Origin of the sequence: Anabaena lutea FACHB-196, from assembly GCF_014698305.1 — a bacterium.
Classification (GTDB): Bacteria; Cyanobacteriota; Cyanobacteriia; order Cyanobacteriales; family Nostocaceae; genus Anabaena; species Anabaena lutea.
This window is the reverse complement of the sequence record NZ_JACJST010000012.1, coordinates 1-57,671: the sequence shown is the minus strand read 5'-3', so window position 1 is coordinate 57,671 and position 57,671 is coordinate 1. Positions and strand designations below refer to the sequence as shown.

Annotated in this window: 50 protein-coding genes, 1 other RNA gene and 2 pseudogenes (1 of these 53 running past the window's edge); 23 read left to right on the top strand and 30 right to left on the bottom strand. The window is 38.0% G+C overall.

Features of this window, described 5'->3' with window-relative positions:
• Together H6G59_RS14230 and H6G59_RS14225 are read right to left on the bottom strand one after the other, a co-directional pair.
• Positions 1-1,802, bottom strand: the 5' portion of a protein-coding gene (locus H6G59_RS14230) for a hydantoinase/oxoprolinase family protein (protein ID WP_190715439.1). The gene continues 298 nt to the left of window position 1, outside the view; the window shows 1,802 of its 2,100 coding nt (coding positions 1-1,802); the start codon lies at positions 1,800-1,802; its stop codon lies off the left edge, out of view.
• Between the two features lie 207 nt (positions 1,803-2,009).
• Entirely contained in the window at positions 2,010-3,200 is a 1,191-nt protein-coding gene (locus tag H6G59_RS14225) for an HhoA/HhoB/HtrA family serine endopeptidase (RefSeq protein ID WP_190715438.1), read from the bottom strand.
• Between the two features lie 275 nt (positions 3,201-3,475).
• Here H6G59_RS14225 and H6G59_RS14220 point away from each other — a divergent pair, with 275 nt between their 5' ends.
• The 3 genes from H6G59_RS14220 to menH all read left to right on the top strand — a co-directional run bounded on the left by H6G59_RS14220 (position 3,476) and on the right by menH (position 6,484).
• The gene (locus H6G59_RS14220; protein WP_190715436.1) at positions 3,476-3,877 is read left to right on the top strand and encodes a metal-sensing transcriptional repressor; all 402 of its coding nucleotides are present in this window, start codon (positions 3,476-3,478) and stop codon (positions 3,875-3,877) included.
• Positions 3,878-4,114: 237 nt separating this feature from the next.
• Entirely contained in the window at positions 4,115-5,659 is a 1,545-nt protein-coding gene (locus tag H6G59_RS14215; protein ID WP_190715433.1) for an ATP-binding protein, read from the top strand.
• 12 nt (positions 5,660-5,671) lie between these two features.
• Positions 5,672-6,484: a 2-succinyl-6-hydroxy-2,4-cyclohexadiene-1-carboxylate synthase gene (gene menH, locus H6G59_RS14210; RefSeq protein WP_190715431.1), complete on the top strand. Its 813-nt coding sequence runs from the start codon at positions 5,672-5,674 to the stop codon at positions 6,482-6,484.
• A gap of 39 nt (positions 6,485-6,523) precedes the next feature.
• On the opposite strand, the gene H6G59_RS14205 is transcribed toward menH, so the two are convergent.
• Positions 6,524-7,195: a glycoside hydrolase family protein gene (locus H6G59_RS14205; protein ID WP_190715621.1), complete on the bottom strand. Its 672-nt coding sequence runs from the start codon at positions 7,193-7,195 to the stop codon at positions 6,524-6,526.
• Between the two features lie 101 nt (positions 7,196-7,296).
• On the bottom strand, positions 7,297-7,962 hold the full coding sequence (locus tag H6G59_RS14200; RefSeq protein WP_190715429.1) for an SDR family oxidoreductase: 666 nt from the start codon (positions 7,960-7,962) through the stop codon (positions 7,297-7,299).
• A gap of 179 nt (positions 7,963-8,141) precedes the next feature.
• On the opposite strand from H6G59_RS14200, the gene H6G59_RS14195 reads away from it, so the two are divergent.
• Complete coding sequence (locus tag H6G59_RS14195) at positions 8,142-8,795, top strand: DUF1997 domain-containing protein (protein WP_190715427.1); 654 nt, start codon at positions 8,142-8,144, stop codon at positions 8,793-8,795.
• Between the two features lie 231 nt (positions 8,796-9,026).
• Here H6G59_RS14195 and H6G59_RS14190 read toward each other — a convergent pair whose 3' ends face one another.
• Positions 9,027-9,497 (bottom strand): DUF4079 domain-containing protein, encoded by a 471-nt coding sequence (locus tag H6G59_RS14190; RefSeq protein WP_190715424.1) that lies wholly within the window; start codon positions 9,495-9,497, stop codon positions 9,027-9,029.
• A 297-nt stretch (positions 9,498-9,794) separates the two neighbouring features.
• Between H6G59_RS14190 and H6G59_RS14185 the strand changes: the two genes are divergently transcribed.
• The gene (locus H6G59_RS14185) at positions 9,795-11,078 is read left to right on the top strand and encodes an ankyrin repeat domain-containing protein (RefSeq protein WP_190715422.1); all 1,284 of its coding nucleotides are present in this window, start codon (positions 9,795-9,797) and stop codon (positions 11,076-11,078) included.
• 499 nt (positions 11,079-11,577) lie between these two features.
• Positions 11,578-12,012 carry a cobalamin biosynthesis protein gene (locus H6G59_RS14180; RefSeq protein ID WP_190715420.1) on the top strand — a complete coding sequence of 145 codons (435 nt, stop codon included), beginning with the start codon at positions 11,578-11,580 and terminating at the stop codon, positions 12,010-12,012.
• A 295-nt stretch (positions 12,013-12,307) separates the two neighbouring features.
• On the opposite strand, the gene H6G59_RS14175 is transcribed toward H6G59_RS14180, so the two are convergent.
• The 7 genes from H6G59_RS14175 to H6G59_RS14145 form a co-directional block, all read right to left on the bottom strand.
• Positions 12,308-12,661: a phage holin family protein gene (locus H6G59_RS14175; RefSeq protein ID WP_190715417.1), complete on the bottom strand. Its 354-nt coding sequence runs from the start codon at positions 12,659-12,661 to the stop codon at positions 12,308-12,310.
• Between the two features lie 27 nt (positions 12,662-12,688).
• Positions 12,689-13,438 carry a peptidoglycan-binding domain-containing protein gene (locus tag H6G59_RS14170; protein WP_190715619.1) on the bottom strand — a complete coding sequence of 250 codons (750 nt, stop codon included), beginning with the start codon at positions 13,436-13,438 and terminating at the stop codon, positions 12,689-12,691.
• Positions 13,439-13,538: 100 nt separating this feature from the next.
• A complete protein-coding gene (locus tag H6G59_RS14165) occupies positions 13,539-14,813 on the bottom strand; it encodes a M16 family metallopeptidase (protein ID WP_190715416.1) in 1,275 nt (424 codons plus the stop codon).
• Positions 14,814-15,041: 228 nt separating this feature from the next.
• On the bottom strand, positions 15,042-16,283 hold the full coding sequence (locus H6G59_RS14160; RefSeq protein ID WP_190715617.1) for an insulinase family protein: 1,242 nt from the start codon (positions 16,281-16,283) through the stop codon (positions 15,042-15,044).
• Positions 16,284-16,709: 426 nt separating this feature from the next.
• Positions 16,710-16,893, bottom strand: a non-coding RNA gene (ssrS, locus tag H6G59_RS14155) — 6S RNA.
• Positions 16,894-16,943: 50 nt separating this feature from the next.
• Positions 16,944-18,092 (bottom strand): 5-(carboxyamino)imidazole ribonucleotide synthase, encoded by a 1,149-nt coding sequence (locus tag H6G59_RS14150; protein WP_190715414.1) that lies wholly within the window; start codon positions 18,090-18,092, stop codon positions 16,944-16,946.
• Entirely contained in the window at positions 18,083-18,571 is a 489-nt protein-coding gene (locus H6G59_RS14145) for a pentapeptide repeat-containing protein (protein WP_190715412.1), read from the bottom strand. Before H6G59_RS14145 ends, H6G59_RS14150 begins: the two co-directional genes overlap by 10 nt.
• Before the next feature lie 753 nt (positions 18,572-19,324).
• On the opposite strand from H6G59_RS14145, the gene H6G59_RS14140 reads away from it, so the two are divergent.
• Positions 19,325-19,648: a slr1957 family protein gene (locus tag H6G59_RS14140; protein WP_190715410.1), complete on the top strand. Its 324-nt coding sequence runs from the start codon at positions 19,325-19,327 to the stop codon at positions 19,646-19,648.
• 259 nt (positions 19,649-19,907) lie between these two features.
• Here H6G59_RS14140 and H6G59_RS14135 read toward each other — a convergent pair whose 3' ends face one another.
• Positions 19,908-21,803 carry a GTPase family protein gene (locus H6G59_RS14135; protein ID WP_190715408.1) on the bottom strand — a complete coding sequence of 632 codons (1,896 nt, stop codon included), beginning with the start codon at positions 21,801-21,803 and terminating at the stop codon, positions 19,908-19,910.
• 136 nt (positions 21,804-21,939) lie between these two features.
• Here H6G59_RS14135 and H6G59_RS14130 point away from each other — a divergent pair, with 136 nt between their 5' ends.
• From H6G59_RS14130 to H6G59_RS14115, 4 genes are all read left to right on the top strand, one after another.
• Entirely contained in the window at positions 21,940-22,431 is a 492-nt protein-coding gene (locus H6G59_RS14130) for a deaminase domain-containing protein (protein ID WP_190715406.1), read from the top strand.
• A gap of 49 nt (positions 22,432-22,480) precedes the next feature.
• Positions 22,481-23,374 (top strand): hypothetical protein, encoded by an 894-nt coding sequence (locus tag H6G59_RS14125; protein ID WP_190715404.1) that lies wholly within the window; start codon positions 22,481-22,483, stop codon positions 23,372-23,374.
• Between the two features lie 17 nt (positions 23,375-23,391).
• Positions 23,392-23,799 carry a hypothetical protein gene (locus H6G59_RS14120; RefSeq protein ID WP_071189102.1) on the top strand — a complete coding sequence of 136 codons (408 nt, stop codon included), beginning with the start codon at positions 23,392-23,394 and terminating at the stop codon, positions 23,797-23,799.
• 132 nt (positions 23,800-23,931) lie between these two features.
• Positions 23,932-24,912: an aldo/keto reductase gene (locus H6G59_RS14115; protein WP_190715402.1), complete on the top strand. Its 981-nt coding sequence runs from the start codon at positions 23,932-23,934 to the stop codon at positions 24,910-24,912.
• A 39-nt stretch (positions 24,913-24,951) separates the two neighbouring features.
• On the opposite strand, the gene H6G59_RS14110 is transcribed toward H6G59_RS14115, so the two are convergent.
• From H6G59_RS14110 to H6G59_RS14100, 3 genes are all read right to left on the bottom strand, one after another.
• Positions 24,952-26,844 (bottom strand): WG repeat-containing protein, encoded by a 1,893-nt coding sequence (locus H6G59_RS14110; protein ID WP_190715400.1) that lies wholly within the window; start codon positions 26,842-26,844, stop codon positions 24,952-24,954.
• 3 nt (positions 26,845-26,847) lie between these two features.
• Complete coding sequence (locus H6G59_RS14105; protein ID WP_190715398.1) at positions 26,848-27,636, bottom strand: S-layer homology domain-containing protein; 789 nt, start codon at positions 27,634-27,636, stop codon at positions 26,848-26,850.
• A 109-nt stretch (positions 27,637-27,745) separates the two neighbouring features.
• A complete protein-coding gene (locus H6G59_RS14100) occupies positions 27,746-27,889 on the bottom strand; it encodes a hypothetical protein (RefSeq protein WP_190715395.1) in 144 nt (47 codons plus the stop codon).
• A 148-nt stretch (positions 27,890-28,037) separates the two neighbouring features.
• Here H6G59_RS14100 and H6G59_RS14095 point away from each other — a divergent pair, with 148 nt between their 5' ends.
• On the top strand, positions 28,038-29,255 hold the full coding sequence (locus H6G59_RS14095; RefSeq protein WP_190715393.1) for a DUF4336 domain-containing protein: 1,218 nt from the start codon (positions 28,038-28,040) through the stop codon (positions 29,253-29,255).
• A gap of 100 nt (positions 29,256-29,355) precedes the next feature.
• Here the strand turns inward: H6G59_RS14095 and H6G59_RS14090 are convergent, their stop codons facing one another.
• The 6 genes from H6G59_RS14090 to patD all read right to left on the bottom strand — a co-directional run bounded on the left by H6G59_RS14090 (position 29,356) and on the right by patD (position 35,880).
• A complete protein-coding gene (locus H6G59_RS14090) occupies positions 29,356-30,336 on the bottom strand; it encodes a magnesium transporter CorA family protein (protein ID WP_190715391.1) in 981 nt (326 codons plus the stop codon).
• A gap of 38 nt (positions 30,337-30,374) precedes the next feature.
• Complete coding sequence (locus H6G59_RS14085) at positions 30,375-30,887, bottom strand: GNAT family N-acetyltransferase (protein WP_190715389.1); 513 nt, start codon at positions 30,885-30,887, stop codon at positions 30,375-30,377.
• Positions 30,888-31,105: 218 nt separating this feature from the next.
• Positions 31,106-31,825 carry a class I SAM-dependent methyltransferase gene (locus tag H6G59_RS14080; RefSeq protein WP_190715386.1) on the bottom strand — a complete coding sequence of 240 codons (720 nt, stop codon included), beginning with the start codon at positions 31,823-31,825 and terminating at the stop codon, positions 31,106-31,108.
• Between the two features lie 177 nt (positions 31,826-32,002).
• The gene (locus H6G59_RS14075) at positions 32,003-33,652 is read right to left on the bottom strand and encodes a dipeptide ABC transporter ATP-binding protein (protein ID WP_190715384.1); all 1,650 of its coding nucleotides are present in this window, start codon (positions 33,650-33,652) and stop codon (positions 32,003-32,005) included.
• A gap of 290 nt (positions 33,653-33,942) precedes the next feature.
• Positions 33,943-35,184: a hypothetical protein gene (locus H6G59_RS14070; RefSeq protein ID WP_190715382.1), complete on the bottom strand. Its 1,242-nt coding sequence runs from the start codon at positions 35,182-35,184 to the stop codon at positions 33,943-33,945.
• A 342-nt stretch (positions 35,185-35,526) separates the two neighbouring features.
• A complete protein-coding gene (gene patD, locus H6G59_RS14065) occupies positions 35,527-35,880 on the bottom strand; it encodes a heterocyst frequency control protein PatD (protein ID WP_190715380.1) in 354 nt (117 codons plus the stop codon).
• Between the two features lie 297 nt (positions 35,881-36,177).
• Here patD and H6G59_RS14060 point away from each other — a divergent pair, with 297 nt between their 5' ends.
• Entirely contained in the window at positions 36,178-38,454 is a 2,277-nt protein-coding gene (locus H6G59_RS14060; protein ID WP_190715378.1) for a RelA/SpoT family protein, read from the top strand.
• Positions 38,455-38,539: 85 nt separating this feature from the next.
• Here the strand turns inward: H6G59_RS14060 and H6G59_RS14055 are convergent, their stop codons facing one another.
• Positions 38,540-39,472 (bottom strand): cobalamin-binding protein, encoded by a 933-nt coding sequence (locus H6G59_RS14055; protein WP_190715615.1) that lies wholly within the window; start codon positions 39,470-39,472, stop codon positions 38,540-38,542.
• 447 nt (positions 39,473-39,919) lie between these two features.
• Between H6G59_RS14055 and H6G59_RS14050 the strand changes: the two genes are divergently transcribed.
• The 3 genes from H6G59_RS14050 to H6G59_RS14040 all read left to right on the top strand — a co-directional run bounded on the left by H6G59_RS14050 (position 39,920) and on the right by H6G59_RS14040 (position 42,803).
• Positions 39,920-40,252 carry a hypothetical protein gene (locus tag H6G59_RS14050; RefSeq protein WP_190715376.1) on the top strand — a complete coding sequence of 111 codons (333 nt, stop codon included), beginning with the start codon at positions 39,920-39,922 and terminating at the stop codon, positions 40,250-40,252.
• Between the two features lie 588 nt (positions 40,253-40,840).
• On the top strand, positions 40,841-42,235 hold the full coding sequence (locus H6G59_RS14045) for a GTP-binding protein (RefSeq protein ID WP_199332035.1): 1,395 nt from the start codon (positions 40,841-40,843) through the stop codon (positions 42,233-42,235).
• A 292-nt stretch (positions 42,236-42,527) separates the two neighbouring features.
• Entirely contained in the window at positions 42,528-42,803 is a 276-nt protein-coding gene (locus H6G59_RS14040) for a Calvin cycle protein CP12 (RefSeq protein WP_190715374.1), read from the top strand.
• Positions 42,804-43,051: 248 nt separating this feature from the next.
• On the opposite strand, the gene H6G59_RS14035 is transcribed toward H6G59_RS14040, so the two are convergent.
• From H6G59_RS14035 to apcB, 3 genes and pseudogenes are all read right to left on the bottom strand, one after another.
• A complete protein-coding gene (locus H6G59_RS14035; RefSeq protein ID WP_190715372.1) occupies positions 43,052-43,870 on the bottom strand; it encodes a TlyA family RNA methyltransferase in 819 nt (272 codons plus the stop codon).
• A pseudogene (locus H6G59_RS14030) lies at positions 43,871-44,146 on the bottom strand (DUF29 family protein); the annotation flags it as partial.
• Positions 44,147-44,364: 218 nt separating this feature from the next.
• A complete protein-coding gene (gene apcB, locus H6G59_RS14025) occupies positions 44,365-44,874 on the bottom strand; it encodes an allophycocyanin subunit beta (RefSeq protein ID WP_190715368.1) in 510 nt (169 codons plus the stop codon).
• Positions 44,875-45,236: 362 nt separating this feature from the next.
• On the opposite strand from apcB, the gene glnA reads away from it, so the two are divergent.
• Complete coding sequence (glnA, locus tag H6G59_RS14020; RefSeq protein WP_190715366.1) at positions 45,237-46,652, top strand: type I glutamate--ammonia ligase; 1,416 nt, start codon at positions 45,237-45,239, stop codon at positions 46,650-46,652.
• Between the two features lie 93 nt (positions 46,653-46,745).
• Here glnA and gifA read toward each other — a convergent pair whose 3' ends face one another.
• Positions 46,746-46,946 carry a glutamine synthetase inactivation factor IF7A gene (gene gifA / locus H6G59_RS14015; protein WP_190715364.1) on the bottom strand — a complete coding sequence of 67 codons (201 nt, stop codon included), beginning with the start codon at positions 46,944-46,946 and terminating at the stop codon, positions 46,746-46,748.
• Between the two features lie 336 nt (positions 46,947-47,282).
• On the opposite strand from gifA, the gene H6G59_RS14010 reads away from it, so the two are divergent.
• Positions 47,283-48,341 carry a class I SAM-dependent methyltransferase gene (locus H6G59_RS14010; RefSeq protein WP_190715362.1) on the top strand — a complete coding sequence of 353 codons (1,059 nt, stop codon included), beginning with the start codon at positions 47,283-47,285 and terminating at the stop codon, positions 48,339-48,341.
• A 560-nt stretch (positions 48,342-48,901) separates the two neighbouring features.
• Here the strand turns inward: H6G59_RS14010 and patX are convergent.
• Positions 48,902-49,138 (bottom strand): heterocyst-inhibiting protein PatX, encoded by a 237-nt coding sequence (gene patX, locus H6G59_RS14005; RefSeq protein ID WP_071189122.1) that lies wholly within the window; start codon positions 49,136-49,138, stop codon positions 48,902-48,904.
• 101 nt (positions 49,139-49,239) lie between these two features.
• Complete coding sequence (locus tag H6G59_RS14000) at positions 49,240-50,991, bottom strand: FAD-dependent oxidoreductase (RefSeq protein WP_190715360.1); 1,752 nt, start codon at positions 50,989-50,991, stop codon at positions 49,240-49,242.
• Between the two features lie 119 nt (positions 50,992-51,110).
• On the opposite strand from H6G59_RS14000, the pseudogene H6G59_RS13995 reads away from it, so the two are divergent.
• The 5 genes and pseudogenes from H6G59_RS13995 (at position 51,111) to H6G59_RS13975 (ending at position 56,105) form a co-directional block, all read left to right on the top strand.
• A pseudogene (locus H6G59_RS13995) lies at positions 51,111-52,211 on the top strand (HindVP family restriction endonuclease).
• Positions 52,212-52,219: 8 nt separating this feature from the next.
• Positions 52,220-53,182 (top strand): DNA cytosine methyltransferase, encoded by a 963-nt coding sequence (locus H6G59_RS13990; RefSeq protein WP_190715358.1) that lies wholly within the window; start codon positions 52,220-52,222, stop codon positions 53,180-53,182.
• A gap of 117 nt (positions 53,183-53,299) precedes the next feature.
• Positions 53,300-54,004, top strand: a complete 705-nt coding sequence (locus H6G59_RS13985) for a class I SAM-dependent methyltransferase (RefSeq protein WP_190715356.1) — start codon at positions 53,300-53,302, stop codon at positions 54,002-54,004.
• A 162-nt stretch (positions 54,005-54,166) separates the two neighbouring features.
• Complete coding sequence (gene mtnA, locus H6G59_RS13980) at positions 54,167-55,210, top strand: S-methyl-5-thioribose-1-phosphate isomerase (protein ID WP_190715354.1); 1,044 nt, start codon at positions 54,167-54,169, stop codon at positions 55,208-55,210.
• Positions 55,211-55,226: 16 nt separating this feature from the next.
• The gene (locus H6G59_RS13975) at positions 55,227-56,105 is read left to right on the top strand and encodes a hypothetical protein (protein WP_190715352.1); all 879 of its coding nucleotides are present in this window, start codon (positions 55,227-55,229) and stop codon (positions 56,103-56,105) included.
• 194 nt (positions 56,106-56,299) lie between these two features.
• On the opposite strand, the gene H6G59_RS13970 is transcribed toward H6G59_RS13975, so the two are convergent.
• A complete protein-coding gene (locus H6G59_RS13970; RefSeq protein ID WP_190715350.1) occupies positions 56,300-57,430 on the bottom strand; it encodes an ABC transporter ATP-binding protein in 1,131 nt (376 codons plus the stop codon).
• Positions 57,431-57,671 lie beyond the last annotated feature (241 nt).

Below are 57,671 nucleotides of genomic sequence, written 5' to 3'. Positions count from 1 at the left end.
GTTTTCTCTGATTGAATAAAACCATAACGAGATTTATGTTCGGTTTCAAATTCTTTTCGCATTAATATCACATCATCGGCAAAATTAATGTTTAATGTAGAATTAGTTCCGTCATATTTTAAATTAACTTTTTGAACTATTTCCTCTTTACTACTTGTTGCATCTGAGTTAACGGTAGTTCTAGCTTGAATTTCTAAAGAGTGCATTAAATGCTGTAATTGCGGGATTAATGATGGATTTAAAGGCTGTTCCACTCCCGCTTCTCTAATTGCTCGGACATCAGCTAAACCCATTCCGTAAGCAGAAAGAACTCCTGCATAAGGATGAAGAAATATTTTTTTCATTCCTAATATATCGGCAATTAAACAAGCAACTTGTCCTCCTGCACCACCAAAACAACAAAGTACATATTCGGTGACATCATAACCTCTTTGTAAACTGATTTTTTTAATAGCATTTGCCATATTTTCTACAGCAATAGCAATAAATCCTGCGGCTACTTGTTCGGGTGTAGAATTGTTACCTGTGACGGCTGTAATATCTTGGGATAATTGTATAAATAGCTTTTTGACGATATCTTGATCTAAAGGTAAATTGCCTGTATTTCCAAAAACAGAAGGAAAATATTGGGGGTGAATTTTTCCTAACATGACATTAGCATCTGTTACAGTTAATTGTCCCCCACGTCGGTAACAAGCAGGGCCAGGATTGGAACCAGCAGATTGGGGTCCAACACGATAACTAGAACCATCAAAAAAGAGAATTGAACCACCTCCAGCAGCAATTGTATTAATTGCTAATACAGGAACTCGCATTCTTGCACCAGCAATTTCGGAATCTAATTGGCGTTCATATTCTCCTTTAAAGTGGGCAACATCTGTACTTGTTCCGCCCATATCAAAGGTAATTATTAACTCAAAACCTGCTCTTTTACTAGTTTGAACTGCACCAACAATACCGCCTGCTGGACCACTTAAAATACTATCTTTTCCTTGAAATTTTTGTGCGTCGGTTAACCCTCCATCAGATTTCATAAACATTAATCTCACGTTGGGTAACTGACTAGCTACTTGGTTTACATAGCGCCGTAAAATCGGAGTTAAATAAGCATCTACTACGGTTGTATCTCCTCGGCTGACTAATTTCATTAAAGGGCTAACTTGATGAGATACGGAGATTTGTGTAAAACCGATTTTTTGGGCTATTTGTGCTACTTGTTGTTCGTGGTTCGGATAACGGTCGCTGTGCATGAAAACAATGGCACAACTACGAACTCCTGTGTCATAAGCCGCTTGTAAATCATTTTTAGTTTGTTCAATATTGACGGCTATTAATTCATGTCCGTGAGCATCATAGCGTTCCTCTACTTCAATTACCTGTTCATAAAGCATGGTGGGTAAAATTATCTGCCTGGCAAAGATATTTGGACGATTTTGATAACCAATTCTCAAGGCATCTTTAAAGCCTTTAGTAATAGCAAGAACTACACGATCGCCTTTTCTTTCTAACAGCGCATTCGTTGCTACTGTTGTCCCCATTTTTACTACTTCTATTGCTTCATTAGGAATGGGTTCTTTGTTGGAAATGCCGATAATATCCCGAATGCCTTGAATCGCTGCATCTTCATATGGTTCGGGATTTTCTAACAAGATTTTATAGACTATTACCCATTCTTGATTAGGCAGAGAAACAATTAAAAAACGTTCTGGATGTTTTGCAAGTCGGTCTATGATTGTTTGACTATTCGTAATAGCAACAATATCTGTAAATGTGCCACCTCTGTCTGCAAATATTTTTAACATTATTCAATTTCCTTAATGGTATAGAAATAGAATAATAACAATATTTAGAGTATTTTTATGGAAGACATCCTCTAAGGGGTACACCGAAACATACCCCTATCAACAATAATTAATAGGACTTACGCCAAACAGAACCAATGTAGCGGTAATTCATGAATTACCGCTACACAGGAATAAGTTTTCAGTCACATCTTGCGTAAGTCCTAACTAAGAAAGGTCTTTCAACTCAGCGGTACGAACTGAAAGCTGTTGTGTTTGATTTCCTCGTTGTATTTTTACCTGCAAAATCTGACCCAATTGACTATCTTCCACCACACCTTGCAACTGTTCTGCATTGGTAATTGATTGATTATCAATTTGGACAATAACATCTCCGCGACGGATACCCGCAGTTGCAGCTGGGGAGTTGGGTACAACCCGCATTACCAATACACCTTTGACTTCAGGAATCGCAAACATAGAGTTGGGATCACGGTTATTTTGTTTTGCTAATTCCGGTGTTAATGTCACCATTTGTACACCTAAATAAGGGTGAACAACTTTACCATCCCGTTGCAATTGAGATGCGATCGCTTTAGCCTTATCTATAGGAATCGCAAACCCAATCCCCATCGCATCTGCACGAATTGCGGTATTAATCCCAATCACTTCACCTTGACCATTTAACAACGGCCCCCCAGAGTTACCAGGGTTAATTGCAGCGTCGGTTTGAATGAAATCTAAGCGTTTATCATTAATCCCGACTTGAGCGCTGGAACGTTTGAGAGTGCTGACAATGCCCAAAGTGACTGTATTATCAAATCCTAAAGGATTCCCAACTGCGATCGCCCAATCTCCCACTTGAACATTATCGGAAGAACCCAAAGGTGCAACAGGTAAATCATTTCCAGCATTAATCTTGACTACCGCTAAGTCCGTAACTTCATCAATGCCTTGAACTTTACCTTCAAAAGTGCGACCATCTTTAAGACGAACCGTCACTTTATCAGCTTGATCAACTACGTGAGCATTGGTGAGAATTATCCCACTTTTGTCTAGAATAAAACCAGAACCTAGACCGCGTAATTGCTCAGTCGGTAACTGTTGAGAATAACTCTCACCAAAAAACCGCCGAAAAAACGGGTCTTCCATCAAAGGATCAACACGGCGGGTAATAGTTTTTTCTGTATCAATCCTGACCACAGCCGAACCCACACGATTTACTGCTGCTGTGACAAAACTACTGCTACCAATAGCAGCAATCCCAGGAGAAGACTTTTGAGCAACTACAGCAGGAGCAGGTTCCGCTACAGATGGTAAGACTTGTAGGGAAGTAACCGTCAGCAGAACTCCTAAAAAAATTGCGACAACATAGGAACTCAATTGGCGAATATACCGGAGTGATTTGGAAATTTGCATAATTACAATTTGATTTAGAAGCCTAATTTTTGCAGTTTTGTGACAAAGCTACATACACTTATTTTTACAGCTTGGATCAAAATCTTCGCTTATTGAAGTTTTTACCTGGCTGCGTCATCTGATTGGGGAGATGGAGAAAGGGATCTGTAATCAAGTTAATAGAACATAGAGTAACCAAGCTATTATGGAAATTTGCCCTTCTTAGTTCGGTTTTTCCGCCAATCCACAATCTCTCTAGGTTAGGATCTTAATTAATACCAAAACCTTCATATCCCATGAATACTTTCAACCAATTAACTCATGAATCCTTGACAACATCCCCACCACCAGAACACACACACGATGAAGATCACAACCACGAACACACAGATCATACTCCTGGACAGGTAGATTCTGTTCATCCTCACGTTCATAGTGAAGAGTCATTGCGGCGAATTGTCAATCGGCTCTCGCGTATAGAAGGACACGTTCGCGGTATTAAAACAATGGTGCAGCAAAATAGCCCTTGTCCTGATGTATTATTGCAAATTGCCGCTGTCAGAGGCGCAATAGATAAAGTAGCACGCATAGTTTTGGATGAACATTTAACCGAATGTATTGCTAGAGCCGCCCAAGAAGGCAATATTGATGTAGAAATTGAACAACTCAAAGCTGCTTTAGATCGGTTTTTACCTTAGCAACTCAAAAACAGCAGCGGCTATCATCAACTGGGTGCATCAGAACTTATGAAAATATTTTTTCTTGCTCGTCAGTGCATCTATTTTCCAGTCAGGTTGGTGTAAATACTTCTCCTGGGGAGCAGGGAATGGACAAGAGGGTTTTAGCTTGGTTCATTTTTTCGCATATTTTGCATATTTATCCTTATTTTAGCCTTTATACTTATTTACAACATAACAGTTTCCCAGTATTGAGTCATGATAGCCAAATTAAAACAAATATTGCCTGCATATTTATTTTTTCAAGGAAAATATCGCATTATTTTCTTTTCGGCTGGTCTATTTTTGTGTTTTGATTTGGGTGTGCTGCTTCCTAATTTTTTGATCTCTTCTCAATTAAAAGAAGATGCTATAATTATTAACTTAGCTGGTCGTCAGCGAATGCTATCACAAAGAATTTCTAAAACCATCTTACAATTACAAGTAGCAGAACAAATAAAAACAACAATTACTGCTCCACAGAATGAATTAGCACAGGCTTACAAGCAATTTGATGAAACTTTAATAGGATTCAAAATAGGTAAAACCGTCACTGGTAGTGATGGAAAGCCCGTATTTATTTCAGCTCTGAAAAGTCCTAAAATTAGAAATTTAATTACTCAAGCCGAAGCAATTTGGAATCCATATAAAGAAAAAATTGAACCTGTTATTGCATCTAGAAATCAAATATCTCGGCAGTCATTACAAGATGCCATAGTCTATGCAAATGATAATAACCTCCAATTGCTAGACTTGATGAATCAGATCACTACAGAACAACAGAAAATATCTAATAACCGAACATACACATTACAAATTATTCAAGCAACTGGTTTATGTCTAGCATTAATAAATTTTTTTATATTGCTTTTTCATACATTAAAAAACTTGACCATTAGCGATAATCAAATTCAAGAAGCTTTAAATGAAGTAAAAAAAACACAAGTTCAACTCATCCAAAAAGAAAAAATGTTTAGTTTGGGGCAACTTGTGGCTGGAATAGCTCACGAACTCAATAATTCTATCAATTTTATCCATCCTAATCTTCCTCATGCTCAACAATATATGGCAGATTTATTAAAATTAATAGATCTTTATGAGAAATATCATCTTAAAGTCGATACAGAAATAGAAATAAAGATTTTTACAAAATTAATTGACCTAAATTTTATCAAGTCGGATTTACCACAACTCATAAAATCAATGGAAGTCGGCACAACTCGTATCCGCGATATTGTGCTTTCTTTGCGAACTTTCTCTCACTTGGGTGAAACTGAAATAAAAAAAATTGATATTCATAAAGATCTAGATAGTATTCTGATGATTCTGCAATGCCGATTTCATAATCAATTAAATTCACCACCAATTGAAATCATTAAAGAATACGATAATTTACCACTAGTAGAGTGTTATCCTGCAAAACTTAACCAAGTATTTTTGAATGTCTTAACAAATGCTATTGATGCTTTAGAAGCTAAAGAATTGGCAGCAAATCCCCAAATCTATATTACTACTAAGTTAGTAGAAACTAATTATATTTTAATTTCTATTACCGATAATGGTATTGGTATTCCTGAAGAAAATCAGCAACGAATATTTGATCCCTTCTTCACCACCAAACCTGTAGGTAAAGGAACTGGTCTAGGATTATCTATTACTTACCAAATTGTTGTTGAAGAACATAAAGGTAAAATACTCTGCTTTTCTAGTCCTGAAAAAGGTACAGAATTTCAAATTCAGATTCCTCTAGAAGTTATTTCTTAAATATATAAAAATATGAATTTAGAAAAATATAAATTTAATTATTCTTTAATTGACAATTCCCAAAAACCACTAATTATTTTTCTACATGGCTTTATGGGTAATATTGATGAATTTGATGAAGCCATAAAATTACTTAGTGAAGATTTTTCTTATCTCACCCTTGACTTACCTGGACATGGGAAAACTCAAGTTTTGGGAGAAGATGAATATTATAAAATGGAACAAACTGCCCAAGCTTTAATCAACTTATTAGATGAATTGAAAATATCCCAATGCTTCTTAGTTGGTTATTCAATGGGAGGAAGATTAGCGTTATATTTAAGTCTACATTTCCCCGAAAGATTTATCAAAGTTGTCTTAGAATCTGCTTCCCCAGGTTTACCAACAGATACAGAAAGATTAGCCAGAATTAGAAGTGATTTCCAAATAGCTAGTAAATTAACTCGAATGATTAATAAAAAAGATTTTAAAAAGTTTCTCAATAATTGGTACAGTCAACCAATATTTGCTAATATCAAACATCATCCTCAATATCCACAAATGCTAGAAAGTAGGTTAGAAAATAATCCTCTAGAACTAGTAAAGTCACTGCAATTTATGGGAAGTGGATATCAGCCTTCTTTGTGGGAAAAACTAAAAGAAAATAAACTTCCATTACTTTTACTAGTTGGCGAAAATGATGAAAAATTTTTAAATATCAATACAGCCATGTCTTACAGGTGTGAATTTTCTCAGCTAAAAATAATTAATCAAGCTGGACATAATATTCACTTAGAAAATACATTAGACTTTGTCAAAAATATCAGAGATTTTATGATTGACTAACTCAAATAACTTTCAACTAAATTGATTTTTTGGGACTCTTTATGGACTTTGAGGAATTGGGGAAGGTATTACATTTCGGGTTGCTGGTTGATTAGCAGCTTTTAATTCTTCTTGCAATAATTTTTGATAAACTTGGGGTAAAAAGCGAGTATTTTCATTAGTCTCTATCCCATATCCTAAACTTGTCCAAGTGGGAGAAAGTCGCCGCAAAACTTCATTTAACTTTTGCTGACGCAGGAGTTGAGAAATATCAGTTCCCCAAACTCGTGAATCATTCAACCAACGGTAAACTACTACGTCTTGATACTCCGCTTCAAAGCTATAATTAGTCCAAAACATTAACTGCTGTGGTGGATTTGGATGATAGCGGGGAGCAATTTCATACCAGGTAGTATTAATGATTTGATATCTACCAGCAGCGGTAGAACAGTTACCTGTATTTGGTCCCACCACAATGGTGACACATATTTCAGGATGACGACTCAGATCACTAACTTGCTGACCACCATATAAGAGAGAATAGGGACGGTTGCTGTTGGCCTCACTTGTGGAGATAGTTCGCATCAAAGCACGAATGTAAGGATCACCATCTTTCATCACCAATGGAGGCTGCTTTCCGGTAAATAGGGGTTCGGAAGGCGAATGTAAATCTCCACCCACATACCACTGTAATAAATATACAAAACCGAGAAGTGCCGCTAGAGGGCCAATCAGTTTTTCTACACCTTTGAGTTCAAAGCCTTTCAGAACCTAACTCCTCATAACAAACATTGATTTTGGATCATAAAAACTCTGCGTACCTCAGCGTTTACTCAAAAAGACTTAACCTGTTCAAATAACTCCCTCCAACTTTTCTTAGTCTCTCCCACTCTAGCCACGATTTCCACAATTTTATTCCGCGCAGCGGGTTCAAATAGGGACTCAACACATACCTGAGCCACTTTTTGCCGAGGGATGCTACCATCAAACAATGTATCAGCACCCTGCATGACTATGGCATCGGAGTTATCTTCATTTTTTAACCCTCCAGGTCGCACGATTGTATAGGTGAGTCCACTTTTTTGAATACATTCTTCAGCTTGCTTTTTCCAGACTAAAATCAGCCAAAATAGGTTCAAGGGATGGAAAAGCTGGGAAACACACAAAGAAGAAACCAAGACAAAATGCTGAATCTGCTTGGCTTTAGCCGCAGTTACTAAATTTTTTGTACCTTCAAAATCTACTTTATAAGGGGCTGTAGGGTCAAAACTGGGACTTGCACCTGTGGCGCAGATTACTACCGTACTATCACCTAATCCAACATCTAAGCTTTCTGGTTGTAATACGTCGCCTACCACTAATTCGACATCAGGAGATAAAATAGCCTTAGCTTTTTCTTGATCTCTCACCAAGGCACGGACAGGAATATTTCTCGCAATTAGTTCTTGGATGATACGACGACCTGTTTCACCTGTTGCCCCTGCTACAAATACTTTCATAATTAGCGCTATCTTGGGAAACTAATATGTGCTTGTTCAGTTCTTTATTGTAGTGATTCTATGGAGTTGATGACAGATTCTTGAGGTTTTTGTGAAATTTACATTTTTTTGTGAAAAAACTCTCCCGAACTGGGAATCATTAATATAGACAAACTTCAATCTATACAAAAAACACATTTATGGTAGCGAACAACTGGGATTATCCATCCGTAGAAATAAATGAATCAGTTTTATCTGTGGAATCCAGCGTTACAATCGACGAAACTGCATTTAAAAAAGACAATATAGGTATAAGCACATTTCGCAGCCGTTATCAAGATTGTATGGAAATGTATGCTCCTGTGTGGAAGGTTGCTGAGTATCTTGATTCTCACTCCTCATGGTTCGTACGCTGCGCTGAACCGATGAAAGTGCAACCTTTGGGAGAAAATGGCTATGCTTTGGTAATTGGTCGGTTTGGCGCTTTTGGTTATGAAGTAGAGCCGAAAATCGGTTTGGAATTGTTAGATCCAGAAGATGGTAATTACTGCATCCGGACTATTCCTATTCCTGACTACCAAGCTCCTGGTTATGATGTAGACTATAATGCATCGCTGCAATTGGTAGAAAGTGCAGCTGAGATGACAAGGGTAGAATGGCAATTAGATTTGATGGTTGAGCTTCATTTTCCCAGATTTATTCAGCGTTTACCCCATTCTTTAATTCAGTCTACAGGCGATCGCTTACTTCATCAAATTGTCCGTCAAGTCTCCCGTCGTTTAACCCGCAAAGTCCAGGAAGATTTTCATCAGTCTCAGAATATTGCTTTTTCTGTTAAGTCTCATAACAAGTGAAGACCTACTTAATTAATTTAACCGAGTACCGTGAGTTTAAATCCCCCGGTTAAATTCAATAACCGGCAAGTTTTGGGTCGGGGTCTAAATCCTCGTCACAAAACTTAATTACGTATCCCTAGCGGGACCGTAGGCACTATTACGAATTACGAATTATTTTAATTTTCTCCAACTACTTAGATTTATTTGTCGATGGTCAGTAGCACAATCCAACTGACCACTGACACCTGACTATGCTTGAGTGAGAATTTTTTGAACAATTTCTACGCCAGATATAGCCTGCCAAATAAAAAGCCCTAAAATACCAAAATTAAGCAAAATATGAGTGACACGCGCCCAATTTGCTCCTTTTTGCATAAAGGGGGAGAGGGACGCAGAAAATGCTATCAAACCTGTCATACTCAGACCGGCTAACAAGTGCGGACCAAAAAACAATTTTCCATTATTGATATAGGTGACAGCCATGCCACCAATTGAACCTGCTACCATCAAAGCTAAAAGAATAGAGCCGATTTGGTGGTGCTTGATTGTATATTTGCCTTGAATGAGTTGTTTCTTTTCTTCGCCCTTAGCATTTCTGGTACGCTGTACTTGCAGACCTAAATAGGCAGCATACAATGACAGCGCTAGTAGTATCCACATAATGACTGGGTGAAAGAAATTCAAACCATATTTCACCGCTGGAGAAAGTTCGAGGCTCATAGTGTTCTCTTCCGATTATTAAATCTTCATAAAAATTAGCATACCTTAGTTTAAAGCTGAGAACTCAGTACTTTTATCAAACAGAATATCTTCTCTTCCCATTTCCCTCTTGCCAAAGTACTTAAACAATCTCAGACTAAATAGTGACGCTATCGCAGGAGTCAGGAGTCAGGAGTCAGGAGTCAGGAGTCAGAAGTAAAACCCTCTTGTAGTGGGAGTTTTATTATCAATTGATGTCCTAACCACCTTGTCCACGGCTATAAATTAAATAATATACGTTTAAGCGAGATTTTCTTTATGACTGAAAACAAAGATAACTTCCTACTAAAAGCTGCCAAAAGTGGCGATATCAAGAGTCTGTGTGAGTTACTGGCTAGTGGTGTTGAGGTGGATATGTGCGATCGCAGTGGGACAACGGCGTTAATGTTCGCAGCGAATTTAGGTTATACAGAAATAGTGCGATCGCTCTTAGATTTTGGCGCTAATCTCAACTTACCCAGAAAAACTTATGGGTTGACGGCGTTAATGTTGGCAGCTAGTAGCAATCAACTTGATATTGTTCAGCTGTTAATATCCAGAGGTGCGGATGTAAATGCTATTAATGAAGATGGTAGCACCGCCTTAATGGCAGCAGCAGTGAAAGGTCATCTCCATGTGGTGCAAAGCTTATTAGCTGCGGGTGCTGAGGTAAATATTACCGATAAAGATAATGATACTGCTTTAAAACTAGCAATCAAGCACAACTGGACAGAAATTGTCAAAGCCATATCACAAACTAGTCCTATTGTCAATATCTCAGATGCAGAAGGTGAGACACCGTTAATGACAGCGGTAGACTTGGGAAATTTAGAAATCGTGCAAACACTATTGTTAAATGGGGCTGATGCTAATTTAAAAAACCACGATGGTGGTACTGCATTGTTAGCTGCTGCTGCCATAGGAAACAGTGATATTGTTGCAGCTTTGTTAGATGGAGGTGCAAAAATTAATCATCAAGATAAAGAAGGTGAAACAGCCCTGCATTGTGCCGTTGTCGAAGGCTACCTTGATGTAGTGCAAGTATTACTCCAACGGGGTGCAGATGTCCAAATTAGAAATCATCTGGGTGATACACCGCTACTGGTAGCAGCATTCCAGGGACATAGCGAAATAGTTGCAGCTTTGTTGCATTCTGGGGCAGATATGGATAAAAAAAACTTTGGTGAAGTTGCTCTCACATTGGCAGTATCTCAAGGACACGCCCAAACAGTTAAAGTACTAATTGATTATAGTGCTAATATCAATGCCGTGGCAGATGACGGTAAAACTGCTTTAGTCAAAGCCATAGCCAGCAACCATCCAGAAGTCTTCAAACTATTGTTAGCGAAAGGCGCAGATGTAAATTTTCAAGACTCATCTGGGGCAACAGCTTTAATGTGGGCTGCCGCAGAAGGTTATAGTCAAGCTGTGCAGATGTTACTTACCTCTGGGGCGGATGTGAATTTAAGAAATAAAGGTGGTTATACAGCTTTAATGATTGCCGAATTTAATAACTATCGGGGAATTGCGCGGATTTTAAGACTAGCTGGGGCGCAAGAGTAATATTCTGTTCGGTTCAATACTTATAATTAGGGAACCGCGCGGAGATAGAGGGACACGGGGACGGGTCGATTTTTTTGATCAGTTTAAATGAGGTAAGACTTTCTAGCCTGTTCCCTGCTACAAAACTGCTGGGTGAAACTCAGACAGCAAAACTCCGCCGTAACTGTTGAGAGTTTGTTACGGCGGAGAAAGAAGAAAGTGAAACATCAAGATGAAATGCTTACGCTACAAGGGTAGAAAAAAAGTAAACATGAAGACGTAATTTACCTTTTACCTTTGCTTTGTTTCTCCCTCGATGTTTCCTACTGTGCTAGATGTACTGAATATATCGGTTTTTATTTTTAGTGAAAGTATTAAACTTATCATTTTTGATGTATCAAAATTCACATTTATCAAAAATCAATAATACTTTGGTGTGATTTTACGCCTATTTGTAGGCTGTTTGCGAGATTATATAGAAAAGATTAAATTTAATTAAATACCATTGAATGAGTAAATTATGCAAATAGATTTATTATCTCTACGAGTTTTATGGGTGGGTATTGGTTGTCAAAAAGGGATTTCATCACTGTTAATTAACACTGCAATTGAGAAAATTTTTCGAGAAAATCAACTTAGCCGATGTCAGATTTCCGGTATTGCTACAATTGAATCTAAAGTTGATGAAGAGGGTTTAAAGGACTTCTGTCAGGTATATAATTTGTCTCTAAAAACCTTCACAGCAGAGAATCTGTCCAAAGTCCAGTGTGTTCCTCACCCTGCTAAAATTGTGTCAGAAAGAATGGGAACGCCAAGTGTTGCAGAGGCATCTGCAATTCTAGCCGCTAGTGAAATTACTTCTGTAGGTGTGAGGTTATTAGTTCCTAAACAAATTTTTCGCTTACCTGGGGAAGTAGGAACGGTGACAATAGCTATTGCCCAAACTGTCATTTAAGAACGTGGATTTACTATACTAAAAACGGTTAATATCTCGACTTTACGAGGATAACAAAATTCAAAGCGAAAACCTCAATAAAAACTCTGCGTCACTTTGCGTTTACCTCAGCGAACCTCTGCGTTTAAAAGTAAAGTTTCCAACCATTTCGAGTATAACTTACAATTCTTTGTAGGTTGGGTAAAGCGACAGCATAACCCAACATTAGATTAGATAAATCCAGAGTTGTACTTCATTTAATTCACATTCCTTAATACAACAAAATCCGGCAGACTTCTGAGTTATACTGCTTCCTTCAATCAACGACTCGTAGAAAATAGTTAATAATGCTAGAAACAATTGCCAGCACAATTGAACCAAAAAAAGCCGGGACAAAACCCTGAATTATAAAATCAGAACCTGGAGTTAAGGCACTGGCCAGCCAAAGAGTTAAAGCGTTGATGACAAATGTAAATAACCCAAAGGTAATTAAGGTGATAGGAAATGTTAACAAACTCAAAACTGGGCGAATAATGGCATTTACCAAACCAATGACAATGGCAGCAATTAAAGCAGCTACAAAAGTTTTGATAATGAATCCAGGAACGATTTTAGCTGTAATTAATAACGCGATCGCAGTACCAAGCCAAGTTAATAAAAAGTGTTTCATATCAATTAACAATATTTTTGTATCAGCCTAACGTTGTTGAGGTAAGCGCCGTAAGAAAGCCTGCCAAGTAGCACCACCAACTATTCCATCTGGTTGTAACCCATAGCGGATTTGAGCAGCTTTGACGGCGGCTTCAGTGGTGATACCGAAGTCTCCATCCATACTACCTTTCAAAAAGCCCAGATTTTGTAGTAGTTTTTGTAACTTTACCACTTCTGAACCACGGTTACCTAAACGCAAAATTGCCCAGCCTTCTGGGGTGTATTGAATACTAGGATTTTGCTGATTTCGCGGAGTGGGCTGAAAATTTGGATTAGGCTGATTCCGGGAAATGGGTTTTGGTGCAGGTGTGTTGTTGATTCTGGTGGTTCCAGTGGTTTGGGTAGGAACGGTTAAAGTATTGGCTGAGATAGGTCGTGGAGGAGAGGAAGAGATAGTAGCAGCAACTGGCGATTCATTAGGAAAAAGTTTTTGCCAAGTGATGGGATCTACAACACCATCTGGATTTAAGCCAGCTGCTTGTTTAAATTGAGAAACAGCAATGGCTGTACCTTGTTGATAAATGCCATCAACTGTACCTGTGTAAAAGCCTAACAGTTTGAGGGCTGCTTGAAGTTCAGAGACACGTTCACCTTGGCTACCAATTTTCAGGGTAGGGCGGTTGATGTTGCCGACTGCGTTGACTTGAGCGATTTTGGCTGGTGCTGCCGTTGATACCATCGCAGAGGAGCTAATTAGCACAGGTATGGCAATGAATAAAAGTAAGTAATACAACATAAAATTGGGTGGAAATTTTCTCATACCTATCTTACCTTGGTGAGATGCCGAAGGCGGGCGATGCGATCGCGGATTTTGCTTCTTTGTGGAAGTCAAACTGTTAAATATTAACTGATTGAATTGCTCCTTCTTGACCAACTAAAGACAAATATGGTTCCTGTAAATACCGATTAGCGGCTGTCATAGCTAATTTAGCAGTGACTTTATTAATCAGTTCGGTGAATTCTTGGTCAAATTCAATTCCTAAACCTAAAATTTCGTACCAGCCATAGATTTGAGCAATTTGCCCGTTAGTTTGTTTACCCAAGGCATACTGACCCAGGATTTTATTTTTAGCTGTTTGTAGTTCCTCTGCCGATAGTTCAGTAGTACATAGTCGTTCTACTTCTTGGCGTAGTCCTTGGAGAGCGATACTAGTATTTTCTGGGGCTGTACCCATATAAACCACAAATGAGGCGGGAAAGAGGCGTGTGGAGTAAATGGCAGATACTTCGTAAGCCAAACCTTTTTTTTCTCGTAATTCCACAAACAAGCGGCTAGAAAGACCATTTCCCAGGTAGGTAGATAGCAATTTGAGTGCCGCGTATCCTGGAGCGCTCACCGATGGGCCCATATAACCCAGCATGACGATTGATTGCTGTGTATTTAAGGGTTTAAGACATAATTGTGGTTGAACAGGAATTGCGGGTAAATCCAGTATGTGACGTGGTTCAGCTGGAGAAACCCAGTCACCAAAAACTTCTGCAACTAAGTCTAGTGCGGCTGAGGGTGTAATGCGTCCAGCAATACTAATTACCACGTTATCTGGACGAAAATGAGTTTGATGAAACTGTATTAAGTCTGCACGAGTGATGGTGCTAACAGTTTTTTCAGTACCTAAAACGGACATCGAGTATGGATGTTCTTGGTACATTGCTTGTCGCATTTGCTCAAAAGCAACGCTAAAGGGTTGCTCTTTTTGGGAGCGAATATCTTGTATTGCTAATCGCTTTTCTAGTTCTACTTGGGTTTCAGGGAATGTAGGCGATCGCAATAACCGCCCCGATAATGTTAAAATTTCTGCAAAATCGGCAGTTACTGTTTTTAAAGACAGCAGAAAATAATCAGTTCCAGCGTCTGTGCTTAAACTTGCTCCTACAGACTCGACTTTTTCGGCAATTTCTAAGCTAGATAAACCATCACAACCTTTTGTCATCACTGCTGATAGCAAATGTGCTAACCCAGCTTGCTCGCGGTTTTCATAACAACTACCAGCACGCACAAAAATCCTTCCCGCAATAATATCCGCAGCTTGATTTTCTGCCACTAAGACAACAATGCCGTTGGCTAATATGGTGCGATGAATAGGGGAATTAGAATTATCTATAGTTTGCATTATTTAGTTATAAGTTATTGGTAATTACTTATTGGTCATTGGTACTAATTTTGGACTAAGAGGTTGTTTTAAAAGTTTCTGGCTGTGACTTTAAGCACTTATTGATCCCCCCTAACCCCCCTTTACAAGGGGGGAACTTGAATTAAAGTCCCCCTTAAAAAGGGGGATTTAGGGGGATCTAAAAGTTTTTGATACATAACTAAAGACTTTTCAAACATCCTCTAATGACTAATAGGGTTTAAGAATTGTAGCTGTATAATTTTGTGGACAAATATACTGCTGCGCTAATTTTTGCAGTTCTTGAGCATCAAAGGATTGAATTTGCTGGGGATAGGTAACAGCTAATTCCGCTTGAGCGATGGTATTGTAGTAGCCATAGAGACTGGAAAGCTGATTTGGTGTTTCCGTTGAAAAAGCATACTCATTACAGAGTGTTCTCCGAATACGATTAAGCTCAGGTTCACTAATAGCTGTAGTTTGTAAATTATGCAAATGATGGCAAATTAAAGATTCGACTCGTTCTAGATATTCTGGTTCTAACCAAGCGGTAATTGTCAATAAACTCGATTCGCGCTGCAAGGAAAAGCTACTACAAATTGCCTGTACAAGTTGCTTTTCTTCCCGTAAATCATGGATTAAACGCGAAGTTCTTCCTTCTGCTAATAAGACGGTCAGGAAATCTAAACCGTGGGCTTCTCGGAGTTGTTCTACTCCTGGTACTATCCATGCCATCATCAACCTAGCTTGCTCTAGCCTTGGTAAAATCAGTTCTTGACGGCGAATTCCTGTAGTTACTGGTGCTACTATTTTCTCAGATGGGGGGCAATTAGAGCGATCGCTAAAATTTGCAAATGATTGATTGACAATTTCCCAAGCCGGTTCTTGAGCAATTCCTCCCACAATTACCACTGTCATATTTTCGGGTTGGTAGTGAGAGCGATGAAAACAGCGCATTGCTTCTGGTGAATGCTGCATCAGTTCTTGCTCAGTACCCAACACAGAACGTCCATAAGCGTGGTTTTGATAGACGTTTTTAAGCAGCGATTCAAATCCTATCGAATCAGGATCATCAGCAGCAGCGCGAATTTCCTCTAGCACTACATCTCGTTCGCGGATAAATTCATCATCAGCAATTGCGGCATTGAGCAAAAGTTCCCCTAAATTGGGTAAGGTATCTGCTAGGTAAGGGGCAGCTGTGGTGAGAGAGTAATGTGTATAATCATGACTCGTAGCTGCATTACTGACACCACCCATTTTTTCAATGTTATAATCGAATTCCCCAGGGGCTAGGTTTGCTGTACCTTTAAAAATCATGTGTTCTAAAAAGTGCGCCATTCCGAACCAAGGATCTGGTTCCAAAGTAGCTCCAGCACGAACCCAAACATCAGCTGCCACCACAGGGGTAGTGGAAATCTCCTGATGAATAAATGTTAAACCGTTGTCTAGGTGAAAAACCGAGGCTGGGAACACTGTTTTAGTTAAGTATTTTGTCAATTTTTTGTAGTTTTAACCACAATTTTACGCAATTACGCTATTATAACTCTAGATGTTAGTTCAAGAAGAGTTAATTTATACAGATTATATAAACTTAATTTTCTTAACACCAAGTATATAGGACTTACGCACTGTACAAATCAATCATGATATGCGCTCACCAAAATACTTTATTTCAGGCTGAAACTAATTCTATTTTTACCGATAAATCAACCGTGGGGTAGGGGTTTAGCACTGCGCTTTACCCCTACGATAAATTTGGTTTTCACGGACACACATATTTGATATTTTTTGTCAATGCGTAACTCCTAGTATATTAGAAAATTACTGAATTTTTAGAAAAATAGATCGTCTGAGAAAATTTAAAACTCCCAAGTTTGTTAACTAGGGAGTTACAATTTTGAGTTCACCGCGACGCCGTTTTGCCTAAGTTTATGACCTGGTTATACCAGGTGGGAACGGATGTTGCTCGTTTAAAGTTTCCGGGTACAAGCCCGGTATACTGCCACAAGAACTATTTGGCTCCCAGTTTCTTAAAGACATAGATCAAAAAACTTGTGGGCAGTCACCAACGTCGTAGTGTAACAAACTCATTATAGCCTTCAAAAATAGTTTGTGTGTTGAATAGGAAAATTTTTAAGAAATTTTTTCTGGAGGATACCAAATAGATTCTATTTTGTGTATGATATCGAGCGCTGTATGTTGGTTTTGCTGCTCTAGCAAGACTGTAAGATGTCCGAGTTTCCTTCCTGGACGAGATTCTGTTTTTCCGTACCAGTGTAAGTGAGAGCGGGGAATCTTTGCTAGTTGTTGGCGCTGGTTTTCATAGTTGCTGTGTGAGTTTTCATACCCCAAAAGGTTTACCATAATTGCACTGGTGCAGTTTAACTGGGTATCTTCTAAAGGTAAACCACAAACGGCTCTCAGGTGTTGTTCAAATTGAGAAGTTTCACAAGCATCTATGGAAAAATGCCCAGAGTTATGGGTGCGAGGTGCAATTTCATTGACTAAAATTTTACCATCGGTGGTGATAAATAACTCAATACCAAAAACTCCCACAACTTGGAGGCTATTTAATAGTGTATGTGCGATCGCTTGAATTTCTGCTGCTTGTTGGGGTGTAATATCTGCTGGGGCAATTACTCTCCGACATACCTGTTGTTCTTGTTGGGTTTCCACAACTGGATAGGTGACAATTTCCCCATTCACAGAACGTGCTGCAATTATCGCTAGTTCTCTTGCAAAAGGGACAAATGCTTCGACTAAAAACTGTGTCCTATTTTGATTTACTACTGTTAACAAAGTAGCTAAATCATGAATAATAAAAGTCCCTTGTCCATCATAACCATGTCGTCTGGCTTTGACAACGATGGGAAAACCTAAATATCCTATTTTAGTGTGAATATCTTCTGATTTTTCTACAGCGAAAAACTCAGGAACCGGTAATCCTAAATCCTGTAAATAGCAACGTTGATGATATTTATCTAATAACGGCGATAAAGCTGCTAATCTGGGACGAAAACAAACACCTTGCTTTTCTAACAAAGACAAAGCATCTAAATTCACAAACTCATTCTCAAAGGTGATCACATCGCATTGTGAAGCTAAAATTTCCGTAGCTGCGGCATCATCAACTGCTGCAAAAACCGTTTTTTGAGCAATAGATACAGCAGGATCATCTTGATTAGGAGTTTGTACTATTAATTTTACTCCTAGCTTCTGGGCTGCATCTCCCATCATCCAGGCAAGTTGTCCACCACCAATTATACCAAGTTTTATCGACATCCTAACGACTCACGAGTTTCTACACCAGTTTGGGAATTTATACCACTGGCTTTTGCACATAGCTCTTTAATTTGCGATCTATCTAAAATAGCATCCGTAAAATCTGCACCTGTGATGTTGACATCAGTAAAGATAGAACGGAGTAAAAGAGCTTCTAACAAAACGGCATCACTGAGATCAGCGCCATTCAATTTTACTTCATTAACCATTGCATTAGTTAAATCGGCTCCATGTAAATTTGCTTTTGTCATGACAGAAGCACTCAAAACTGCTCCCCGCAAGTCAGCACCTGTAAAATTAGTCATCTCTAGGTTAGCGTTAGAAAACTCCGCAGCTTGCAAGCTTTGTCCCGAAAAATCGTGTCTTCCCAACTCTGCATTGCTAAATGATAGGGGGTGACTCCAGTCTGCTAGTGCTGGAGATGTCACACACCAGATCATAACTCCCAACAGTAATGCTAATCCTTGTCGCCAATACATATTTAATAGCTAATTTAGTGTTTTATGCATTTTCAGCATACCCTATTCTGTTACAGCAGAGAACAGGGAATAGGGAACTGGGTTGAAACCCTCTTTTGATATAGCTTTATTCTTAAATTTTGTACCTCCTGCATTGCTGTAATCTTCCGTGAGTAGCTGGTTGCTTTTGATTAAAACTTTGTCATAAATACCTGGGTTAATCTATAAAATATTTACTAACTTCTTACTTTAGACTGATGTTATGATGATGCTAAATATTTCATTCTAGCAGTACTTGAAACACTAATAATGCTACCCAAAGCTTTTAGCAATGAGCATTCTGGATATAAAACTATCTGAATTCAAGCCGAAATTAATTCAAATGAGTCAATCAGTAATTACCGAAAGTTTTATATTTCTCAACTTTTAAAGTTGATGTTTAAGTTGAATATTGGATAATTTTATAATTACTTAAGATTTTATCAATGACTCACTAGCTTCTTTACATTAATTTACATAGCCAAATTCAAGTAAAGTTTATTATCTTTTGCTAGAAATAGCGGCTATAGCCTGTTAGTCTTTTAATTAAGGGAAGCAGCATTTGAGCATAATTTATATGTTTTATATGTTTTAAACTTATGTCTTAACTGCTTAACTAAAGTTAACAAATATGGAATTAGCGTTAATCTTATAGCTATCAATTAGCTGGTCATGAATCTTCTATCGATTTATATTCACTAACTACACAAATTGCACAATTGGAATTGTATCCCGATGATGAATCATTACTCTATTAAATGGATTGAAGCATGGTGCATGGAAAACGGCTGGACAGATTTATTTGTCGAGCGACGTGGTAACTACTGGGCGTTTCCTCCAGGAGGAGTAATGCCAGAACCAATTCCGGTTCATGTTTTGAGAGTGATTAAAGAAGAGAATGGATTAACCAATCAGGAACTGTTTTGGTCAATCACGGCTGTAGTTATCACCATTGTAGCTGTTATTTATACATTTATCTACAAGTGTCCCATGCCGTTAGTTTTAGCTTTTGCTCTTAATGCGGTGACAGTAGCAAGCTTAGAAAATGAAGATTGCTAAATAATTAGTTTGGATATTTCTAAACAACTGCTCTCTCTAAATACAGATGAGGGTAGTTTTTCGCTGTAAATTGGTAGGCTCATATATTTATTGCACCATCATCTTTCCCGCGAAAATAAAAGTCTATAACCCTTATGATTTCGTAGGGTGGGCAATGCCCACCGCATCCTTATTGAGAAGGTGCAAGATGTGAATATAAGCATTATCAGCTAATTAGCACATAAATAGCCAACCTTATCTCTTAGAGAAAGTGCAGTTATTATTGAAGATAATAATCAAATCGTTCTCGCAATTGTTCAATTGTCAAATTCTGAGTCCAATATTCTATTAAAGCATGACCAAATGCTTCGGCGTTACGGTCTGGAGTGGTAGAATTTTCTAATAACAAAGGCCAAAGAGAGAGTAAATCGAAATTGCGCGATTGGGAATTATCAGGATTGAAAAGGGGGAAAAGTTCATAAGCCATTTGTAATTTACCAATGACTATAGGTAATTGTTCGACGGGAATTTTTTCAGCAAGAAGATAAGCAAGAGTAGGAGAACCGGTTGATAAAGTAGAAATAAATTGCAAAACAGGACTTTTAAGAAGTGTCGTAAGTCCTTGAGTGGTTGCCATTTGAAAGGTATAATGATCGATAATTTTAGCTGCTGCAACCGTGCGGATTTCCAAATTACGCAAAAAACGGGTAAGACGTAATTGTTTTGCAGGAGATATGGCTTCTACTAATCCCCAAGATAACACTTCTACACCCCAAGCATGACGACCAGTTTTGATATCACTGGTGACAATTGGTAATACTAAATTACAGGAATTTGCTAAAAGTTGTTTTCGATATTCTGTCGCTTCTCGAATAGAAATTTCTTTGGGTTTATTTCCCATTTCCCAATTATAAGGAGGTTCCCATTCACGAAGAGGACGCAAACGATCTACTTGAGTAACAATGGTAATGATGGGTAAATCTGCGATTTCGGATTTGATATCTTGCAAGAAGTCTACATCCATCTGCAACGCGGGATCAAGTGCGGGAGTAACTAATAACAACAAATCAGCATTTTTGGCATAATCAATGACTAAATCCCGCAAATCCTCACGTTTTACTTGTTCATAACCGGGAGTATCCCAAAGATTGAGAGTTTCTCCGCTTTCCGTTTCCCAATGATAATTCTGAATTTTATCTGTACTCGGTAACACATCAACTGCTGCAAGTTCATTTTGAAAAATAGTATTAATTAAACTACTTTTACCTGCACCTGTGCGTCCGATAATAAGAATATTAAGGGGTTTTTGCTCAACTGTTTCTGGAGGTTCAGCTTGGGTGATAATGTCACGTAGGGTTTGAGTTTTACCTTGGGATAGGGTGGGGGTAGGTAATTCAATTTTAGTACCTGCGTAGAGTGCGATCGCTTGTTTGCACAAATTCCGCAAGGCCGCTTCTCGTAAAAGTTGGCTCAAATTTATCAGTAGTTCTTGAGAAGCACGATTGCTAACACCTGCACTGGCTTTTTTTGCTACTGCTGCAACAGGATTTAATACCCATTGCGCCCAATTCCAAGCTTGCCAGAATTTACGAGCGGATGGCTCTAATTTACGGTAAACTTGGTATGTTTGATAAGCTTGTCCAACGGTAACTTGATTAAGGACTGGTGATAATTTTTGCATCCATTGATCCATATCGTCTACAGTTCCACGAATTAAACCATAAACTTGGGGAATGTAGATGTTGAGTAAGGGATATTTTACTTCTGGATTATAGATATGGGAAATTGCTACTACTAAATCTTGACATCTCGTCCAAAATGTTTGCCAGTCTTCCCAAATAGGGGAATCATTTTGTGCTGCGGTAAGAACTTTTTGTAATTCTGCTTCTACTTGAGTAGCTGTATCTATTCCTGTTGACACATTTATATTATTGTCGTTGCTAGATTCCAATTCTTCCTGCACTTCTGCAAAGACAGCTTCGATTTGATTTACAGCTGGTTTAGTCCAGTGTACCAGCAACCACCGCCAACCGACAAATACAAGAGTGAATAATGCCCAAATCCAACTTAATCCCCAGGTGTGAATTTGCATTCCTGCGGAGATGAGTAGGAAGGAGACAATTATCGCAATTGGTGAGATGAGGATTATCCATTGCCAGAGTTTTAAACGTATCATTTTTCAATACCTGTTTTGTTTGTATTTTGTATATTTCTATTGTGAAGGTAATACTGGTATTGTGGATACTGGGTTGCTGTTTTATCATTCATGCTATCAGGGAACTAAAATTCCATCCTGATGTTCATATAATTACATGACAAATACGCAAGATAATAATGGAGACGAAAATCCAATCAAGAAAAGGTTACGAGAATCTGCTGCTAAAATTAGGGAGATTTTGCTCCCCAATAAGCCCATTCTTACGCAACCATTTCCTAAAGTTAAAAACAATGTTGCAGTGGCTGAAATACATATAGAAGATGTAATTTTTCATCAAGAAGCAACATCTCACTATAAAAGTCCAATTCCTAAACCTACAGCAAAATCAGAAGGAGGACAATTTCAACCAGGGCCAGACTCTTACAGTGGACGTATTATGGATACTTGTTCTGAATATAAACTATTCTCAGAAATTGCGAAGATTCTCGAAATGAACTACAATCTGCAAATAGAAGGGTATATCTATCTTTATACAGAATTACATCCTTGTCCAAGTTGTGAAGATGTTATCAGACAGTTTCGGGATAAATTTATGAATATGAAGGTAGAAGTATTCTGGGACTACCCCTATCATCCAAAAGTATAACCGTTCTAAGATTATATCTATCAAAGTTATTTAAAGGGAGGAAATTATTATGACATTAAAATCAAGTCGATTTACAAATTTCAACCAGTATGAATTGAATACAATACCTGATTCTCTTCATGTTTTATTGAACCAAATTAAGCTAGAACATTATGAAGAATTATATGAACCAGAGGCAGGTAAAAATGCTTCATTACAAGATGATTTAAATGCAGTTTTAGAAGTGCTTCGTAGCAGAGATAAGACATTCAGTCATTGTCGCTATCTATGGATGACACTCATTTTAGTTTTAGCAGTAGAGCCTACTCTGGAATACTATGATCCAAATAATTCCTTGCCCAGACATATTATTAATATAATATCTGTTTTGTTACCCAAGACTATTAATGGAACAATTAATATTAGTATGCATCTTCCCCAAAATATACTTGATGAATCAATTAATGAGATATTCAAGTCTCATGAATCTTATTTTCAAAAAAAAGGAGTGAATTACCAAGCAATTAGTGAGGCATTAGATGTTTTTTATAATGCGATGAGAGTTATTAACTATGACCAAGCAGTAGAAGCAATTTTAGAAATTTTATATGATTGCTTAGAAGGCTATGCTATTTTTCCAGGTTCTTATGGCAGACGTGAGTTATTTGACTGGTGGTTAGAGGATGTTGTACCTGCTAGTTATAATTTGTTGCCTCCTAAAATATTTTATGTAGTAGAAGGAGTAAAAAATAAAGAAGAAATTAGATTGCGTCAAACTAGCTTATTAAGCAAAATAAGCAAGGAAATCGCGTCTTTTCTGCCAGAATTAATGTTGGAATCGAACGAACATAATAATTACATCTTTCCCAATCCTGGAAAAATAAATCGTGGAGCATTTAAAACAAGTGTTAAAATACCAGGTCATTATCATTCAAAAAGTGATCAATTAGCTTATTCTAGATAGGGAGTTAAATAATTCGTATGAGTGAAAAACAAAATTCTAGCCAAGACTTAATAGGTGCATTAGTGCAATCTCTCCAAAATGGCAACTTTGAAGAAGACGAAGAAGAAATTGCCACAGAGAAAGAAAGTTATGGAGAAGAATACATAACTCAACTACAAACAGCTTGCAATAATTTCCTTAAAAAAGATTCTTTTCAAGTAGGACAATTAGTGAAATGGAAAGCCAACCTCAAGAATAGAAAATACCCTTATAAAAATCAGCCAGCTATTGTTGTAGAAATACTGGATGAGCATATTATTAGTAATGACGAAGAATCTGGTAGTCCCTATTTTCGAGAAAATCTCGATATCATTTTAGGAATATTGGTTGATGATGATACTTTTCTAACTTTTTACTACGATAGTAGAAGATTTGAGGCTTACTAAATTAAATTGAGATACAAGATAACATCTGCATCATCATCTAACTTAGTTAGACCTGAATCCTAACTATTAGTGCGATCGCTCACCCCAACTACACTAAACTGCTAATATATGCACTTTTTATAGCTAGTAACGATGCAAACTAATGAAAAACTCTCCCTCCCAACTATGGGTTGCGGGACTTGGGCATGGGGAAACCAACTCCTCTGGGGATACAATGAAAGCATGGACGACCAATTACAACAGGTATTTAATCTGTGTGTGAGTAATGGTGTTACCCTGTTTGATACTGGTGATTCTTACGGCACGGGAAGATTAAACGGACGTAGTGAGTTACTTTTAGGGCGTTTTGCCAGAGAATACGACGGGATAAATAAAGACAATATTTGCATTGCCACTAAGCTTGCTGCTTACCCTTGGAGATGGACAAGAAAATCAATTATATCAGCTTGTAATGCTTCCGCAAAACGTTTGGGCAAAAATGTCGATTTAGTGCAAATGCATTGGTCTACAGCTAATTATGCACCTTGGCAAGAAGTTGGTTTATTAGATGGTTTAGCAGATTTGTATGAGCAAAGTTTGGTGAAAGGTGTAGGATTATCTAATTACGGTACAAAACGACTGCAATGGGTACATAAAAGGTTTCAGGAGAGGGGAGTACCAATTAAAACTTTGCAGGTGCAATATTCTCTTTTATCTACCTATCCAGTGACGGAATTAGGGTTGAAAGAAGTTTGTGATGATTTGGGAATTAAATTAATTGCTTATAGTCCCTTAGCATTGGGTTTATTAACAGGTAAGTTTTCCGAAAAAGGTACTTTTCCTAAAGGTATTCGCGGTTTGTTATGTAAACAATTATTACCAGGAATGAAACCGCTTTTAGGATGTTTGCAGGAAATAGCAAATACTAGAAATAAAACTATGTCTCAAGTTGCTCTTAATTGGTGTATTAGTAAAGGTACAATTCCCATTCCTGGAGCTAAAAATGTGGAACAAGCAAAAGAGAATATTGGCGCTTTGGGTTGGGTTTTAAGTGATGGTGAGGTGATAGAGTTGGATAATGCTGCTGATAGGGTGGAGAAGAAAATGGTGCAAAATATTTTTCAGACTAAGTGAAATAGAATAGACTTGTCTAGTTATGGCAATTGAGGATTATTAAGGTTTGCGAATATATCCCCATTTACCACCTATCAAAGAAGCTTTCTCTTGTTCCTGATCTTGCTTTAATTCTCCACCAACATTCACTAATGCCATGCCTTCAGAAAAAGGTTTAGCAAAATCTAAGTTTGGGGGAATTATAAACTCACCAAACTGATTAATATATCCCCATTTACCTGCTATTTTAGCAGGAGCTAAACCTTCTGAAAAGATATCAGCTTCATCAAATTGCGGCTTGATAATCAATTTTCCTGTTTTATCAATATATCCCCATTTATTACCAAGTTTAACTAATGCAAAACCTTCAGAAAAAGCTGTAGCATCGTCAAATTGAGATGGGATTATAGTTTTACCTGTTTTATCAATATAACCCCATTTATTAGCGGTTTTCACTGCTGCTATGCCTTCATAAAATGATTTAGCATCATCAAATTTAGCAGCAATAACAAGTTTACCTGTTTTATCAATATAACCCCATTTATTAGCGGTTTTGACTGCTGCTATGCCTTCAGCAAATGATTTAGCCTCATCAAATTGTAATGTAGGTATCAGTTTAGCACTTTTATCAATATAGCCATATTTATTATTAATTTTTATCAAGGCTAATCCTTCTGAAAAAGGTGCAGCAGTATCAAATTGAAGCCTGCCAACAAGTTTACCAGTTCTATCAATGTAACCGTGTTTGTAACCCATTTTGACAGATGCCATACCATCAGAAAATGACTCAACCCAATCAAATTTTGCCTTCAGGATAATTGACTGGGATTTATTTATGTAAGCATAATTATTATTTATTCGTCGCTGGTTAAAGCTATACTTCTTAATTTCTTTGTGGTCAAATTTTCCAGCGGGTTGAGAGTAAATACTGGATTTTAAAACATTAGCTAAAGCATTATTATCTTCTCGTAAAGCTTCGTAGAAAAAGAAAATTTCTCCTTGAATACCTACAGAACGGTTATGTTTTAGCGCCTGAAATAAGTGTTCTGTATCAATTCGATATGAACTACTTTTTAAAAGAACACCCGGAATTAGTTGGGGCAATTGTTGTTTGGTAAATTGAGTAGTTATGAGTCTATCTATATCTCTTTTATAAAATTCTAATTCTCGGTGATATAACTGTGGATGAACTAAATCAACTAATCCCAGATTAACCCAAGTTTGAGAATCTTGCAGGTAGTTTTCATAACTCCAAGGATAAGGACTCGGAGACATGGAAATAATTAATTCAGGATTGATATTAATTATTTCTTGGTAGAAGCGAATTAAAAAATTTGAAAGAATATCAGCCCGCCACTGTAACCATTGTGGATCTTTAGAATTTTCTGGTGGTAGTCGATTAAATTCTTGACGATAGCGTTCTACAGTTTTTTGATCGTAACCACCTTCACTTGGTAAAGCGGGAAAGCGATCATCTCCTTGAATGCCGGCAATCTCATAGTTTTTAGCAACTTCTATAAATAAACTTAGGAGAAAGTTCTGTACTTCGATATCAAGTGCATTTAGCCAATCAAAACCATTTTTATTAAGCAAATTTCCAGCATAGTCACGCGCTGCCCATTCTGGCTTTTTAGCGATTATTGTCCCTCCATTTTTTTGATAGGAACTAGCAAAGCCATATTCAAACCAAGGGATAACAGCTAAATTAACTCGTTTTGCTTCTTCAATTAATTCTTTTAAAGGATCTCTACCTTGAAAGCGCGGATTGATTTCTATGCCGAAGTTTTCTCGCATGACTCGGCTGGGATAAGTTGTTGTGCCGTTATTCCAGACAACAGGAAAGACAACGTTAAATCCAATGTCGGCGAGAAAGTTCATAGCCTCGGCAATATTTTGTCGGGAGTTAAAGACTTGACTGGCTGTTGTAGTAATCCAAATACCGCGAATTTCCATGAATTAGATTGAGCCTGATTTATTGATATTTTCTCTTACTAATGCCAATCCTTCAGAAAAAGAATTAGCTTCATCAAATTGTGCGGGAATTACAAATTTTCCGGTTTTGTCGATATAACCCCACAAATTATCTTTTCGGACCCGTGCCAATCCTCCCACAAAAGTATCAGCAGACTCAAATTGTGGAGGAATTACGAACAATTGTATACCAGGAAGATACTTGTAAGGTACTGTAGGAATTGCCAAAACTCGACAAACAAATGTGGCTATTTCGCCTCTAGTAGCGTTTGTATTGGGCTGCAAGCGTCGGATGTTCGGGTAGTTAACAACTATGCCCTTTTCAGTTGCGGCTGCGATCGCACTTACAGCGTAACTGGGAATTTGCCCAAAATCATCATAATATTTTTTCAACGTATTGATCGGCTCTTCTGTCGCCCTATAATTTAAACCTGAAGCTAAAGCTGTTAAAGCTTGCACACGGGGGATTGGTTGATTGGGTTGGAAAGAACGATTGGGATACCCAGATAGATAATTTGTCTGATATGCTAGAGCGATCGCTTTAGCTGCCCAATGATTAGCGGGTACATCTGTAAAGGTAATCCCCGGACGAGATGATGGCTGTTTTGGTAAGGCTGTGTAAATAATCGCTGCAAATTCAGCACGAGTCACAGGTGCATCTGGACGAAAACTTCCGTTTGGATAACCTTTTAATATATTTCTCTCAGCCGCAGCAAGAATAGATGCTTTTGCCCAATGGTTTTGAATATCTGCAAAAATAGTCTCGTTCGACATAGATGTCCTTAACTTTCCTCATCTGGATTAACTAGTACCGCTTTCTCATGAGTAATTTTTAGATAAATTGTCTGCTAACTTGATATAACTTTTGTTAAGTTGCCAAAACTTAAGTAAGTCTGCAAGTTAACAATTCAATATTTAAAATAGTTTCAGTCGGAGGTTTAAATCCTCGTCCAAAACCGGAGTTATTTTCAGAAGCAATTATTGGATGATAGTCTTCAATAGTCAATTTAGCAGTGATTATAGTCATAGCAATTTTGCGGCTGCTATATTATGCTACTTTAATTTTTGACAAAATTGAATGAAAAATTAAATTATTACCTCAATAATTTGCTAAACTCCAAATTCAAGAGTGCAAATCAAAATCTAAGCATTGGGAATTGGGAGAGGTTCGCAAAGTGCTTGAAAGTGAAGACATAGAACAAATTCATCCCCAGGACTTTTCATGGCGGTTTTGGCCTGTTGTGCCAATTTACCCATATGGTAAACGTCGGACAATCCGTAAAGAAGTTCTCAAAGATACCATCTGGACTTTTGATCAGTTACAAGGAATTTTCTACGTGGTTGTGCCAATTCGCATGACTGTAGTGAAGCTAGAAAATGGTGGTTTGCTGGTTTATGCACCGGTCGCACCAACGGGAGAATGTATCCGTTTGGTAAATGAGTTGGTGGCAGAACACGGTGATGTTAAGTATATTATTTTGCCGACTATATCGGGAATAGAACATAAAGTATTTGTTGGCCCCTTTGCGCGATGCTTTGCCAATGCACAGGTATTTGTTGCACCCGAACAATGGAGTTTTCCTCTCAACTTACCTTTGAGTTGGTTGGGTTTACCTGGAAAACGGACTCAGGTATTACCGGAAAATAGCCAAGAAGCGCCTTTTGCTGATGATTTTGATTATGCCATATTGGGAGCCATTGATTTGGGGCCTGGTAAGTTTGCAGAGGTAGCTTTTTTCCACAAGCGATCGCACACTCTCTTACTTACAGATACCATAATTTCTGTACCAGCAGACCCACCAGCCATCGTCCAACTCGATCCATATCCGTTGTTGTACCACGCCAAAGACAAAGCCTCTGACGTAGTTGCAGATACCCAAGCCAATCGCCGTAAGGGATGGCAGCGTGTAACATTATTTGCCTTGTATTTTCAACCGAGTGTGTTAGCAATCCCCACATGGGGTGAAGTGTTGAGGGATGCCCAGAAAGCTCCAGAACGTTCTAAAAAAGCCTATTTTGGGTTTTTCCCCTTCCAATGGCAAGAAAATTGGCAAAATTCATTTGATGTATTGCGTGGAAACGGACGTTTATTCGTTGCACCAATTTTACAAAGTTTGATTTTAAATCGCGCACCCAGAGAAACTATAAACTGGGCTGATAAAATTGCTAATTGGGATTTTAATTGGATTATTTCTTGTCATTTTGATGCCCCAATTAAGGCAGAACCTCAACAGTTTCGGCAAGCATTTTCATTTTTGGAAAAACAACCAATGGGCGGTTTAATTAGTAGTAATAGTTATCCTTTACCAGAAGATGATTTTAAATTGTTGAGAGATATTGATGCGGGGTTAAATAGGTTTGGTATTGTACCACCTGCTGGGGATAGGGTGTAAACAATTAAAAATTAAAAAATTAAAAATCCTGTTTCATTAACTTTTTACGTAGTTTTAAATGGTAGCTTGATTTCTACCGCAGTGTCATCAATCTTGCTGACTACAACCAACGTTGTCGTTTAGCATAGACAATACTAGCAATCACAATTAATGCCATGATGCTGATAATAGCAGGATAAGCCCAAGGTTGCTCTAATTCCGGCATATATTTGAAGTTCATACCATAGAAGCCAGAAATAAAAGTGATGGGCAAAAATATGCTTGAGAGAATAGTTAGACGATTAATTCGTTCACTGGTTTCACTGGCCACATTATCCCGTTGAATTTCCATTAATTCTGACATCCACGATCTCAAAGCCAGATATTCTTGCCAGAGATTATCAATGTGATGAACCAATTCTTGATTAAATAGTGCTTTCACAGGTGGGGTAATCCATTGGAAATCATCGTAATCCATCATAACCAAAAGTGACTTTATGCTTTGAAAATTGCGCCTTCCAACACGAGTAGATTGCCTCATTGTAGCAATTTTCTGATAAGTTGAGTCATCACCCAATTTATCTAAAACTTCATCTTCTAAATCATCAAGCTTTCTAGAAATATAGTCAAATACAGTATGATAATTATTCAAAATATCTTTAAAAATAAAATATAAAATATAGTCAACTCCCCACTTTTGAATATCTAAATTTCGCTTTTGAAGATTGTTCATGAGGATACTGAATATTTTTACTTCTGTGATTTCAAAGGTGATGATAAAATTGGTTCCTACTACAATACTCCCACGGGCTACCTCAAACTCACGATTTTTGATTTGATGAGTCAGAATTTCATAGCTGTTAAATAAACAATCTTCCATATCTTCATCAATTCCGATAGGGGAATAGTTGAAAATCATGTCAACACGAGATGGATTAAGTCCAAAATACTTGATAATTCTAGCTGTTCCAGTGCGATCGCGGAAGTTAATACAGCGCAACCATATATTGCAGGAATTATCAATCTTTGTCAGTACTGCATCGACATCCCTAGCGGTGAATAATTCCAGTTTATTCTGAGAAAAAGTGAGAAGATTTAGCATATTGTAATCCTAACAGACTCCAGGTAAGATTTATTTAACTATGTTGCAGATGTAGTTGAGTCCCCAACTCGTAAACCCATAATCATTAAATCCTTTTCTTCTCCATCTAAATCGGCAATTCTCGGCAAATGTCCCCAAAGCTGAAAACCAAAAGATGTAAATAATCCTAAACTCGGTTGATTGTGAGCAAAAATAAAACTTACTAAAGTCTTTAAACCTAAATTTGGACTTTCATGAATTGCTTTTGTTAAAAGTTGCTTTCCCAAACCACATCCCTGAAAATGTGGGGAAATGTAAATACTAATTTCCGCAGTTGAATGGTAAGCCGGTCTGCCGTAAAATGATTGAAAACTCAACCATCCCGCAATTACATCTTCTGTCTCAATTATCCATAGAGGACGTTGTGAAGGTACTCGTCCTTTAAACCAAGCCAGACGACTTTCCACAGATACAGGTTCTAAATCGGCTGTCGCCATGCGGCTGGGAACCGCAGCGTTATAAATTGCTACAATGGCAGGTAAATCAGTTTCTCTGGCATGGCGAATAATCATTGCTGCTATTTGGGAAAATTGTTTTTAAATCTTCACAAATAATACACTGTCACAGGAAGAGTTATCAGCTTTTCTGTTGATTTTATTCAATATAAATGGAGATAAAATCTTGTTAGGTATTGCTCACACTACCGTGGTTTTGTTGGGCAATGCCCACCCTACAAATACTTAGATTGATTCACGAATCAAAACTACTATATAATATCCTGAATTTGATCTCAAAACTTGACTTTGTACAACTCGAATAATTCTCCTAATTGCCGCTTAATTACCTTAGCACCCGCAGCTTTGATTGTTTTTTCCCAGTCTGTCGTAGATTCTAAAAACACCTCAGCACCCAAATAAGTTTCTAAAACCGCCCAATCTTCTGCTAAAGGCTGTTGTGAATTAAGAATATCAAACACAAATTGTCCACTTGGTTTCAATACCCGTTTAACTTCCAACAATACAGCATTCCAATATTCTAGGGGAAAATAGCAACTAAACCCCGTCGCAATTACTAAGTCAAATTGTTCTGAAGGATAGTTTAAATGATGTGATGCTCCTAACTCCACTCCTTTGAATAGTTTTGAGTTCAATTGAGAACCACGAGAATTAAGAGTATCTCTGGCAATATTACTAATTTCTTGTCCATAAAAAAATGCTTGCCAATCTCGCCAAGGATAGATTAAAAAACTGACACCACAACCAATATCTAAACAATGTTGGTTTTTTTGAGGTTGAGCAATTTCCCAGAAAGGCGATACAATTCTATCGTTTAATATGCCAGTAGTCCATTCCCGAAATATTGGCATTGCTTGTACTTCTTCTGGTACTTCAAATTTTTGATTTTGATATTGTTGATTGAAGCGATATGCTATTTGTGCTACTCTCTCTTGCCATTTATCTGATTGATTGGTATTGGTTGTGTAAGGTTTAGAAGATGGATTTTTAGACATTAATTACTTTGGTGATTGGTAATTGGGAACAGCGAATATCTATCATCATATCTTGCACCATTATCTTATTGCGAAAATCTAAGTCTACAACCCTTATTATTGCGTAGGGTGGGCAATGCCCACCGTACCCTTATTGAGAAGGTGCAAGATGTGAGTATCTTTACTTCTGACTCTTGATTATGCTCTGGCTAATAAAGGTGCAGCAGCTAATAGGGTTTGGGTGTAGGGATGTTGAGGATGAGCAAAAATCTGTTTCGTTTGTCCTAGTTCGACAATTTTACCACCATTCATCACGGCTATGCGATCGCACAAAAACCTCGCTAACCATAAATCATGGGTAATGAATAGGTAAGTTAACTCAAATTCTGCCTTTAGTTGCAGCATCAAATCGAGAACTTGTGTTTGTACGCTGGCATCTAACATACTTACCGGTTCATCACATATTACCAGTTTAGGACGAGTAATTAAAGCCCGTGCGATGGCTACCCGTTGTTGTTGTCCCCCAGACAAATCAGAGGGATAACGCTGGTAATAAAGTTCTGCTGGTCTTAAACCCACTTTTTCTAACATCCATAGAACCTGTTCTTTGGCTTGTATGGTATTAGCTAAATTGTGAATTAATAAAGGATCTGCTATGCTTTTTCCCACCGTCATCGCTGGATTTAAACAAGCATGGGGATCTTGAAATATCATTTGGATTTGTCTACGGGAAGAACGAATTTCTTGAGGTGACAACTTGGTTAATTCCTGCCCTAAAAACTCGACTTTCCCAGATGTAGCATGAATTAATTGTAAAATGGTTCTAGAAAGTGTACTTTTCCCGCAACCAGACTCACCTACTAATCCTAAAATTTCTCCGGGATACAATTCTAAATTAATTCCATCTACAGCTTTAATTGTTTGTCCTTCTCCTTTAAATAAGCGTTCAATAAAATTTGGTTCTATGGTATAATGTTGCTTAAGTTCTGTGATTTTTAGAATTGGTGATTGGCTTGCTTCTTTATTATTAATTGCCAATTCTTCATTATCATTGACAGCTTGAATATGCAAAGCTGCTTTTAATAGAGAACGGGTATATTCATGTTGGGGTTGTTTAAATACAGTTTCCGTTTTCCCCATTTCGACCATTTTACCTTGATACATCACCCCAATGCGATCGCAATATTCTCCCACCATTGCTAAATCATGGGAAATCAACAACAATCCCATATTATCCTCAGCACACAATCGCGTTAATTCTTGCAGAATTTGTGCAGAAACCGTGACATCTAAGCTGGTTGTGGGTTCATCTGCCACAATGAGTTTAGGATTGAGGAGAAGCGCCAGTGCAATAGCTACCCGTTGACGCATTCCCCCGCTAAACTCATGGGGATACTGACTCCAACGACTAGCGGGAATTTTCACTTTCTCCAAAGTCGCTAAAGCCTTTTCTTTCGCTTGTTGTTTTGATAAATCCGGTGAATGGGCTTGTAAAGTTTCAATACAATGATTACCAATCGTCATCAACGGGTCAAGACGCGTCATCGGATCTTGAAAAATCAAAGCTACGGCTTCACCCCTAAACTTCTGCATCTGAACTGGTGTTAAATCTAAAACAGACTTTCCCTGAAAATTTACTTTACCCTCAACACGACTAGAGGCAGGTAACAAACGCATGATTGCCCTTCCAATAGTAGATTTCCCGCAACCAGACTCTCCCACCAAACCCATTCTTTCACCTGGTTGCAGTGAAAAAGATACATTATCAACAGCCCAGCTTGCTTCTTCTTTGTTACGTTGGGGATAAGCTACGCAGAGATTTTCAACATTAAATAAGGCTTCACTCATAGTTAATTATTAGCTTTGCGCTGCCAACTTTTATAAAATCTTAAATTTAGGATAGTCTATCAGATTAGTGAAAGTAGTTGTTCTACCAATACAGATATTGCTACTGCGCTTAAGGTAGTTATATTAATGAACCACAGAGAAGCAGAGAACGCAGAGGCATATAAACAATAGATACATAGGAATCATAAATGATATTTGATAGCTTGCGTGGCGTAGGCAATACCCACCCTACGTATATTTCAAAAATCAAATATTAGTCCTATATATGCCTACAAATTATTAATTATTCTTTAGGAATGGCTGGGATTTTGATCAGTTCCACAATGATAACAATAAGGCAATTTTTTGTAAGTTAAATTATGGCAATTAGGGCATTCTACATATTGATAATAACCGCAATGAGGACAATGGGCATCACGAGTTTTAATGGTTTTTGCACAGTTAATACATTGTGATTTTTGGACTCTTTTAGCAGCTTGAGATTTAGTGTTAAAGACAAATGTTTGTAATAATTTTATCAGCCCAAAACCCACCAGAGGAATTAAAAAGATATAAACATAACTAATCAGAAACAGCAAGCTACCAAATATCTTATTGATTAGATTGAAAATAAATTCTGCAATTGCACCAATTTGCAGAAATTGAAAGATTTTCAAAATCAACGGAATCAAAAATATCACCAGCAAATGCCAGCTAATTAAAGCTACGACTCCATATCCTTTCTTTTGGCTAAATTTGTAAGCTAATAAAGCGATAATAATTAAAGGAAGGAGAAAAATAGATTGAAATATCAGTTGGAGACTAGGATACCAAAAAGATGCCTTTTGATAGCCTTTGTCAACTTCCGTAAATTTAGTTTCATCTTTTAGAAAAGATAAAAAATCAATAATTTCTGGTTTCGTCAGCAGTTGGCTTTGCAGACTAACCATTTGTTGTTTAAATGTAGAAATTTTACGGTTATTATTATCTAATTCTTGTTTGGCTTTTTCTGCTGCCACTTGATTAATAGAATTTCCTGGAGACTGTCCAGCAATTTTTTCTAACAGCGTTGAATCATATTGATTACGAATATTTAAATTTGCTTGCGCTAATTTATTGATATTATCTTTTGTCTGATTTATAGCTATTAGAGTTTGGCGATTTTCGGCATTATTAGCTTTATCTTTAGCTTGACCATAGTTCAAACATATTTCCGACACCTTACCCAAATGTCCTATTTCTTCTTGTTGATATCTTTGCCTAAAGTTGGGTTGAGTATTTGTATTATATGGCAATGAATTCCTAATAATTTCATAGTCTTTATCCTGAGTAGTTTGTTTTTTATAGGTATTCCATTCTGAATAGCATGGATAAACTTGATATGGGCTGAGATGCCATCTACTAATATGATCTAAACCAGTAAAAACATTGATTAAAATAAAAATATCAACTAAAATAATTACAATCAAACTTACCTTATTTAAAGGTTCATTATTGATTGTTTGAGAATTTTGAAAAAACTGGCTAAAAAGAAGACGTATTCTATTTAACATATAATCTTCATACTTACGTAGGTTGAGTTTCTTCAGAGGATGTCTGAGAAGTATCAGAATTGATCAAGATCCCCCCTCACCCCCCTTTCCAAGGGGGGATAAATTACTCAAAGTCCTCCTTTTTAAGGAGGATTTAGGAGGATCTACAAGTGTTAGATACCACACGAAAAAGTTTTCAGATATCTTCTCACCGCAACCGAACATTTTGAAAATCAAAGTTGTTGTTGGGTGACGGTGTTGCTGAAATCAACTTACCATTTTCTTGTTACTTTGGTAGCAGTCTCATGTCAATCATAAGTGGCATTATGTAGTTAAATAGAGAAAAAGGAGAGTAATAAATATTTATTTTTCCCCTTTCTCCTCTGGTTGGAGTATGGCATGGCAATATCTAATTAGAGTTATTAAACGTTCCTCAATGGTTGCAAGTCTAGCTTGTGCTGTTGAAGATTGTTTTGCACCTTGGAAAAACATTACGTCTATTTCCAAGAGACGCAGTTGCTTACTCATCTCCGTTTGATAAGACTGCTCCCGATATTCTACATCGGCTAAAGGCACAATTTGTTGGACAAACAATTGCTGCAAAGCGTCTAAACGCTGCCGTAGGATAGGAGCATCTAGTTGACTTTTGGTAACATCAGAGCGTAGTTGCTCTAGTAATGTTGCAAATTCCTGATATTTATCAAGATTCAGAGACATCCAGTGCTAGTTAAGATAGTATTAATGTCAAGAAAATTTTCTTCTACAATAAACTTTTTTAAGGACTCAATCAAACTCGAAGCTTCGAATCATAGTTTGAGGCTTTGTTTGCCATCTATCGATATTGTGCCTTATGTGCCTCGACACCTGCAATGGATGATGATCACAGGCAATTAGAAAGTCATCCTTACACCGTTTTTTCTACCCGTCTTTAGGGCAACAGCATCTTTTTGCGACGATGCTGTAATTTGCGTCTATATCTCACTTAATCCACCAAAAACTTATAATCTCTCTTGTATGAGCAGCTTACTTCTTAATTCTTCAGTTGATGTCAGTCTTCCGGAATGGCTTAAGAAATGTTTACGAGAAACATCAGCAAAAAACAGCGAACCGGAAAATGAGCGATCGCATAGTGATATGGTTTTAATCTGTCGCGCTTTCCAATTTGCCTATCAACTCCATCAAGGGCAGTACCGTAAATCTGGAGAAGCATATATTGCCCATCCAGTAGCTGTAGCTGGCTTGCTGCGAGATTTGGGCGGCAGTCCTGCTATGATAGCAGCTGGATTTCTTCATGATGTAGTTGAAGATACAGAAGTTACAATTGAAGAAATAGAAGAGCATTTTGGGGCAGAAGTCCGCCAATTGGTAGAGGGTGTCACCAAGCTTTCTAAAATCAATTTCACTAGCAAAACCGAAAGCCAAGCTGAGAATTTCCGGCGAATGTTTTTGGCAATGGCTAAAGATATTCGGGTAATTGTGGTGAAGTTGGCAGACCGTTTGCATAATATGCGAACCTTGCAGTATATGTCAGAAGCAAGCCGTCGCCGTAGCGCCCAAGAAACGCGAGATATCTTTGCACCTTTAGCTAATCGCTTGGGAATATGGCGAATTAAATGGGAATTGGAGGATTTGGCGTTTAAGTATTTGGAACCGGACGCTTTCCGGGAAATTCAGCAGCACGTCTCTGAAAAACGGACAGCGCGGGAAGAAAAATTGGCTAAAACTACGCACGTTTTGCGGGAAAGGTTGCAGCAAGCCGGAATTCAGTGTTTGGATATCAGTGGCCGCCCCAAACATCTTTATAGCATTTATCAAAAAATGCATAAGCAGCAAAAAGAATTTCATGAAATTTATGATTTGGCGGCGCTGCGAATAATTGTGCAAACCAATGAGGAATGCTATCGGGCTTTGGCGGTAGTTCATGATGCTTTTCGCCCCATTCCTGGCCGATTTAAAGACTATATTGGATTGCCTAAACCTAACCGTTACCAGTCGTTGCATACTGGGGTAATAGGTTTGACTGGTCGCCCTTTGGAGGTACAAATTCGGACTGTGGATATGCATCATGTGGCTGAATATGGGATTGCAGCACATTGGAAGTATAAAGAGACAGGTGGTTCCACTAATAACCAATTAACGGGTTCAGATGAGAAATTTACTTGGTTGCGGCAATTGCTGGAATGGCAAAGTGATTTAAAAGACGCGCAAGAATATTTAGATAGTGTTAAGGACAATCTATTTGAAGATGATGTTTATGTCTTCACCCCTAAGGGGGATGTGGTTCCTCTAAGTCCTGGTTCTACGAGTATAGATTTTGCTTATCGAATTCATACAGAGGTGGGGAACCATTGTGCAGGTACGCGGGTGAATGGGCGAATGGTGCCATTATCAACGCGATTGCATAATGGGGATATTGTTGATGTTATTACTCAAAAGAATAGCCATCCCAGTTTGGATTGGTTAAATTTTGTCAGGACTTCGGCGGCGAAATATAGAATTAAACAATGGTACAAGCGATCGCGCCGGGAAGAAAATGTGGCACGAGGACGAGATTTATTAGAAAAAGAACTCGGTAAAACTGGTTTTGATAATTTACTCAAATCTGATGCGATGCAGACTGTGGCCGAAAAGTGTAATTATCACAGTGTTGAAGATTTACTGGCAGGTTTAGGTTACGGAGAGATTACTTTAAACCTGGTATTAAACCGCTGGCGAGATGTGGTGAAAGCTGATCAACCAGTGGCTGATGTGATACCCTTTATACCCAAGGAGACAACATCAAAATCTTCACGGGATACACCACCAACTACTTCTCGTGCTAGTGATTCGCCGATTCTTGGGGTAGAAGGCTTAGTTTATCATGTAGCTGGATGTTGCACCCCGATTCCTGGGGAAGGGATTATTGGTGTGGTAACGCGGGGACGAGGTATATCTATCCATCGTCAAGGCTGTCATAATGTGGATCATGTGGAATGTGAACGCCTGATTCCCGTGAGATGGAACTCAGCTTTAGAACATCACGGCCGTCCTCACACTTACCCCATTGATATTCAAATTGAGACTCTTGATAGAGTGGGAATATTAAAAGATATTTTATCGCGGTTGAGCGACCAAGGTATAAATGTGCGTCATGCTAACGTGAAAACAGCTTTGGGACAACCTGCTTTAATGGATTTGGGCATTGATATCCGCGATCGCTCTCAATTAGAACACTTGTTTGCTCAAATTAAGAAAATGAGTGACATTCTTAACATCCGCCGTCTTGGTCAAGTTGACGAGTTCCAAGGGTAGTTTTTCTGCGGTTGTGGTAGCAATAGCCGGAATTGCGGAGAAGCCTACACTGTATAGTGAGTGACGCATACAGTGTAGGAGGATTTCACTTTTGTAAAGGCTCCCAACCGATACCTTTATAACCATATTGAAAAATGTCTGGGTGCAAAATTTCTGCTAAAATTTCCACAGAATCTGCCAGTCGCGGACTAGGACGGTTAAAGTAGGCGTTACCGTCGGTCACAAACACTCTACCTGTTTTAGCAGCGTGCAGTTTTTGCCACTCGGGACGTTGAGTTAACAATTTTGCTTCTTGCTGAGTCCGTCTTAAATCAAAGCCACAAGGCATAAAAATAATCACATCTGGGTTGCTGGTAATCAAAGTTTCCCAGTTTAATTGAGCAGAAGGTTTACCCATAACGCTAAACAACGTCTGTCCACCTGCCAAATTGATTAATTCAGGAATCCAATTTGCTGCCGTCATTAAAGGATCAGTCCACTCAATACAAGCGACTGTAGGCATTTCTATTACGGAAAGCCCTTGAATTTTATGATTACAAATTTTGACACGAGCTTCTAAGTTTTCAAGTATTTTTACTGTGTCAACGCCGAAGATATTGCCTACTCGCTCGATATCACTCCACACATCTTGCAGTGTGTTAGGTTGTAAGGATATAAGTTGAGGTGAAGTGTGGGTCAGTTCAGATACTGCTTTTTCCACTTCTGGGAAGCTAACTGCACAGACATCACACTGGTCTTGAGTGATAATATGCGTTGGCTGCAATCTCTGTAAAACATCAACTTTAATTTTGTAGATACTTAGAGCAGATTGCAATATACTGTTTAACTCCTCATGAATGGCGTTGCTAGGAGCGTTACCGTTCAATCTTGCTTGAGTACATACGGGGAGATGTGCTATTTCTGGGGGATAGTCACATTCATGCGATCGCCCTACAATAGCTTTCGACAACCCCAGTGTGGCGATAATTTCCGTTGCACTGGGAATTAAAGAAACAATTCTTATATTTTTATCTGTCATATCTGTCATAGTTCCACCTACATACAAGGTGTTCCTAATTTTCATTGTTGCACAATTTAACTGGTAAACTATCCTTCTTTAGAAGCATACATAATTCCAATTTACTAGTTATCTAAATTTAGGCTGGTAGTTAGTAAGCATCGGTATAAAACCAATTTATAGCGCTTATAACTCTTAAATTCTTCTTTATTATTGATATTTTCTCTTGATACTCTCGTTTCCAAATCCTATATCCAGAACTTAATGATATAGAATTTCCTAGTCTAATGAAGTACAAAATTATCTGCGTCTATCTGCGTCCATCCGCGTTTAATTATTACTGCTCGTACCTCACGTGAACGGGAATTGCTATAATACCTCAAACTATCTCCTAAGAAAGAGCTACTTACACTTTTGATTGTTTAGATTGATATTAGTAATAGTCAAGTTTTGATTCAGGAAAAAGTCATGACTAATAATCATCAAGACAATGAAATTCATCAGCCAGTAAGTGACGATCCCTTTTCAAGAGAAAGACCAACTGTCAAAGAAAGGAAATTAACCGCAAATCCAGGAGATAGAATTGCTGATGAACCACAATCAATTGAAGAAAAAGCCAAACAAGTTGCTGTAGATGTTCCTGACATTACAGGTGATCAAATTACAGTTCCAACCTACTTTGTCGTAGACACTCCTGAAGGTGACAAAAAAGCCCTTCATCATGTAAAAGATGCAGAAGAGATTTCTGATGTAATTCGTCAAGCACGAGTGAATGAGAAAGGTGAACGTATTTGGTGGTAAGTAGGTGGAATTAATTAAATGGTAACTCTCTCCCCTCCCAAGGGAGAGACTTTTAATTTCTCCTTCTTCACTAGGAAAGGGATTGGTACTTATCCCAATTAAAAAAAATTAATATATAAAAATATCTATATATAGAAATTTTATCGCAAAAAAGCGAGCATTTACCTTTATCGAAAAATCTCAGCAACATACTTAGAGATAAATTGCCAGAAAGTTTAAGTATATTATTTTACTAATAGAGCATACTTTATTTTACCTAAGTAAATCATTTAATCGTTATTTATCAAGACTTATAGATATTTTACTTATTATATTCGTAATTACAAGTCATTTTTATGACTAAAAAAATTTGCGTGCAAAAGTAATTGCGATTTTTATTTTTGACTTTTCAGTGGAAATGCTTAATTAAGATATCTGAAATATTCAAAGTTAATTTATAAAAAACTAAAAATTTCGATATATAGCAACCGCCAAGGTGGTTAGGACATGAACTAATGATAAAACTTAGACACAAACAGACTTTCAACTCTGTCACCTGTCACCTGTCCCCTGCTATAAATGGATATGTAACCCATTGTTTACTCCACCTTGTCTCAACCTAACGCAGTGAAAAACCTGCAAGAAACTCATTTGAACCGCGCCCGTGCTAGTCTTAGACAGGCTCTATCTTGGTATGGATATCTCCGCAAGTCAGGACAGCTATCATCAAACCAAAAATTGGCAGGTTTGGTAAAACCGGAAATAGAAATTTTAACCACCACACTCAACAAGCTAGACTCTAACGTCGTGAGAATAGCTGCTTTTGGTTTAGTGAGTCGCGGAAAGTCAGCGGTGTTGAATTCCTTGCTAGGTGAAAAAATTCTCCAAACTGGCCCCCTTAACGGTGTGACTCAGTGGCCTCGTTCAGTACGTTGGAAACCAGGGGGAAAGGTATTAGTTGAATTAATCGATACTCCCGGTTTAGATGAAATTGAGGGGGAATCAAGGGCGCAAATGGCGAGAGAAGTAGCTCGTCAAGCAGATTTAATCTTGTTTGTTGTCTCTGGAGATATTACCAGAACTGAGTATCAAGGGTTACTAGAATTAAGACAAGCTCAAAAACCACTGATTTTGGTTTTTAACAAAATCGATTTGTACCCAGATACAGACAGAAACACCATTTACAAAAACTTACAACTATTAGGTGCAGGAAATCTTCAAGAAAAACCCTTACTACCTGATGAAATTGTCATGGTAGCAGCTGAACCTGCATCAATGGAAGTTAGAGTAGAATACCCAGATGGAACTGTGAGTTATGAATGGGAAACACCACCACCACAGGTTGAGGAACTCAAGCAAACAATTCTGAATATACTAAATCGGGAAGGGCGATCGCTTTTAGCTTTAAATGCACTCATTCAAGCAAGGGAAGCAGAAGCAGTGATAGCTAGTAAAACCATTGATATTCGTGAAGAAGAAGCAGAAGATATCATTTGGAAATTTACTAAATATAAAGCCCTCGCTATTGGTTTGAATCCCATTCCTATTTTAGATATTATGGGGGGTTTAATCACCGATTTAGCTTTAATTCGTTCTTTAGCTAGATTATATGGTTTACCCATGACTAGCTATGAAGCAAGTAAATTATTAAAAACCATTTTATTCAGTTCTGGTGGTTTATTGTTAGGAGAAATCGGCAGTAGTTTAATGTTAGGTTTAGGCAGTAGTACCGCTGCTATAGTCAGTGGTGATAGCCCTGTGAATATTACTACTTTTGCGGGGAGTGCGTTAGCAAAGCTCACTGGAGGTATCGCTCAAGGTAGTATTGCTGGTTATGGTGCTTATACTGTCGGTAAAGCCGCACAAATATATCTAGAAAAAGGCTGTACTTGGGGACAATTAGGTGCTGATACAGTCATTCAAGAAATTCTATCGCAAGTTGACAAAAATACAATTTTGTATCGTTTACAGCAAGAATTGGGTGGAAAATTTGGGGATTTTTGACATCATTAACCACACTCTGATATCCCCAACTACATACGAAATTGTGAATTTTGAAGTGGTATAAATTAGCCATTTCTATTTTTTCATGGCTAAAAAAGTATATAAATTAACTAAAAATATTTTTTTAAATTGTTACGGTTGAGGATAGTTTCTTAACTGGTTCTCATACTTTCTCTACATTTCTATCTTCCCATACAACCAGAAGCAAACAGTGCCGAGTAAAAAATACTTAAGTACACATTAGGGTTTGCAGTAAATCTTGATCTTACTCCACAACAAAGGTGAAAATATCATGACATCTTTTAACGAAATTTTAGCTGCTATTAACTCAGATAAAAATAGCACTAAACCCATTGAGCAAGCAATTCTGGAAGCAATTGTAGAAGCTCGTGCAACCTGTGAGCAAAATGGAAGTAATTCCCCTAATTGTGCTGTAGCTTGGGATATTGTTGAAGAATTACAAGCAGAAAAAGCTCATCAAAAACAAGCCAAACACCGTAAAACAGCCTTAGAAACCTACTGCGAAATGTATCCAGATGCACTAGAGTGTTTGATTTACGATTTATAACCTTGTGAGGTTGGGTTTAACCCAACCCGAAACTTGGCTATTTGCAAAAGTATTGAGATTTTCTCAGTTTTTTGGATGTAGACATCGCTGATATGTATTGACTTAATTAGTTATTTATAAGGTAATGTGTTTATGATTTAAACATCACTTTTGTCACACTGTTAAATATTTATATAGGAATTAAGATTTGATTTTTGAAATATACGTAGGGTGGGCATTGCCCACCCTACAAGACTAATAATTGTGCATCATTTTTTCATAAACTCATACACCACTTGTTTGGTCATTTCCTGAATCATCTCTAAATCTGGTGCTGGTGTCTCACTTTCCATTCCCAACCAGAGCAGAAATTCAATATTTCCCGCAGGGCCAGTTATGGGCGACCAAGTTAAACCTTTATACTTCCAACCTAACTCTATAGCTGCTTGTAACACCTGGAAAATAGCATCAGCTTGGTCGCTAGAATCGCGGACAACACCCTTTTTACCCACGCGAGACTTCCCTACCTCAAATTGAGGTTTTACCAGCAATACAGCCTCTCTAGGTGCTTGCGTTAATTGCCATAATGCAGGCAAAATTTTAGTTAAGGAAATAAAGGAAACATCCACCACTGCTAAATCAGGAAGCGTCGCATTTTCAGCATATAAATCTTCTGGTTTTAACTGTCTTAAATTGGTGCGTTCTTTTAAAATTACTCTTTCATCTGTTCTAATTTTCCAATCAACTTGTCCATAACCAACATCAATACCGTAAACTTGAACTGCACCAGCTTGTAATAAACAATCCGTAAAACCTCCCGTAGAAATTCCCCCATCTAAACAAATGCGTCCAGTTACAGAAATTCCAAATAATTCTAAGGCTTTGGCGAGTTTTTCACCACCACGAGAAACAAAAGGTGGACGTTCTTTAACTTGAATTTGTGCTGTAATATCAACTTCAGTCCCGGCTTTATCAATCATCTGTTGATTGACTGTCACTGCTCCAGCTTGAATTAGCCGTTGTGCTTGTTGACGGGAGGGACATAAACCTAAATCTACTAATAAAGTATCTAATCTTTGTTTAACCAATTAATTTGACTCTCCTGGTGAGATTAAACCTAAAGCATAATGAATAATTTCTTCTTTATTAACCAACTTTTCTAATTCTTCTGATTCATAACGACCTTCTTCCACTTCCAGCGAAGCTTCATCAATAGCATTTAAATAAGCTTCTTCTAATACTTCCTCTAATTTTTCTCTCGTGAGATAATAACGCTTATTTTCTCGTTGAATTTCCCGAATTGAGTTTCTAATTGAGACTTCCCAAGAGCGAGTTGTGCGATTTTCAGATTTTTGTTTAACCAATGGATTTTATCTGGAAAATCTCTACTCAAACTAACATCCTGACAATCCTTAAATACTGTAAATCCTGATTCAGACAATTAGTAATCTGAAAAAAAGTAAACGCACCTTGCCAAAAAAAGCCAAAGTGCGATTCCTACGGAGCGCTTCGCTATCGCTATTAAGTCCGCGTAGGCGGACTTTAGTTGTGTAGCCGCGATTTCTAATCGCCGGGACTTTTATTAAATATCAATCTCACTCAACTCACGAGTAATATAGTCAAAAGGCTCATCCACAAAAGCAGTATTAGCCACACCCGCAGCGGCAACTTGCGCCTTGACGATATCTTTCATAATCTGGATACCCTGAACTGTTGAACCAATAGGTACACCCAGAGAATTGTAAGTTTCCCGTAGTCCTTGCAAAACACGCTCATCAAGTACATTCATATTGCCAGCAACTATTGCATAAGTAGCATAGCGCAGGTAATAATCCATATCCCGCAAACAAGCCGCATAGCGACGAGTTGTGTAAGCATTTCCACCAGGACGAATCAATTCTGGTAAGTCTTCAAATAACTTAGAACCAGCCTGTTTAACAATAGCCGCTGCATTAGAATTAATTGCAGCTGCCGCTTGCACTCTTGCTGTACCGGTTTCAAAGTAAGACTTGAGGCTGTCGATCGCATTCCGGTCAAAATAACGACCGGTTACGTCATAATTCTTAATTAAAGTTGTAACTGCATCGCGCATTCTTTTTTCTCCCAATCATTAACTATCTATGGTTTGATATTTATTTGGCTGCAATTATGCACCAGTAAACTTTTGTGCCATAAACAATAGATGCGGCACAAAAACGATCCATCCGCTATTTAAGGATTCTATGCCAAAGTTGACCCCGATGAGATGATATTTCCAGTTTTGTGCAGATCATGAAGAAAGGTTAATATAACCTGTAATCCAGATCATCTGTAACAAACACTACAAAACCACCTCAAGTCAAGTATTTACGATATTCCAGGTGGTGTGTCACAACTTGGGTTAGCGTAGCAGGCTAAAGATGCTTTGGCAGATTTTTGTTTTACTTTAGGAAATTGGGTACATAAGGAGTAACAATGACAACCCCACAAGAAGTGTTGAAAAGAATTAAAGATGAAAAAATTCAGATGATTGATCTGAAATTCATCGATACACCTGGAACTTGGCAACACTTGACAGTGTTTCACAACCAAATTGATGAGAGTTCATTCACTGATGGTGTTCCTTTCGACGGTTCCAGCATTCGGGGTTGGAAAGGCATCGAAGAATCAGACATGACAATGGTGCTAGATCCAAACACCGCTTGGATCGACCCATTCATGAAAGAGCCAACGCTAAGTATAATTTGTAGTATTAAGGAACCACGCACAGGCGAATGGTACAACCGTTGCCCCCGCGTTATTGCCCAAAAAGCAATCGAGTATCTAGCTTCTACAGGACTTGGTGACACAGCTTTCTTCGGTCCTGAAGCCGAATTCTTCATCTTTGATGATGTCCGCTACGACCAAACCGCCAACGAAGGCTACTATCATGTAGATTCTTTAGAAGGTCGTTGGAACACCGGTAGAAAGGAAAGCCCCAACCTCGGTTACAAAACCCGCTTCAAAGAGGGCTACTTCCCAGTCCCACCAACGGATAGCTTCCAAGATATCCGGACAGAAATGCTGTTAACAATGGCAGCTTGCGGCGTACCTATTGAAAAACAACACCACGAAGTTGCTACAGGTGGTCAGTGTGAACTCGGTTTCAAATTCGGTAAGTTAATCGAAGCTGCTGACTGGCTGATGACTTACAAATATGTGATCAAGAACGTTGCCAGAAAGTACGGCAAAACCGTCACCTTCATGCCAAAACCAATTTTTGGTGATAATGGTTCCGGTATGCACTGTCACCAATCTATTTGGAAAGGTGGTCAGCCTTTGTTTGCAGGTGACAAGTACGCTGGCATGAGTGAAATGGGACTATACTATATCGGTGGTATTCTCAAACACGCTCCAGCATTGTTGGCTATCACCAACCCCACTACAAACTCTTACAAGCGTCTAGTTCCGGGCTATGAAGCACCTGTAAACCTGGCTTACTCCCAAGGTAATCGTTCTGCTTCTGTGCGGATTCCTCTCTCTGGAGATAACCCCAAAGCCAAGCGGTTAGAGTTCCGTTGTCCAGATGCTACTTCTAACCCCTACTTAGCCTTTGCTGCCATGCTTTGCGCTGGTATTGATGGCATTAAGAACAAAATCCATCCTGGTGAACCCTTAGATAAAAATATCTATGAACTTTCTCCAGAAGAATTGGCGAAGATTCCTTCTACTCCAGGTTCTTTAGAACTCGCTTTGGAAGCACTGGAAAATGATCACGCTTTCTTGACAGACACCGGCGTGTTCTCAGAAGACTTCATCCAAAACTGGATTGACTACAAGCTGGCTAACGAAGTTAAGCAGATGCAATTGCGTCCTCATCCTTACGAATTCTTCTTGTACTACGATTGCTAATGGCAATTACGTAAAATTAGTCAATTTTAAAGCCACCTTGAAGGTGGCTTTTTCTGCACATCGTCATTTGGGAATCACACTAAATGCACAACCTTAGCTCATGGAAGCATGACTGGTGCTATAAAGGCTCTGAGTAGTAGGATCTATCTTCCCTTGGATGGGGTTCCAGTAGTGGGATATTTCTTCGGGAAGACCAAGTTCTTGTGCCGCACGCATCAGCATTGATTGTTGACGGTTCTTAACTTGTTGATGTTGACGCACCATTAACGCACGAGATTTTTCTTGAATAGACATAACTACACTCCTCTGTATTTTTTATTGATATATGGTTAACTATTCTTTCACTTCCTAATATAGCAAAAATTCTGTAGCTTATGTTACGGAATGGATTTTCTTAATATAAATTCATAATTGACATTAACTCGAAAAAGCGATCGCTCTTTCCACCATCTAAAGCAAAAAAAGAGCATAGGGGAAACCCACACTAGTCAAGATGTCGAAACTCTGGAATTATCAACCAAATTTTCAGATTTTTAATCTGAAAATGGGTATTTATTTTGATACAGCGCTTTATTTCTGACTTTTATTTACATAAAATAAAAAAGGTTAATAAATCTTAATTCATTGGTTATGTCTGACACCTTAACTAAATTGACCTATAAGACTCTTCAACAGAGCAAAAATTACTTTAGTCTGGCGCACAAAATCCTCAGTTTACGCCTCAGAAACCTCATACATCCCACACTTGGGCAAATCAGCCAACCCATATCCAAAGAGCTAATAGTGGGGCTGGAAGACCGATTAAATCAGCTACTAGAAATAGACTGGCAAGATGGAGAAAAAGGAATCTATCCCCACAGCTTATTGTTTGACAATCCGTGGGAAGAATTTTTGCGCTATTATCCGATGCTTTGGTTAGATTTGCCCCTAACCTGGGAGCGGCTCACACAGAATAGATATCAAGATTTTGCACAGGACATAGAGAAAGATGGTTATCCCAGCTATTATGTGCAGAACTTCCATCACCAAACCAATGGCTATTTAAGCGACCTATCAGCCAATTTATATGACTTGCAGGTGGAAATTCTGTTTGGTGGTGCAGCTGATATTATGCGGAGGCGCATTCTCGCTCCCCTCAAACATGGGTTGGAAATTTTCGATGATCTTCCCCAAAAGCAAACCAAAATTTTAGATATAGCTTGCGGTACTGGGCGGACTTTGAAGTTGATTCGAGCAGCTTTGCCTCAAGCCTCTTTATATGGTACAGATTTATCACCAGCTTATTTGCGTAAAGCCAATGAGCAACTATCGCAGATTCCAGGAGAATTGCCGCAACTTCTACAAGCCAATGCCGAAGAATTACCTTATCTCGATCACTATTTTCATGCTGTAACTTCCGTGTTTCTCTTTCATGAGTTACCTGCATCAATACGTCAACCTGTGATAGAGCAATGCTTCCGGGTAACAAAACCAGGGGGAGTCTTTATTATCTGTGACTCGATTCAGATGAGTGATTCACCGGAATTGGCTCCTATAATGAATAACTTCTCCACAATGTTCCATGAACCTTACTATAACCATTACATCACTGATGACTTGGTAGCGCGTTTAGAGCAAGCCGGGTTTGAGAATATCAAAACACAAGTTCACTTTGTGAGCAAGTATTTTATTGCTCATAAACCAGGTTAGTCACGAACAAGCGTTTATTTATTCAGGCTGATGACTCCTAGCAGTCTAATACACTGATATTTACGGGTTAATTACAGAAAGAACAGTCTGATTCTCCCCCTGTTCCTTCTGTTTACCCGTTTTTCCTGCTCAACCTACTTGCCATTGGCCTTCCCAACCTGTAGACGCAAGCCATGCAAAGCCGAAGTGGTTAAAGAAGGCTGGACTAGCACATATATTATGAGTCACTTATTCACCAATACACGTCAGGTTTGCCGCAATTACCAGATGTTTTTAGAAAATACCAAACGGTTGCTGAGTGGTGTAGTTGTGTAGTGGCTTAACTGTCTAAGTCTGTAGTCAGAGAAGATTAAATCTGGAACGGTTGTGTAGTGCTTTAACTGTCTATATTTCTGTCAAAGAAGATGACATGAAAAACGGTTGATTAGCTGTGTAGTGCTTTAACTGTCTATGTCTCTGTTCGACAAATGGTGTCAAGGATGTTAGACATCCAGTTATCCGGTAATTTGATTCCCTTGTTGGCAACTAATTTTCCTACAAGCAGTCTGAGGCTGGGGTTTTTAAACAACAGAATAGATATTTCTGGAATATCCCAAGGACTCTTTGCGCCCACTACCGCGATGAGGTGCTGGCGTTTCTGGTTGGTTAGGACTAGTTTGAGGTTTTTCAGCAAGTAGCTGTTGTGAACCAGAAGTAGCAATTAGCAGGTAGGAAAGGCGAGTCAGTACCGCTTCGCAGTTAAAAGCTAAGGAGCCGAATACCAGACTCGATACTAAAAGTGAAATGGCAGCACGCATAGTAGATGTCTATTTTAGAACTCTCCAATTCACTGATACTTAACTTTTATATGATCATCCGGACAATTTATTAAAAAGTATTGTATTTGACTGTAAAAAAATCAATTTGATACTTCGTCGATATATTCAACGAGTAGCCAGTTACCAGATGAATTTTTCCGTCCCCAGAGAGTGAGCTTTTCTTTAGCAGGAAGGGCTTGCAGTTGCTCATCAATATGGGATTGCAAAGTCACAATCTGCCAAATTTTCGGTGAAAATTCAGTTGGGTTTGTGATAGTAAATGTGTAGTGTTGTTGGTCTAGGCGATTAAAAATGCCTATGAAACAATCAAGATTCAAGTAATCATACGGATTAACCAATAAACCAGGACAATTACCATTAATGGGATATGTTTCTGGGTTGTCCAAATAATGGATTTGCCAGTTGAGCCACTCTGGATGATTGGTTGATAAGTTAAACAGGGGAACAATTGCCGCAGGCGATCGCTCATCAGTTAATAAAGCTGCTTGCAGCGTCCTAACTGGCAAATCCCTGGGTTGACATTCTAACTCACAACATAGAGCAGCTGCCATACCCGCTGCTTGACCTATACCCATCACTATCGGTTGTAGTCTGGTAGCCCCATTAGCGATGTGGGACACAGAAATATTCTTTTCACAGACCAGCAACCCATCTGTAGTCACTGGAATCAGACAACGATAGGGAATAGTGAAGGGCGTTCCAGTCCAACGTCCCCCCCAGCGGATAGATTTAGGTTGCAGTGAGAACTTATCACCAGGATAATGGTGGTCGTTGGCGTAGTTACCAACAGCAACCGCATCATCAAATTTAGCGGCGACACTACTACCTGCTAAGGGCAGAATATTCTGCTCACAGACAGTAACAAGTCCCTTTAAACGGCGACTTTCCCGATAATAGGGATGCAGCGCAAAAGCTGGAGAGAGGCTAGGAAAAACACCTTCTGCTAAACCGTAACGCCGACCAAGCTGAGTTTGGATAAAATGGGCAAAGTTTTGACTATGCCAGAAACATTCTTGGACAAACTTACGTCTAGTTAAATCCGACTTTATCAAACGGTTGGCTTTTTGGCCGTAGTCGTTGCCACAAATAGGCCAGTTAATCATAAACCGACCTCCTGGTAAGCGACCATAATTTAAAAATTTCTCCGCCCCATAGTCATCCCAAGCGCCTGTAAACAGTGATGGATTATAGTTAGGGGCAGGTGGGATTTCAGCCGCGACAGGTTCACCAAAATCTTGCATTACCACTACCCAAGTTGGCGCTTGTACAGGGTATTTTTCGGTGAGAGAGTTAAAACTTTCTGGTGCGCTAGGTTCTCCCCACTCTGACTTTAGTTCCCAACCCCAACGATAAGGTACTTCCCCTAAAGCTAATAAATCACCCAATTCTGTACCATCAAGAATAATTTTGGCGGTGACTGTGAAATCTGCAAAGCGTACACCTGTAATACAGTCTCCCTGACGCAAAACTTCTAATGGAACTTTTCCTGATATCCATTGGAGATTAGGTAATTCCTTCACCCAGTCAGCAAAGATTTCTGCACCTATACGCGGTTCATAAGTAAAAAAGCTCACCCAACTGTTATCTAACCCTCCTGGTTGTCGTTGGCGTAATTCTTGTATAAATGCTCCCCATAAGCCAGTTTGAAAAGCTTGCAATTCGTTACCATCAGGTGCAGATACGCCCGCTGAGGTGAGCATTCCTCCTAACCAGGTAAATTCGCTCACAAGGATGGTTTTAGCGCCTCTTCGTGCAGCTTGGATAGCCGCAGCAGTTCCGCCGGTTCCTCCTCCAACTACTAGGACATCGGTTGTATAGGTTTGATTGAGCATAAATAATAGTTACTCTACTTTTTTGATGATGAGTGATTATAAATCGAGAAATCAGCTAAATATCAAGAAATTAATTTATACTGAAATTGTTATGTGAGCATATTATCAAAATTGGTCTAATGCAACCAGATAATTTACAAGTAGGTTTATTTGGATTAATTCATTCTAATAGAGACTTTTCTCAGAGAGAAAGTTGGGGGAAAAATCAATTTAATAATTCTTTTCCTGTGTCATTAGCTTGTTATATGCACCAGAAAGGACTTAAACTAAATTATTTAACTTTGGACAAGGGGTTAACAATTCAGCATCAAGAAATAGATACTTCTCAAATATTGGGTATTTGTCCTCTTTCTCCTAATTTATTTTTTTCTTTTGAAAGCGACTATGTACCTTATAGAAAAATAGTTTTTGGTAAATTGCCACTAGTTGATTTAGTCACCCATGATCTGAATAGAGATAATGCTTGTTTACGAAGTATAGAAATAAAATTGACAGCATTACCTGACAATTCTACTTATCGTTTACCAGATAATCAATATGGCTGTGAAATTGTGACAAGACCCGATACTATTGTCTATATTGCTTTGAGTATTGCTCATGAATTTGAAAATTCAAGAGATAAATTACTAAGTTATTTACAAGCTATATGTAGTCAGATTCAAGATTGGCATAGTATAGGTCATATATTGCCTTTTATACCTCAAATTGTAGATTGTTTAGATAATTTAATAAGTGATAATATTGAAATTCAATCTCCATTAGTCATGCAACCAATATGGAAAACTGTAGGTAAAACTTCCAAACTTTATCAAAATTGCTTAGATATTTTTGTTTGGAGCAACTTCGGATTTACTAGGCTTTTCTTTGATATCACTAAAAGATTGGCTAAATCAGAAGAAAGCATACAAAGACCTATGCGTTCTGTGGTATGGTTAGCAAAGATGTTATATGAATTTGCTCTAATTGGTAAAATAAATCATAAATTAATTATTGATACATTAACCTATAACACGAAGAATGATAAAGCTTTTGCTTTAAGCGGTTCTAATACTCGACCTTATATGACTTGTGATAATTTGATTCAACCCAGAATTACCAAATAAGAAATTAATAACATCATTTTAGGAGGAGGACAGAATTTCTTAAGCCCTGAAAGAAGATTTGATGCTATTATTTTAAGCAATCCAGAAATTTTTGATAATAGATTAAAAGACATTTGATAACTTTAATGAATATACAGATAGAATCCTCTTTCTTAAAAGTCATAGATGTATTTTCTGGTTGTGGTGGTTTATCACTAGGATTTCAGAATGGTGGATTTAAAATTGTCGCTGCTTTTGACAACTGGAAGCCTGCAATAAATGTTTACAAGCTAAACTTTGATCATCCAATTTGTGAATATGATTTGAGTCAGATAAATAATAATTATTCCCTATTTAAACAATTCTTACCAGATGTGATTATTGGTGGTCCACCATGCCAAGATTTTTCTAGTGCAGGTAAGCGTAATGAAGATTTAGGTAGAGGAGATTTAAGTATTACATTTGCGGAAATAGTAGCCAATGTTTCTACTCAATGGTTTGTCTTAGAAAATGTAGAATTGTTTAGAAAATCCAACAAATATCAAGAATTTCGGCAAATTCTTAAATCTGCTGGTTATGGTTTAACAGAAAAAGTATTAGATGCTAGTTTATGCGGTGTACCTCAAAAAAGAAAAAGATTTTTTTGTATCGGAGAAAAAGGTGGTGAGGATGATAATTTAAAGACTTATCTAGAAGCTAATTTATCTAGCAAACCTACAACTATTAGAGATTGTTTAGGAAATAGTTTAGGAATTGAATACTATTATCGACATCCTCGAAGTTATCAAAGAAGGGCTATTTTTAGTATTGACGAACCAAGTCCAACTATTAGAGGTGTGAATAGACCAATACCTAAAAATTATAAACAACATCCCGGAGATGTTGCAGAATTAACCCCAGATTTGCGTCCCCTAACTACTCGTGAAAGAAGTTATATTCAAACTTTTCCTGATGATTTTATTTTTGCAGGTTCAAAAACAGATTTAGAACAAATGATTGGTAATGCTGTACCTGTTAAATTAGCAGAATATGTTGCTAAATGTATGCTGATGTATATTCAAGATAAAAATAAATCCCAGATATTTGATGTTTCATTGTTAACTGTTTAAATTGTCAAAATCCAGAATTATGTAAAGCTTTAGCATTGCTAAACCTATGCTCGCATTATTTCGTTTATTGTGTTGATGTATAATCAAATGACTAATTAAACATAACACTAAAAGCAAATGCCAGAACAAACTATAAATTTTGACTCTAACCCACCAGTTGCTACCAATGAATACGACACGATGATTCAAATGGCTTTACCTGGTTATGAGGTAATGCACAATATGGCATTATCTGTCCTCAGAGCCAATATACCAGAAAAAGCTAATTTGTTGATTGTGGGTGCTGGTAGTGGGATGGAATTAATCAAGTTTAGTCAAGGTAATTTACAGTGGCAAATGCTAGGTGTAGATCCATCGAGTAATATGCTATCTATTGCTCAAAATAAAATAGATGAACATGGATTATCTGAACGAATAAAATTATTTGCAGGATATACACATGATTTAAATACTATTTCTTTATATGACGCAGCAACTTGTATTTTAGTAATGCATTTTCTACCTGATGATGGCAGTAAACTGGCTTTACTTAAAAATATTGCCCAACGTCTAAAATCATCAGCTACTTTTATTTTAGTAGATATATTTGGTGAAAAAGAAACTGATCAATTTGAACGAATGATTTCCATCATTCAAGTTTATTGGGAGCAAATGGGGATGAACCCAGAAAAAAGAATACAAGGACTAGAAACAATCAAAAAAGGTGTTTTTCCTATTTCAGAAATGAGAGTAGTGGAATTATTACAGCAAGCTGGTTTTGGTAATATCTTGAGATTTTATACAGGACTTTGGGTTGGTGGTTGGGTAGCAACTAAAAACTGATAATGTAGTACTTGGATATTTTTATGACTTAGACTATTTCCGAAGTAATCGCTCAAAATTACCCCAAAGTTGCTATGATGATTTTTGATTTCCCACTGTAGTAGGGAATAGGGACTCTTAGCAATCACCAATTACCAATCACCAATCACCAATTACCCATTTATGCTTTATTCCGTTGTTTGGAAAAATAACTCTGTTTTACTAATCGACCAAACTCGTTTACCAAATGAGTATGCTGTGGTGGAAATTCATCGCAGTGAAGATATGGCCGAAGCCATTAGAACTATGATTGTTAGAGGTGCGCCGGCAATTGGTGTCGCTGCTGCTTATGGAATGTATTTGGGTGCGAGGGAAATTGAAACTAGCAAACGTGAAGAGTTTTTGCAACAATTAGAAAAAGTTGCTCAATTGTTGCGTTCTACCCGTCCCACAGCAGTAAATTTGTTTTGGGCAATTGGTAGAATGATGCAAACAGCTTATGAAACTCTAGGAACAATCGCAGAAATTCAACAAACTCTCCTAGAAACTGCCCAAACTATCAACGCTGAAGATATTCAAACCTGTCAAGCTATTGGTGATCACGGTTTAGCAGCTTTACCCAAAACCCCAGAAAAATTAACCATACTTACCCACTGTAACACTGGTGCTTTAGCAACTGCTGGTTATGGTACTGCATTGGGTGTTGTGCGTTCTGCTTGGAGAGAAGGAAGATTGACGCGAGTATTTGCAGATGAAACTCGTCCTCGTTTACAAGGTGCAAAACTCACCGCATGGGAATGTGTGCAAGAAGGAATTCCGGTGACAGTGATTACTGATAGTATGGCTGCACATTGCATGAAACAAGGTTTAATTGATGCGGTTATTGTCGGTGCTGATAGAATTGCTGCAAATGGGGACACCGCTAATAAAATTGGAACTTACAGTTTAGCTATAGTAGCTCAAAAACATAATATCCCCTTCTTCGTTGCCGCACCTGTTTCTACCATTGATTTCACCTTAGCTAGTGGTAGTCTAATTCCCATTGAAGAACGTCATCCATCGGAAATATACCAAATTGGTGATACTCTTTTGACACCTTCAGGAGTAGAGTTTTATAATCCTGCTTTTGATGTTACTCCCGCAGAATTAATTACAGCCATTATTACAGAAAATGGTGCTTTTGCTCCTGGTGACTTGATAAAAGCTCAAAAAAATTCAGTGCTTTAAATCTCAGAATTCAATAATGCAAAAATTAATTCCCACAATTTCCTTAATTATTGGCTGTATATCAATTACAAGTTGTGGTAATTCACCAACTAATACAGCTAATACAGCACAAGAAAGTTCAACTAATACTGTTGCACAATCTCAAACGACAACTTCTCCAGAACCTGAAACAGAAACTTCAACTAAAACCGAATCTATCCAAAAACCTGAAACAGAAACTTCAGCTAAAACGGCTAAAACAAAAAGGTTTCCTAAATCTGTAACAGATACCCAAGCTAAAACTACCCAATCTGAAACAAAAGTACCCAAACAACCAGAAGTTGCAACAGTCAAAGAATTAGTCAATGGTGATTTACTATGTTATGTCAAATTAGTAGATGAAAATGGAACTGAATATAATGAAGGTGCAAGCTTTGAGATTTGTGCAGAAGAAGCAAAATTTTTAAATAAAAAAGTACGTGCTTCTTACCAAATCAAATCAGTTAGTGATTGTCAAAGTGCTGAACCATGTGGTAAAACTCGCAAAGAATCTATCATTACTAACATGGAAGTTCTAGATGAGAAATCATCCACCAAAACCGAAGATAGTAAATCAAGTAAATCCAACACTATAAGTAATGGTGAGTGGACAATTACGATTGGAAATACTGACTCTTGGACAGGAGTTAATAATACAGGAAACTTGACTTATAAAGGATGTGACTCTCAAGGTAAATGTATTAATTTAACAGGTGGGAAAATCTCTTGTCGGGATGGTAAATGTGTTACAGGTTGGACAAATGGAGATTATGTCTACATTTTAGAACAACCGATTACAGAAGATGGAAATTCTCCTTCAACTCTAATTGTTAGAAAAGGTGATAGTGAGATTTTGAAAGCTACAGGATTGAAATAAATTTTTAGTTGTTAAATTGATATTAAATTGATTTTTCGTAGGTTGGGTTAAGAGACAGCGCAACCCAATATAAGTTTTGATAATTTTATTTGATTTATGTTGGTTTCCTTACGTTAAACGCCACTCGCTCCAAACCGGGAAACTCGTCCACAGTTGAGACTCCCCAACCTACATTTTTTGATTTTGAATTATCCTCAAGCAATGGGAAAAATTCTATTACCATTACTTGGATTAAATACAAATAAATGACTTAAATCTAATTGCAAATTCAGCCGTTCTCCTGGATGTAAACGGACATCCCTAGCAACTTGCACATTTAGCCAACCAGAAGAACCAGATAAACTTGTACGAATCAATATTTCTCGTCCTAAAGGTTCCACCACCTTCACTTCTGCAAGCAAACCTCCCAACTCTTCCTCTCTGTGGTTCTGTGGTTCGTTAATATATTCATTAATATATTTGTTAATATAAATATGTTCAGGACGAATCCCTAAATTACAAATTTGTTCTGGTTGTAAACTTAAAGCTGCTTTGATATTTTTAGGAACCGCTAATAATTGACCACTAACATCAAAATTATCGCCTTTATAAATAGCTGGTAAAATATTCATAGGCGGATTACCCAAAAAAGTCGCTACCATTTCATTAGCAGGTAAAGCATAAATACTTTGAGGATCGCCAATTTGTTGAATTCGTCCGCGATTTAGCACCACAATTTTATCAGCCAAAGTCATTGCTTCAACTTGATCATGGGTGACGTAAATTGTCGTAATTCCTAATTGTTGATGTAACTGTTTTAATTCAGCCCTGGTATCATCTCGTAGTTGAGCATCTAAATTAGATAAAGGTTCATCAAGTAAAAATAATTGTGGTTGACGTGCGATCGCTCTTCCTAATGCTACTCGTTGTTGCTGTCCTCCAGAAAGTTGTTTAGGCTTTCTATCTAAAAGATATTCTAAAGAGAGCGATCGCGCCACCTTCAACACCCGTTCTTGAATCGTTTTGGGGTCAATTTTTCGCATTTCTAACCCAAACCCAATATTCTGGGCTACCGTCATGTGGGGATAAAGGGCATAGTTCTGAAATACCATCGCTACATCACGCGCTCTTGCTGGTATATCGTTAACCAAGCGATCGCCTATATACAAATTACCAGATGTAGCGGTTTCTAATCCAGCAATGGTTCGCAAAATCGTCGATTTACCACAACCTGAAGGACCCACAAGTACCCAAAACTCCCCATCAGGAATTTCAAAGCTGATATCCTCAATTGCGGTGACATTGTTAAATCTACGCTTAACTTTTTCTAGCAGAACTTTTGCCATTTTTAATCAGTGGTAATTAGTGATTGGGAATTGGTGATTGGTGATTGGGAATTGGGAATTGGGAATTGGGAATTGGGAATTGGTGATTGGTGATTGGTGATTGGGAATTGGGAATTGGGAATTGGTGATTGGTGAACGGGAATAATTATTTTCTAATCATCTCCCCATCTCCCCATCTCCGCGTCTCCCCATCTCCCCATCTCCCCATCTCCCCATCTCCCCATCTCCCCATCTCCCCATC

Excerpts from the sequence above, each read along its gene's own strand:
- H6G59_RS14150 (WP_190715414.1), bottom strand. The coding sequence starts at position 18,092 with ATGTCGATAAAACTTGGTATAATTGGTGGTGGACAACTTGCCTGGATG.
- H6G59_RS14135 (WP_190715408.1), bottom strand. The coding sequence starts at position 21,803 with ATGATACGTTTAAAACTCTGGCAATGGATAATCCTCATCTCACCAATT.
- H6G59_RS14060 (WP_190715378.1), top strand. The coding sequence starts at position 36,178 with ATGAGCAGCTTACTTCTTAATTCTTCAGTTGATGTCAGTCTTCCGGAA.
- glnA (WP_190715366.1), top strand. The coding sequence starts at position 45,237 with ATGACAACCCCACAAGAAGTGTTGAAAAGAATTAAAGATGAAAAAATT.
- H6G59_RS14040 (WP_190715374.1), top strand. The coding sequence starts at position 42,528 with ATGACATCTTTTAACGAAATTTTAGCTGCTATTAACTCAGATAAAAAT.
- H6G59_RS14200 (WP_190715429.1), bottom strand. The coding sequence starts at position 7,962 with ATGAAAGTATTTGTAGCAGGGGCAACAGGTGAAACAGGTCGTCGTATC.
- H6G59_RS14055 (WP_190715615.1), bottom strand. The coding sequence starts at position 39,472 with ATGACAGATAAAAATATAAGAATTGTTTCTTTAATTCCCAGTGCAACG.
- H6G59_RS14130 (WP_190715406.1), top strand. The coding sequence starts at position 21,940 with ATGACAAATACGCAAGATAATAATGGAGACGAAAATCCAATCAAGAAA.
- H6G59_RS14085 (WP_190715389.1), bottom strand. The coding sequence starts at position 30,887 with ATGATTATTCGCCATGCCAGAGAAACTGATTTACCTGCCATTGTAGCA.
- H6G59_RS13975 (WP_190715352.1), top strand. The coding sequence starts at position 55,227 with ATGCAAAAATTAATTCCCACAATTTCCTTAATTATTGGCTGTATATCA.
- H6G59_RS14075 (WP_190715384.1), bottom strand. The coding sequence starts at position 33,652 with ATGAGTGAAGCCTTATTTAATGTTGAAAATCTCTGCGTAGCTTATCCC.
- mtnA (WP_190715354.1), top strand. The coding sequence starts at position 54,167 with ATGCTTTATTCCGTTGTTTGGAAAAATAACTCTGTTTTACTAATCGAC.
- H6G59_RS14195 (WP_190715427.1), top strand. The coding sequence starts at position 8,142 with ATGGTAGCGAACAACTGGGATTATCCATCCGTAGAAATAAATGAATCA.
- H6G59_RS14170 (WP_190715619.1), bottom strand. The coding sequence starts at position 13,438 with ATGTTGTATTACTTACTTTTATTCATTGCCATACCTGTGCTAATTAGC.
- gifA (WP_190715364.1), bottom strand. The coding sequence starts at position 46,946 with ATGTCTATTCAAGAAAAATCTCGTGCGTTAATGGTGCGTCAACATCAA.
- H6G59_RS14070 (WP_190715382.1), bottom strand. The coding sequence starts at position 35,184 with ATGTTAAATAGAATACGTCTTCTTTTTAGCCAGTTTTTTCAAAATTCT.
- H6G59_RS14140 (WP_190715410.1), top strand. The coding sequence starts at position 19,325 with ATGATGAATCATTACTCTATTAAATGGATTGAAGCATGGTGCATGGAA.
- H6G59_RS14180 (WP_190715420.1), top strand. The coding sequence starts at position 11,578 with ATGCAAATAGATTTATTATCTCTACGAGTTTTATGGGTGGGTATTGGT.
- H6G59_RS14215 (WP_190715433.1), top strand. The coding sequence starts at position 4,115 with ATGATAGCCAAATTAAAACAAATATTGCCTGCATATTTATTTTTTCAA.
- H6G59_RS14100 (WP_190715395.1), bottom strand. The coding sequence starts at position 27,889 with ATGACTATAATCACTGCTAAATTGACTATTGAAGACTATCATCCAATA.
- H6G59_RS14115 (WP_190715402.1), top strand. The coding sequence starts at position 23,932 with ATGCAAACTAATGAAAAACTCTCCCTCCCAACTATGGGTTGCGGGACT.
- H6G59_RS14090 (WP_190715391.1), bottom strand. The coding sequence starts at position 30,336 with ATGCTAAATCTTCTCACTTTTTCTCAGAATAAACTGGAATTATTCACC.
- H6G59_RS14165 (WP_190715416.1), bottom strand. The coding sequence starts at position 14,813 with ATGCAAACTATAGATAATTCTAATTCCCCTATTCATCGCACCATATTA.
- H6G59_RS13970 (WP_190715350.1), bottom strand. The coding sequence starts at position 57,430 with ATGGCAAAAGTTCTGCTAGAAAAAGTTAAGCGTAGATTTAACAATGTC.
- H6G59_RS14080 (WP_190715386.1), bottom strand. The coding sequence starts at position 31,825 with ATGTCTAAAAATCCATCTTCTAAACCTTACACAACCAATACCAATCAA.
- H6G59_RS14190 (WP_190715424.1), bottom strand. The coding sequence starts at position 9,497 with ATGAGCCTCGAACTTTCTCCAGCGGTGAAATATGGTTTGAATTTCTTT.
- H6G59_RS14175 (WP_190715417.1), bottom strand. The coding sequence starts at position 12,661 with ATGAAACACTTTTTATTAACTTGGCTTGGTACTGCGATCGCGTTATTA.
- menH (WP_190715431.1), top strand. The coding sequence starts at position 5,672 with ATGAATTTAGAAAAATATAAATTTAATTATTCTTTAATTGACAATTCC.
- H6G59_RS14050 (WP_190715376.1), top strand. The coding sequence starts at position 39,920 with ATGACTAATAATCATCAAGACAATGAAATTCATCAGCCAGTAAGTGAC.
- H6G59_RS14145 (WP_190715412.1), bottom strand. The coding sequence starts at position 18,571 with ATGTATTGGCGACAAGGATTAGCATTACTGTTGGGAGTTATGATCTGG.
- H6G59_RS13990 (WP_190715358.1), top strand. The coding sequence starts at position 52,220 with ATGAATATACAGATAGAATCCTCTTTCTTAAAAGTCATAGATGTATTT.
- H6G59_RS14220 (WP_190715436.1), top strand. The coding sequence starts at position 3,476 with ATGAATACTTTCAACCAATTAACTCATGAATCCTTGACAACATCCCCA.
- H6G59_RS14010 (WP_190715362.1), top strand. The coding sequence starts at position 47,283 with ATGTCTGACACCTTAACTAAATTGACCTATAAGACTCTTCAACAGAGC.
- H6G59_RS14120 (WP_071189102.1), top strand. The coding sequence starts at position 23,392 with ATGAGTGAAAAACAAAATTCTAGCCAAGACTTAATAGGTGCATTAGTG.
- H6G59_RS14185 (WP_190715422.1), top strand. The coding sequence starts at position 9,795 with ATGACTGAAAACAAAGATAACTTCCTACTAAAAGCTGCCAAAAGTGGC.
- H6G59_RS13985 (WP_190715356.1), top strand. The coding sequence starts at position 53,300 with ATGCCAGAACAAACTATAAATTTTGACTCTAACCCACCAGTTGCTACC.
- H6G59_RS14225 (WP_190715438.1), bottom strand. The coding sequence starts at position 3,200 with ATGCAAATTTCCAAATCACTCCGGTATATTCGCCAATTGAGTTCCTAT.
- H6G59_RS14000 (WP_190715360.1), bottom strand. The coding sequence starts at position 50,991 with ATGCTCAATCAAACCTATACAACCGATGTCCTAGTAGTTGGAGGAGGA.
- patX (WP_071189122.1), bottom strand. The coding sequence starts at position 49,138 with ATGCGTGCTGCCATTTCACTTTTAGTATCGAGTCTGGTATTCGGCTCC.
- H6G59_RS14105 (WP_190715398.1), bottom strand. The coding sequence starts at position 27,636 with ATGTCGAACGAGACTATTTTTGCAGATATTCAAAACCATTGGGCAAAA.
- H6G59_RS14110 (WP_190715400.1), bottom strand. The coding sequence starts at position 26,844 with ATGGAAATTCGCGGTATTTGGATTACTACAACAGCCAGTCAAGTCTTT.
- apcB (WP_190715368.1), bottom strand. The coding sequence starts at position 44,874 with ATGCGCGATGCAGTTACAACTTTAATTAAGAATTATGACGTAACCGGT.
- H6G59_RS14125 (WP_190715404.1), top strand. The coding sequence starts at position 22,481 with ATGACATTAAAATCAAGTCGATTTACAAATTTCAACCAGTATGAATTG.
- patD (WP_190715380.1), bottom strand. The coding sequence starts at position 35,880 with ATGTCTCTGAATCTTGATAAATATCAGGAATTTGCAACATTACTAGAG.